This is a genomic window from Microcoleus sp. AT3-D2 (genome assembly GCF_036705715.1).
Classification (GTDB): Bacteria; Cyanobacteriota; Cyanobacteriia; order Cyanobacteriales; family Microcoleaceae; genus Microcoleus.
The window spans coordinates 1-57,671 of sequence record NZ_JAUBVE010000028.1 but is presented as its reverse complement, the minus strand read 5'-3'; the positions used below and the strand labels follow the sequence as shown (position 1 = coordinate 57,671).

Annotated in this window: 44 protein-coding genes and 1 pseudogene (1 of these 45 running past the window's edge); 15 read left to right on the top strand and 30 right to left on the bottom strand. The window is 44.5% G+C overall.

Annotation, left to right across the window (positions count from 1 at the left end):
* From cas7d to cas3, 6 genes are all read right to left on the bottom strand, one after another.
* Positions 1–683: the 5' portion of a type I-D CRISPR-associated protein Cas7/Csc2 gene (gene cas7d / locus QUB44_RS14505; RefSeq protein ID WP_333368498.1), read on the bottom strand. Its footprint begins 337 nt before the window's first position; 683 of the gene's 1,020 nt are visible here — the first part of the coding sequence; the start codon lies at positions 681–683; its stop codon lies off the left edge, out of view.
* Positions 684–737: 54 nt separating this feature from the next.
* On the bottom strand, positions 738–3,995 hold the full coding sequence (cas10d, locus tag QUB44_RS14500; protein WP_333368495.1) for a type I-D CRISPR-associated protein Cas10d/Csc3: 3,258 nt from the start codon (positions 3,993–3,995) through the stop codon (positions 738–740).
* Entirely contained in the window at positions 3,992–4,375 is a 384-nt protein-coding gene (locus QUB44_RS14495; RefSeq protein ID WP_333368491.1) for a DUF5615 family PIN-like protein, read from the bottom strand. Before QUB44_RS14495 ends, cas10d begins: the two co-directional genes overlap by 4 nt.
* Positions 4,372–4,632: a DUF433 domain-containing protein gene (locus tag QUB44_RS14490; protein ID WP_333368488.1), complete on the bottom strand. Its 261-nt coding sequence runs from the start codon at positions 4,630–4,632 to the stop codon at positions 4,372–4,374. The genes QUB44_RS14495 and QUB44_RS14490 overlap by 4 nt, the downstream gene beginning before the upstream one ends.
* Positions 4,625–5,233: a hypothetical protein gene (locus QUB44_RS14485; protein ID WP_333368485.1), complete on the bottom strand. Its 609-nt coding sequence runs from the start codon at positions 5,231–5,233 to the stop codon at positions 4,625–4,627. Before QUB44_RS14485 ends, QUB44_RS14490 begins: the two co-directional genes overlap by 8 nt.
* Before the next feature lie 154 nt (positions 5,234–5,387).
* Positions 5,388–7,493 (bottom strand): type I-D CRISPR-associated helicase Cas3', encoded by a 2,106-nt coding sequence (cas3, locus tag QUB44_RS14480; RefSeq protein WP_333368482.1) that lies wholly within the window; start codon positions 7,491–7,493, stop codon positions 5,388–5,390.
* A gap of 88 nt (positions 7,494–7,581) precedes the next feature.
* Here cas3 and QUB44_RS14475 point away from each other — a divergent pair, with 88 nt between their 5' ends.
* On the top strand, positions 7,582–8,457 hold the full coding sequence (locus QUB44_RS14475) for a WYL domain-containing protein (protein ID WP_333368478.1): 876 nt from the start codon (positions 7,582–7,584) through the stop codon (positions 8,455–8,457).
* Positions 8,458–8,630: 173 nt separating this feature from the next.
* Here QUB44_RS14475 and QUB44_RS14470 read toward each other — a convergent pair whose 3' ends face one another.
* The gene (locus QUB44_RS14470) at positions 8,631–8,846 is read right to left on the bottom strand and encodes a hypothetical protein (RefSeq protein WP_172188518.1); all 216 of its coding nucleotides are present in this window, start codon (positions 8,844–8,846) and stop codon (positions 8,631–8,633) included.
* Positions 8,847–9,097: 251 nt separating this feature from the next.
* On the opposite strand from QUB44_RS14470, the gene grxC reads away from it, so the two are divergent.
* Positions 9,098–9,412, top strand: a complete 315-nt coding sequence (gene grxC / locus QUB44_RS14465; protein ID WP_333165275.1) for a glutaredoxin 3 — start codon at positions 9,098–9,100, stop codon at positions 9,410–9,412.
* Between the two features lie 44 nt (positions 9,413–9,456).
* On the opposite strand, the gene menD is transcribed toward grxC, so the two are convergent.
* Positions 9,457–11,364 (bottom strand): 2-succinyl-5-enolpyruvyl-6-hydroxy-3-cyclohexene-1-carboxylic-acid synthase, encoded by a 1,908-nt coding sequence (menD, locus tag QUB44_RS14460; RefSeq protein ID WP_333368475.1) that lies wholly within the window; start codon positions 11,362–11,364, stop codon positions 9,457–9,459.
* A 73-nt stretch (positions 11,365–11,437) separates the two neighbouring features.
* Here menD and QUB44_RS14455 point away from each other — a divergent pair, with 73 nt between their 5' ends.
* Positions 11,438–11,734, top strand: coding sequence for an antibiotic biosynthesis monooxygenase (locus QUB44_RS14455; RefSeq protein ID WP_333165277.1), 297 nt, complete (start codon positions 11,438–11,440; stop codon positions 11,732–11,734).
* 111 nt (positions 11,735–11,845) lie between these two features.
* Here the strand turns inward: QUB44_RS14455 and QUB44_RS14450 are convergent, their stop codons facing one another.
* Positions 11,846–13,279, bottom strand: a complete 1,434-nt coding sequence (locus tag QUB44_RS14450) for an isochorismate synthase (RefSeq protein WP_333368472.1) — start codon at positions 13,277–13,279, stop codon at positions 11,846–11,848.
* A gap of 427 nt (positions 13,280–13,706) precedes the next feature.
* On the opposite strand from QUB44_RS14450, the gene menA reads away from it, so the two are divergent.
* The 5 genes from menA (at position 13,707) to QUB44_RS14425 (ending at position 18,408) form a co-directional block, all read left to right on the top strand.
* Positions 13,707–14,603 carry a 2-carboxy-1,4-naphthoquinone phytyltransferase gene (menA, locus tag QUB44_RS14445; RefSeq protein ID WP_333368469.1) on the top strand — a complete coding sequence of 299 codons (897 nt, stop codon included), beginning with the start codon at positions 13,707–13,709 and terminating at the stop codon, positions 14,601–14,603.
* Positions 14,604–14,745: 142 nt separating this feature from the next.
* Positions 14,746–14,991, top strand: a complete 246-nt coding sequence (locus tag QUB44_RS14440) for a hypothetical protein (protein WP_333338398.1) — start codon at positions 14,746–14,748, stop codon at positions 14,989–14,991.
* Positions 14,992–14,995: 4 nt separating this feature from the next.
* Positions 14,996–15,796, top strand: a complete 801-nt coding sequence (gene menH / locus QUB44_RS14435) for a 2-succinyl-6-hydroxy-2,4-cyclohexadiene-1-carboxylate synthase (RefSeq protein ID WP_333368465.1) — start codon at positions 14,996–14,998, stop codon at positions 15,794–15,796.
* A gap of 11 nt (positions 15,797–15,807) precedes the next feature.
* Positions 15,808–16,920, top strand: coding sequence for an o-succinylbenzoate synthase (locus tag QUB44_RS14430; protein WP_333368462.1), 1,113 nt, complete (start codon positions 15,808–15,810; stop codon positions 16,918–16,920).
* A gap of 69 nt (positions 16,921–16,989) precedes the next feature.
* Positions 16,990–18,408 carry a 2-succinylbenzoate--CoA ligase gene (locus QUB44_RS14425; RefSeq protein ID WP_333368459.1) on the top strand — a complete coding sequence of 473 codons (1,419 nt, stop codon included), beginning with the start codon at positions 16,990–16,992 and terminating at the stop codon, positions 18,406–18,408.
* A gap of 129 nt (positions 18,409–18,537) precedes the next feature.
* Here QUB44_RS14425 and QUB44_RS14420 read toward each other — a convergent pair whose 3' ends face one another.
* From QUB44_RS14420 to QUB44_RS14405, 4 genes are all read right to left on the bottom strand, one after another.
* Positions 18,538–19,509 carry a putative 2-dehydropantoate 2-reductase gene (locus tag QUB44_RS14420; protein WP_333368456.1) on the bottom strand — a complete coding sequence of 324 codons (972 nt, stop codon included), beginning with the start codon at positions 19,507–19,509 and terminating at the stop codon, positions 18,538–18,540.
* An 89-nt stretch (positions 19,510–19,598) separates the two neighbouring features.
* The gene (locus tag QUB44_RS14415; protein ID WP_333368517.1) at positions 19,599–20,012 is read right to left on the bottom strand and encodes a thioesterase family protein; all 414 of its coding nucleotides are present in this window, start codon (positions 20,010–20,012) and stop codon (positions 19,599–19,601) included.
* A 152-nt stretch (positions 20,013–20,164) separates the two neighbouring features.
* On the bottom strand, positions 20,165–20,611 hold the full coding sequence (locus tag QUB44_RS14410; RefSeq protein WP_333165287.1) for a tellurite resistance TerB family protein: 447 nt from the start codon (positions 20,609–20,611) through the stop codon (positions 20,165–20,167).
* Positions 20,612–20,849: 238 nt separating this feature from the next.
* A complete protein-coding gene (locus QUB44_RS14405; protein ID WP_333368453.1) occupies positions 20,850–22,154 on the bottom strand; it encodes an ATP-binding protein in 1,305 nt (434 codons plus the stop codon).
* Between the two features lie 125 nt (positions 22,155–22,279).
* On the opposite strand from QUB44_RS14405, the gene QUB44_RS14400 reads away from it, so the two are divergent.
* A complete protein-coding gene (locus tag QUB44_RS14400; RefSeq protein ID WP_190735279.1) occupies positions 22,280–22,603 on the top strand; it encodes a TMEM14 family protein in 324 nt (107 codons plus the stop codon).
* Positions 22,604–22,938: 335 nt separating this feature from the next.
* On the opposite strand, the gene QUB44_RS14395 is transcribed toward QUB44_RS14400, so the two are convergent.
* Positions 22,939–23,964 carry a hypothetical protein gene (locus QUB44_RS14395; protein WP_333368449.1) on the bottom strand — a complete coding sequence of 342 codons (1,026 nt, stop codon included), beginning with the start codon at positions 23,962–23,964 and terminating at the stop codon, positions 22,939–22,941.
* A 77-nt stretch (positions 23,965–24,041) separates the two neighbouring features.
* Here QUB44_RS14395 and QUB44_RS14390 point away from each other — a divergent pair, with 77 nt between their 5' ends.
* On the top strand, positions 24,042–25,454 hold the full coding sequence (locus QUB44_RS14390) for a hypothetical protein (protein ID WP_333368445.1): 1,413 nt from the start codon (positions 24,042–24,044) through the stop codon (positions 25,452–25,454).
* A 180-nt stretch (positions 25,455–25,634) separates the two neighbouring features.
* Here the strand turns inward: QUB44_RS14390 and QUB44_RS14385 are convergent, their stop codons facing one another.
* Positions 25,635–28,178, bottom strand: coding sequence for a protein kinase domain-containing protein (locus tag QUB44_RS14385; protein WP_333368441.1), 2,544 nt, complete (start codon positions 28,176–28,178; stop codon positions 25,635–25,637).
* Positions 28,172–28,579, bottom strand: coding sequence for a hypothetical protein (locus tag QUB44_RS14380; protein ID WP_333368438.1), 408 nt, complete (start codon positions 28,577–28,579; stop codon positions 28,172–28,174). Before QUB44_RS14380 ends, QUB44_RS14385 begins: the two co-directional genes overlap by 7 nt.
* Positions 28,580–29,155: 576 nt before the next feature.
* On the opposite strand from QUB44_RS14380, the gene QUB44_RS14375 reads away from it, so the two are divergent.
* Together QUB44_RS14375 and QUB44_RS14370 are read left to right on the top strand one after the other, a co-directional pair.
* Complete coding sequence (locus QUB44_RS14375) at positions 29,156–29,371, top strand: glycosyltransferase (RefSeq protein WP_333368514.1); 216 nt, start codon at positions 29,156–29,158, stop codon at positions 29,369–29,371.
* 216 nt (positions 29,372–29,587) lie between these two features.
* Positions 29,588–29,722, top strand: coding sequence for a hypothetical protein (locus QUB44_RS14370; RefSeq protein WP_333368435.1), 135 nt, complete (start codon positions 29,588–29,590; stop codon positions 29,720–29,722).
* Between the two features lie 159 nt (positions 29,723–29,881).
* Here the strand turns inward: QUB44_RS14370 and QUB44_RS14365 are convergent, their stop codons facing one another.
* The 11 genes from QUB44_RS14365 to QUB44_RS14315 all read right to left on the bottom strand — a co-directional run bounded on the left by QUB44_RS14365 (position 29,882) and on the right by QUB44_RS14315 (position 53,667).
* Positions 29,882–32,155, bottom strand: coding sequence for an FdhF/YdeP family oxidoreductase (locus QUB44_RS14365; protein WP_333368432.1), 2,274 nt, complete (start codon positions 32,153–32,155; stop codon positions 29,882–29,884).
* 356 nt (positions 32,156–32,511) lie between these two features.
* The gene (locus QUB44_RS14360) at positions 32,512–37,695 is read right to left on the bottom strand and encodes an nSTAND1 domain-containing NTPase (protein ID WP_333368429.1); all 5,184 of its coding nucleotides are present in this window, start codon (positions 37,693–37,695) and stop codon (positions 32,512–32,514) included.
* Between the two features lie 546 nt (positions 37,696–38,241).
* The gene (locus tag QUB44_RS14355) at positions 38,242–38,601 is read right to left on the bottom strand and encodes a hypothetical protein (RefSeq protein ID WP_333368426.1); all 360 of its coding nucleotides are present in this window, start codon (positions 38,599–38,601) and stop codon (positions 38,242–38,244) included.
* 344 nt (positions 38,602–38,945) lie between these two features.
* Positions 38,946–39,146: a hypothetical protein gene (locus QUB44_RS14350; protein WP_333161974.1), complete on the bottom strand. Its 201-nt coding sequence runs from the start codon at positions 39,144–39,146 to the stop codon at positions 38,946–38,948.
* Positions 39,147–39,381: 235 nt separating this feature from the next.
* Complete coding sequence (locus QUB44_RS14345; protein WP_333038110.1) at positions 39,382–40,074, bottom strand: response regulator transcription factor; 693 nt, start codon at positions 40,072–40,074, stop codon at positions 39,382–39,384.
* A gap of 205 nt (positions 40,075–40,279) precedes the next feature.
* Positions 40,280–41,107, bottom strand: a complete 828-nt coding sequence (gene map / locus QUB44_RS14340; protein ID WP_333161976.1) for a type I methionyl aminopeptidase — start codon at positions 41,105–41,107, stop codon at positions 40,280–40,282.
* A gap of 490 nt (positions 41,108–41,597) precedes the next feature.
* Complete coding sequence (locus QUB44_RS14335) at positions 41,598–43,667, bottom strand: response regulator (RefSeq protein ID WP_333161979.1); 2,070 nt, start codon at positions 43,665–43,667, stop codon at positions 41,598–41,600.
* Between the two features lie 7 nt (positions 43,668–43,674).
* Complete coding sequence (locus QUB44_RS14330; RefSeq protein WP_333368423.1) at positions 43,675–44,382, bottom strand: chemotaxis protein CheB; 708 nt, start codon at positions 44,380–44,382, stop codon at positions 43,675–43,677.
* Entirely contained in the window at positions 44,354–45,181 is an 828-nt protein-coding gene (locus QUB44_RS14325) for a protein-glutamate O-methyltransferase CheR (RefSeq protein ID WP_333368420.1), read from the bottom strand. Before QUB44_RS14325 ends, QUB44_RS14330 begins: the two co-directional genes overlap by 29 nt.
* Positions 45,182–45,488: 307 nt before the next feature.
* A complete protein-coding gene (locus QUB44_RS14320; protein ID WP_333368417.1) occupies positions 45,489–51,305 on the bottom strand; it encodes a HAMP domain-containing protein in 5,817 nt (1,938 codons plus the stop codon).
* A 289-nt stretch (positions 51,306–51,594) separates the two neighbouring features.
* The gene (locus tag QUB44_RS14315) at positions 51,595–53,667 is read right to left on the bottom strand and encodes an FAD-dependent oxidoreductase (protein ID WP_333368413.1); all 2,073 of its coding nucleotides are present in this window, start codon (positions 53,665–53,667) and stop codon (positions 51,595–51,597) included.
* Positions 53,668–53,921: 254 nt separating this feature from the next.
* On the opposite strand from QUB44_RS14315, the gene QUB44_RS14310 reads away from it, so the two are divergent.
* The 3 genes from QUB44_RS14310 (at position 53,922) to QUB44_RS14300 (ending at position 56,064) form a co-directional block, all read left to right on the top strand.
* Positions 53,922–54,341: a hypothetical protein gene (locus QUB44_RS14310; RefSeq protein ID WP_333368409.1), complete on the top strand. Its 420-nt coding sequence runs from the start codon at positions 53,922–53,924 to the stop codon at positions 54,339–54,341.
* An 88-nt stretch (positions 54,342–54,429) separates the two neighbouring features.
* Positions 54,430–55,194, top strand: a complete 765-nt coding sequence (locus QUB44_RS14305) for an aldolase/citrate lyase family protein (RefSeq protein WP_333368406.1) — start codon at positions 54,430–54,432, stop codon at positions 55,192–55,194.
* A gap of 201 nt (positions 55,195–55,395) precedes the next feature.
* Positions 55,396–56,064: a 2OG-Fe dioxygenase family protein gene (locus QUB44_RS14300; RefSeq protein ID WP_333146038.1), complete on the top strand. Its 669-nt coding sequence runs from the start codon at positions 55,396–55,398 to the stop codon at positions 56,062–56,064.
* A 225-nt stretch (positions 56,065–56,289) separates the two neighbouring features.
* On the opposite strand, the gene QUB44_RS14295 is transcribed toward QUB44_RS14300, so the two are convergent.
* From QUB44_RS14295 to QUB44_RS14285, 3 genes and pseudogenes are all read right to left on the bottom strand, one after another.
* Positions 56,290–56,703, bottom strand: coding sequence for a nuclear transport factor 2 family protein (locus QUB44_RS14295; RefSeq protein ID WP_333368403.1), 414 nt, complete (start codon positions 56,701–56,703; stop codon positions 56,290–56,292).
* A 76-nt stretch (positions 56,704–56,779) separates the two neighbouring features.
* Positions 56,780–57,199, bottom strand: a pseudogene (locus QUB44_RS14290) (Uma2 family endonuclease); the annotation flags it as partial.
* Between the two features lie 96 nt (positions 57,200–57,295).
* Positions 57,296–57,460 carry a hypothetical protein gene (locus QUB44_RS14285; protein WP_333368400.1) on the bottom strand — a complete coding sequence of 55 codons (165 nt, stop codon included), beginning with the start codon at positions 57,458–57,460 and terminating at the stop codon, positions 57,296–57,298.
* Positions 57,461–57,671 lie beyond the last annotated feature (211 nt).

Genomic DNA, 57,671 nt, shown 5'->3' with positions numbered 1-57,671 from the left:
ACAATCTCGCCATCAGCAAAAATCACTCCGATCAATTCATTGCGAACTCGACCAGTGCGAGTAGTTTGCGCCCCGTAGTGCCGCGTTCGGAGAATGTTGTTAAAAACGTAGATAAAACCTGTTTCTGTCGGGTCTTTCAACGTTACAATGCTGGGAAAAAAGACTTGAGGCAAAATGTGGTCTTGACTGTTAATGCGACTGGTAACTTCCCCCTGACGGCTCATTGTTCCACTTTCAAACGGTGCATTGAGGGTGAAATTGAGGTGAGAATCGTCGAAGGGAGTGATGGAATAAGCAGTATCTACAACAACCTTGGATTTCTCAGAACCCGAATCGCCGATCGCAAAACCGTACAAAATACAATCAGGAGTAGTTTTGCTAAAATCGACGTTGTAGTCGCACTTTTCCCAGTCGCCAATTTTGTAATTTCGCAGCAACTCCCGTCCTGTTAAACGTTCGGGTGTAGACTGTTTCCGCTTAAACATTGCTAAACGGCTAATTATGTGGTTATTTTTATTTTCAATCCCAGCAGTTACTCTGGCTTTATTCAATTCGCCGTCAGTCTGAAATAGCGGATAAGATTCGGTGACTCGAATGGTGATGAAATGAGCATATTTTCCCATCGGTTTTGCGGGAATTTCATCGTGAAAAAATTTAGAATCGAGGGTTTTCAGGAATTTCATGGTTTGGTTTCTCCAGTACAAGGTAATTGAAAAAAGGTGGACAATTTAGGCTAATTATGTTTCTGTTTCGGGGAGTTCATCAGGTTCATCCTGCTTCTTTTCCTTGCGTTCCTTATCATCTTCTAAGCGATAAAGATAATCGCAAGTATCCCGAATTAAATTGAGTTGAGTGCCTGCTAAACGAGCGCGATCGCCCTTCAAACTCTTATCAAAAATTTCCTCCACAAAATACTTAGCAAAATCGTAAATTGCTTGCCGTTCTTCTTCAGAATTCAAAGCAGGTTTCCACTTCCCATCAACAAAGGCAAGTGTCGGTTTTCCCTCCGCCGTCCGCCGTCGCACGTTATTCATGAGCTTTGATAAACGTCCGCCCACAATATCCGTTAAAGATTCGGTATTGTTGGCTAAAGCTTTGTCAAATTTCAGAATAACGTCAGCAGCTTCGTCAATAGGTTTCAGCACGGCATTAGCTTTCGCATATTGACTTTTTGCCCGATAAAAGCGGCGGTATAGTTCGGTCAATTCTCGCATTTGATTCACGGTGTTTCCCTTTGGTTCAAAGTAGTAGTAAAAATTTAGGTACAGGCGGATTTTGGCAATGGGTACGGACTCGATTTTGTCTTGTTTCCGCAGCCATTTATTCAGGTAGTGAAAGACATAAAGAGGACTGGTTTCTAAATCGCGTGCTAAATCTGACAATTTCCCCCAGTCAGGATTGCCATCTTTTTTGCGGTTGACTTCTAAGTGAATGCAGTAAGCGGCACTTAGAGCATTTAGCGGTGAAAATTTACGTTTGTCTGATGTGCGAGGTAGAATACCATCTAAGCGATAGTTGTCTTCCTTAATCAGAGAACGAATTGCTTGATGTTCGCCATCAATGACAACTGTTTTTTCAAAATCTGCACCGCTAATAAAGGGCGGTACTGGCGACTCGGATGCAACTGTTTTGACATCAAGAATTAGCGGTAAAGCAAAAGCTAACCAAGTCGGCATTACCCAAGATTCGGTATCTGTGGCATCTTTTCCCGGTGGCAATGCTAGGAAGAAAAAAGTCAGCGGTTGATTGTCGGGATAGCTGATCTTGAAAGTGCGATCGTCTTCTGCTGGCAAATTCTCCTGAATCAATAATGAATCAACCTGTTGATAATTGTCAAGCGTAAAATTGGCAATTTGTTTGTCAGTAATTAAGTGCTTGCGAATATCAGCATCAAATCTCGTCCTAGCAATCCAACTGTAAGCTTTCTGAAGAAACTTGTTGGTTTCTGGAGTAAAGAAATAAGCGGGATAAAGATAGAGATAGCGATATTTGCGCCCTTCAAAGTCTCCTCCTGTGGCATTGGTTTGATTCATCAAGATTTGTCTCAACATGATTTCGATAGACCAAATTGAGCAAATTTGACGCTTGGCAGCTTGCGCGTTAAACAAAATTTGGCGGTTGCTGTAAACTTGGGGAGTAAATAAAGTCGCCGCCTCCATTTGTTCTGTCACAGTGTAAGCCGAACTAGACATCGCACAAACATTTTCGCGTCCTCTCCCTGTGATTTTTGCTGCACTGTACCGCGCCAATTCTAGTAAAAAAGGATCGGTTTCTGGTTTTACAACTGCCCCCGTCGGCAAGGACACAATGCGGCTGACATAAGTCCGCAAATCCTTCCAGCCGTCGGGAATTTCAAAGTTTTCGGCGATGGGTTTGATGAGAGTGACTGCACATTCAACCATATCGGTTAAGACGGCACGCACTTCAGTTTCATCTCGTCCTTTATTTCGCTGAAAATACTGTGCAGCTAAGTAATACCAATCCAGAGGAACGCCGCCTGTTTTTTTGAGAGATTGGATTGCTTTTAAAGCGGGTATTTGGTCGGCTAAACCTAAATGTTCGGCAAGTTTTTCAGTCAAGTCTAATTCGGGCGGGCTTTTCCGTTTAGCTTTGGGCACTTCTTTCTGAGAATCACTCAAGCGTTCCTGCCATTTATTCCAAATGCCCCGACACAGGATATCGCCAAATTCTGCTAGCCTATCAATTCGATAGTCTTCGGGAAATTCAAGATTTAATTCACCGGGTAAATCCCCATCTTTTTGGAAACTTACCAAGCTGTCGCTGCGCTTTTTTGCCGAGGATGCTTTGGTGCTGGTAATGAGTTTGCAAGCTGCTTCGATGCTAACTCCCATGAGTTCGATTATATCAAAAAACAGCCAGTAAAATTCACCAAATTTAAAGCCTTTTCCGTCTCGGCTAAATCCGGTTGTTTTGAGCTTCAATCTCTCTGCACAAAGGTTCTTGATTTTGGCGATAACTTGGTTAGGAATTTCAGCAGTTTCGATGGCCGGTGCATCGGTTTTAGCTAGATAAACAGCACCATCTGGCAAGTACAGCAGCGGCGTATAGAACTCGCTGGGATGAGCATCCATCAGAGCATTGTTAATGATATTTGTCAATACTCCACGATTGTCTGAAAGCGAGTGATAGCTAAATTTAAGTTGTCCGTTGCTAAGAGAATTCAAAACTTCAGATAAACCGTTAGCTTCTGAATCGCTGGGATGTTTAATAACTGAGGCGAATAAGTCTGAGAGTCTGACTAAATTGGCTATAGTTTCTCTGATTCTACCATCGAGTTTAGGCTGCAATCCGCGAATTTCAAGACCGCGATCGCTATCATATTTGACTCCGGCATTGTTGCTCATCCACACAATATCATCAATGTGCGATCGCCAATTTTCGCCTAATAAATTATCTAATCCGAGTTGTTGAATTTTTAGATCCACATAATCGCGTCCGAAATTGGGGGCTTCGTCTTTATGAGGTGGGTCTTTTCGCCACTCTCGGTTGGCAAATTTCCCCTCTGAATCGTTGGTTTTCAGCCATTCACAATAATCGGGAAATTTGTCGAAGTCGTGCAGGATGTACGATGCTATGAACAAAGCTATTTCTGTTTCACCGCAATTGCGTTTAACAGGATTGGTTTCAGGTGTCTCTGTCTTGAGTTTCTTGAGAATTCGGTAAGTTGGGAATAAGCCGTTAAGCAGGTGAGAAGTAAAGGATTGATCGTGTTTGCTGCGCTCTACATTCTTTTTTTGACGACGCATCTCTTCAGTAAATTGACCGCCTTTGGCTGTGGCTCCAACTAGCTGCTGCATCAAGTTTGGCAATACATTTTCGGCGAAAGATGCTAAAAGGCGATCGCCCTGATTTCCTTCTGCTTCTCGAATGGCTTCTTTAAACAGCCGAACTGTCAAAAGTTCGTATTTCGCTGGCGTTTCACTGTCATCATCATCTGGAGAATGCAGCCATTTATAAAGTTCATCTTCCTTCATGATTCTGTTGCCTCTGGTTCAGTGGGTTGATATTCCTGAATCGTACCCTGTCGAATAATCCACAATTTCCCAAAAACTTCTGCTTGCTCTAATCCGAGGATTAACGTTTCTATTGCTTCTCTCCACTCGGTAAAATTGGCACGAGATGTTAGCCGAATTACCACAATCCCCGCATACTCTGATGGATTAAACCGCATCCGATTGCCAAATCCGCGATCGGCAGTGACTAAACATCTTTCCTCTTGACGGCAAACATTAATAAGTTCGACATCGGGTGCTGAAGTCAAACCTTGGTTTGGTACTGTTTCTACGTCATGCCCTGCCAAACGTAAAAAGGTAACAACGCGAAGATCGACATTTTCATCTAGCTTTAACTTCACGTAGTTGCTTCCTCCTTTTTTCCTAATGGAATGTCGGTATAATAATCTCGCGTTACTTCGGCACCGTAAGCAATACAAGCGAATACATCTTCTCTTTCTATGCTTGGATATGCTTCTAGGATTTCCTCAACAGTCATGCCTCCAGCTAGGTAGTCAAGGATTAGGGAAACCCAAATGCGGTGGCCGCGAATGCAGGGTTTTCCAAAACAGATATTTGGATCGATCGAGATTCGGGACAGTAAATTATCTCTAGTCATTGGTCTTCCTCCAGGTTTCGCGCAATTCATTTAAACAAATCCATTGGTCATTCTTCTTAACCTCGATGTACTCCCAGCCATTAGCTGAACCGCGATTTATTTTTGTTGCCAAGGGACTCGGTTTATCAAAATCTTGTCCGTCGTAAAAAATGGTTCCTTTCATGGAGATTTCCAGACTGTTGATATAGTCACGACCTAACTTTTTTGCAACATCCCGCTTCAGTTTGACTCGCACAGGCATTCCTCGCTTGGTGATACCCGCGTCAAGTAGCTGAGTCAGCTTGACATGGGAGTTGTCCGCTTTTTCTTCAGGAGTCTGACTGGCAAGTGCCAAATCGAGAGTTAACTGAGTCGGTGGTGTCTCCGGTTTACTGGACTGCTGGGGAACGGGTACTCCGGGCTGTGACGGATTGATATTCAGGCGTTTGGGGAGCCAGTCGAGAAACGAAGTCCTTAGCAGTTCTGGCATCTGAGAGATATCGCTGTCGTTGAGATGAATATCCATAAGAAGTCTGTTGAGGTTGTTCCCATCGTGGCATCCTCTCCTCTGTAAAGTCAAGTAGTTACTGTAGCCAATTTGGTAAGACGTTACTGTAGCCATATTGTTAATCGCCAGGAACAACATCGTGTATTATTGAGCAAGGAGTAAAGGGTGCAGTTCAGTGCTGCATTAGTAGAAATACTTAAATACCTATCAGGGATTGAAACACTGTCGCCTTCTTGGTATCGGGCAAAACCCTTTCTCCTCAAGCTTTTCAGCAAATCCAACCTTCATCCTGCTGCGGTTTCCAGTGCCAAATCAGCGTCTCCAGCAACAGCGCCGATCGCCCAAATGCTATGGTGTAATTTGCTTTACCATGAAATCCATCGCTCAAACCATAGGCTTGGAAATGCAGGGGCAATCCGCATTTGGCACGTAAAGTAGCCCGATCGCGATCGGAGACAAAACACACCAACCCTCGACTAGATAATTTGTCGCTAATCTCATTAGTTCCTCCTGTGACTTCCAAATTTTTGAGAATTTGGACTTTGCCGGATTTAGCAATCTCGGTGATGTCATCTCGCAAGCAATAAAACTTCCAATCTTCTCGCAATTCCCGATACCCCGTCAATTTCAAATAACACAAAGCTTTCTCAAAACGACTGACTGCTAACCCGGCTTTCTTAGCTTGCTCTATAAATTTCTCTTTGGCTATCAACTCAAAATGAAAGTTACTGAGTAAACTGGGAAGATTGTAAGTTTTAAACCGTTCTTTCTCAGGCTCATCTGGATTAGTCATGTCATAAATTCCGCAATCTAACTGGCTGATTCCCCGAAAACTTCGAGCCTCCTCAATAATTTTCTTTTTCTCCTTTTCCATACAGCGGAAAAGCTGCCCTCGCATCTGTTTAATCGTAACTCCCAAAGCTTGCTCAATATCTGCTGCAAACTTATCGGCTGCTTCGGGATACTTGGTTTTCATCTGATAATTTTTTTCTAACTCAAGATGCACGCAAGCTGACTGAATTCCGCCCCACCGTTTGGGATATTGCTTAAACTCATTGACATAGCCGTAATGAGCGCGGATTGCGTCTGACAAACTAATGCGATCGCGCGTTTCGCCATCTTGCAGCGGATGGTTTTCAGCCTCAAACAGCCTCTCTACAATAAAGTTGGGTAGCAAAGCATAAGCTTGATAAATGTCAAAGCCTGGATGTCTCCCCAACCTGCCGAAACGCTGAATAAAATTCCCCGCATCCGCTGCTTCAAATACTAAAAAATTAATCCGAAAGTCAACTCCCACATCAATTGTCGATGTTCCCAAAAGTAAGTCCGCGTCTTCAACAGATTTAGACTTCTCTGTCTCACCAGTCAATCCAGTATTTTCTCGGACTTTCAATCCCAGGGGTTCAAAAATATCCTTGAATTTGGGGACTAAGGTTTTTACAGAGGCGATCGAGTTCAGGATAATTGCACCTTTACTCCCAGGATTATCTTGAAAAAATTTCAAAATCGTTGTTTCGGCATTTTCGACAATCCAGTTATAACTAGAGCGCAGGTTTGGCTCTAACTTTTGCGGAAAACTCAAGTTAATCGGATAACTAATCTGCCGCCAGTTGTCGCCGGCTGCAAAGCGATAACCTCCCTGCTTGACTGGATCGATGATGCGATGCTTTAATCCAGCTTTGGATAAAAAATCCTCCAACAACTTGTTTGGCGTAGCAGAGAGGAATAAAAACTTTTTGCCTGGAACCGTGTGTTTAATTAGCAAGATGGAATTGATGACGCTGGCAATTTGGGGAGATGAGAAGATGTGAAATTCGTCAAAAATAAAGAGTTCGTAGCTGTCGTCAATTTTGGCAAATAGGCGATCGGCATTGTCTCCTTGGCCTTTTTGGTTTCGCCGCAAGTAGCGGAAATCGTGGATGTAGTGGAAGATGTCGGGATTTGTCAGTAAAATTTCTGAGTTGTCCGCGCGATCGCACAATCCTGCTAATTTTGAAGAAAGTTTATTTGTCGCAATAAAATCCTCAAGAATCGCCGCATTCAAACGATAAATTTGCGGGTCGTTTTCCGGTTTAAACAGTGCTTTGTAGCCTCTTACCTGTTTTTCCTGATCGCGCGCCAGTTCGTTTGTCGGGTACATTGCTAAAGTGTACGTGCGATTGGTCACGGCTGCCAGAAAAGCTGCTAAACTTTTACCGTCCCCTGTCATTGCTGTATTGAAGACAACATCAATGGTTGGGTCTTTCAGTGCTTCGTAGGTTTCGACTTGATGCTGCGAGAGCCCGTCCCAGCCCGGAGGTAAGGTAATGCCTGATGGAAGCGTCTGGGCGGGACGTGAGTACACGGGTTTCAGCATGATAGTGTAGGCTGTCATGGTTATCTGCCTGTTGATCGAGGTAATCTGTATTTAGACTAAACCTACAATGACACAATTTTTGGTTAAGTGCAAGTATATTTAAAAAATGTCGCGAAAAAAAGAAGCACTCACCCTTTCAGTTCCGCCGGAAACCAAGGAACAGCTAGAGGCGATCGCCCTTCGCCTCGGTATCAAATGGGGCAAAAGTCCCAGCGTATCGGGGTTATTGGTCGCGATCGCCCAGCACAAGTTAGAAGTTGGTGAACCTTTCACCCTCAACTCCACCGAAGTCGCAGCCTTACAACAAGCTGCTAAACTCCTTGTTGATTCAGGCCATCTTCGAGACGCAGAAGTCCTGGCAGCATTAATGTTAGATCGGGGCAACCTTGATGCTCCCCTGCGTCAATCAATTCTGCAACTGGTTAGTCAACCCAGCGAGGGATGGCGTCCCCGCGTGGATCAGCTCAAGAAGGCTCAACAGCCATTTCACCTCCTCTACCGCAATAACCAAGGAGAGGACTTAGAGTACACCGTGCGATACGCCGAGGTGTCTTTTGAAGAAAAACGCTTTTACCTCAACATCTGGTGCGAAGAGACTGATGACATCAAAAATCCCGACTTTGCCGAACTCATCCACAACCGCTGTCTGCGCTTCGACAACATCAAAGCGATCGTCCCTATAAGTGGACACTGGCGGTGCGAAGGCTTAGATTATCTATTAGTGTACTTACACTTTCGGGGCGGACTGATCAAAGCCTATGAACACAGAGTGGACAAGGATATTCAGGATGAAGTCTTAGGAGAGGGGAAAACCAAGGTGCGACAAGTTGTGCGGCGCGTTTCCAATCCCTTTTGGCTGATTCGGGAGGTATTCCGTTACGGCGAAGATTGCGTCATTGTGTCTCCAGACAGCGTGCGCGATCGCTTCCAACAAAAACTGATCGCCCTCTGCCGCCAGTACAACATCGAAATCCGCGATTAAATCAAAAAAAAGCAGCCGATAAAGGCTGCTTTGACAAATAAACCGTTGTTGAGTTAGAGGAGAAAACTTTAAATCGAATTCAAATTACTGCTGTTTCAACTCCTGCCTGAGTTTCCACTATTTTCATCTACCGCTGACTCACCTTGCCTTCAGAACAAAACTTCAAATCCCGATTAGAATGCTGCGGAAAGTTCGTTGACTACTTGGACTCGGCCTCTGAGCACCGCCCGCAACAAGCGGTTGACACAGCCTCTGTCTTCATCATTCAGAGAGTCGTCGAAGGTGGCGGCCATCAAACCGTAGCGATCCGCCAGAGTCAAAACGCCTGTATCGGTTACAGAAGCGAGGATTTCAGAGATAGCGCCGGGGAGGAGTTGTACGGGGTGCATGGCAGTGCGGTTGAATTCGATATATTTATCATCTTCTGGTTTCCTCTAAATATCGGTGATATTAATGAGGCCGCGAAGGTGATTGTCAGGGGTGAAAGCAAGTGATCCGAGTAGAGCCAAGTTGTGACTTGGGTCACAGGGCGATCGCCCGACAGCTTAAAACCCACCTCTGGCAGATGCGCCCATACCAGCAGAATTTATACATTGGGTATGATTTCTAAATGAGTTCCACCCTTACCCCCGTACTAAAAATGCTTGATTTTCTTAATCCCATCTTGGGTCGCAAGCCCGATCGCATCAAAGCCAATGTGGAAATCTATACTTGGCAAACCTGTCCCTACTGCATCCGCGCCAAAACTTTGCTGTGGTGGAAAGGCGTAAATTTCACGGAATACAAAATTGATGGCGACGAAGCCGCTAGAAAAGCAATGGCCGAACGCGCTAACGGACGCCGCAGCGTGCCCCAAATTTTCATTAATAACCAACACGTAGGCGGATGCGATGACATTCACAAACTTGATGCAGAAGGACAGTTAGATTCGCTGCTAGCTCAACCAGCAGTTTAAATTAGTGTAGGTTGGGTTTGGTTCCACCTGCTCAACCTACAAATTTACAAATCTTTGGCAAATTTACCTAAATTATCTTGCCGCCATTTAGCATCCGATCGCCTGTCTGTTTGTAATTCTAAGACCCGAATCCCGCTATTTGGTAGCAAATTTAATTTTTCTTTGAACTGTTCCCAATCGTCAATAACCTCGTGTTGCACCCCATAAGTTGCACACAACTGAGCAAAATTTATCTGCTGCGGCGTGGCAAAAAACTCTTCAAAAGGCGGGTCAAATTTGGCAACGGGCAACATTTCAAAAATTCCGCCGCCGTTGTTATTAATTAATATGATTGTCAAATGACCCACAAATTTATTTTTAATTAAAAAGCCGTTTGTATCGTGCAAAAGTGCTAAATCGCCTGTTAGCATGATGCTGCTTTGATTGCGGTGAGCAACTCCCAAAGCAGTTGATAATGTGCCGTCTATACCGTTAGCGCCACGATTGAAAAACGGTTTTATTTCTAAGTTGTTCGGCTTCCAGAAAAACTCTACATCTCTGACGGGCATACTGTTGGCAATAAATATCGGTGTTCCCGGTGGCAAAATTTGGGAAAGCAGCCAGGAAACTTTGGGTTCGATTATGTTGTTAATTGCTGATATTTTTTGGTCTATTGTTTGTCTGACTTGGATTTCGGTGTTGCGCCAAAGTTGGAGGTATTCGTTTGAGGGAGAGGTTTGAACCCCCCCTAACCCGCCCTTGCTAAGGGGGGGGATTTGAGTTGATTCGTCCTTGTTAAGGGGGGGGATTTGAGGGGGGGTATTAGTGGTAGCAGGGGCTCGCTCCCCCCCTAACCCCCCCTTAATAAGGGGGGGGACAAGAGTTAATATAGTTGCGAGATTAGTTGCGAGATTTTCAGGGGAGGTTCGCAGGTGAATGGTTTTGCCGTGTAGCGGATCGAAGTTGTGGTGGCTGGGGTCGATTATGTAGCGTTTTGGTTGGGTTTTGTCTAGCCAGTTTCGCAATTCTTTGCTTGTGGGAAAGTCTCCGATTTGAATGGCGATTTCTGGAGTTAATTTATCTGCTAGTTCGCGGTCTCGCAGGATTAAATCGTAGGTGGAAATTAGATGGGGGTTTAGTTGGGCGTAGTTTCTGACTGGGGATAATCCTTCTGCTAAAACTGGCCAGTTTAATAATTGGGAAATTTGGGCGATCGCACTACAGTATTTTTCGGCAAATTGAGGCTGGGAAACGCCTGCAATAATTATCCCTTTGCTGCACTTTTGCCATTGTTGCATTGTACTTTCTTCTCCCCTCCTTAACAAGGGGGTGGTAGAGCTTTCTCCGGCAAAAATTGGTTCTAATCCTGCAAAGAAATGTTCGGGATTGAATTGTGTTTCTAAAGCTTCTACAGCTATGTCTGGAACGGGTACAAGTGGGTCGCGAAAGGGGATGTTGAGGTGAACGGGGCCGGGAGTTGGAAATTGCGATCGCTCCCAAGCATACACGATAGTCTGCCGCAGATAGTCTAGCATTCCTCTGGACGCAGAAGGTATCGCTAATTCGGCTTGCCAGTTCGGATAATTGCTGTATATTTTAACTTGGTCGATCGCTTGTCCGGCGTGACAGTCCCGCAGTTCGGGAGGTCGATCTGCGGTGAATATTAGCAGCGGGATTCGACTTTCTCTGGCTTCTATTATCGCAGGATAAAAGTTGGCGGCTGCGGTTCCCGACGTACAAATTAGTGCGGTTGGTAAACCGGATTTTTGGGCGATTCCTAATGCAAAAAAACTGGCAGAACGTTCGTCGAGTATGGGAATAGTTTCTATTTTTTTATTTTGAGCAAAAGCTATTGTCAAGGGTGCAGATCGCGAACCGGGACAAATCACGGCTGTAGTTAATCCCAACCGCTGCAAAGTTTCTGCTAATACGGAAGCCCAGACGGTATTTGTGTTGCGAAAATCTATTGGCATTGCTAAACCTGAGTAGCTCAACTCTGTATTGTGCTAGGATATTATACTCAAATAATTGTCAGGATACATTTTTATGATTCTTGAGGCGGTTGTGCTTAATGTCAAATCTGGCTGTGAGGGTGATTTTGAGATAGCTTTTAGAGAAGCCTCCAGTCTGATATCGTCTATAGATGGATATTTATCTCACGAACTTCATCGCTGTACAGAAGTTCAAGGAAAATATCTATTATTGGTTAGATGGGAAAATTTAGAAGCTCATACCATTAGATTTAGGAATTCCGACCAATATCAAGAGTGGAAAAGAATGCTTCACCATTTTTACGATCCTTTTCCCATAGTAGAACATTTTGAGGAGGTTAAAATTAATTAACATGACTTACGCAATCCAACCAAAGAAACCGGGTTTTTACGGAATATTCGGGCTATAACGCGTCTTTTCGTAAAAAACCCGGTTTCTGGGAGCGGATTAAAATTAGCTGAATTAGACTAAAGCATTTAAAAGTGGTTGTAATTTGAGCTGAATTTCTGCTAGTTCTTTTTCCGGTTCGGAACCTGCCACAATACCATTACCAGCATAGAGTATAGCCCGATCGCCGTCGATTAATGCTGATCGAATCCCGACCGCGAATTCCCCATTGCCACGGGCATCGATCCAGCCGATGGGTGCTGCGTAGAGGGAGCGATCACAGGTTTCGCAGCGGCGAATTTGTTCGAGGGCGATGTCTCTCGGAACGCCTGCTACCGCTGGGGTTGGATGCAGTTGAGCTAAAATCTTTAATAAATGAATATTGGCGGGAATTTGAGCTGTGATTGGTGTCCACAAATGCTGAATGTTTGATAGTTGCAGCAGTCGGGGAGTTGGGGAACAATTGGGGGTTATGCCTAGTTTAGAAAGGTGATGGACTATAAAATCAATCACAACTTGATGTTCTCGAATATCCTTCTCACTCTCTAGCAACCCCTGGGCTAGTTTCGCATCTTCTGCTTCACTTTTTCCCCTCGGTGCTGAACCTGCTAAAGCATCGGTTGATAACTGATTGTTGTGAATGCTAATTAAGCGTTCTGGACTAGCACCGATGAAATTTTGACCTTTGCCGTTACTGGTTGAAAATACATAGCAATCTGGATAACTGAGGCGCAAGTTATTTAAGGAATCTATTAAACTGAAAGGGGTTTTAGAAATTACACTTATGGCTTGGTATAAAACAATTTTACTAAAATATTGAGATTTTATCAATTCTAAAGCCGACTTTACTGATGTTTTAAATTGACTGGCCTCATTGACGGGGATTTGTTTCAAAGATATCGAACTGTCGAACACAGTAGTTAATTTATGGTATTTTCTAGAGGCAATTTTATCAAATGTTTGCCAGATATTTTCGGCGATGATTTTAATGTTTATATCTTTTTCTATGACGGCATTAGCGACGATAATGCAGCTATCTTTCTGTCTGGAAATTTGCCATTTTGGTAAAAATATGGTAGCGGGCGGAAAGTAAGAATTAGCCGCAATGTTCTCATCAAAAAAAGTAAAACTGCAAAAAAAGTGAGGCCCGCTAAATGGCAAGCGTTCCGCACCAATGGTAATTGTATTGGCAAGTGTTGAACGAATAAAATTTTGAGCTAAGGTAAATCGATCGGTTCCTGCTACTGTGAGATGGATTGCCGAATCGAGGGCTGCGATCGCAAAACTTTTGCCGACAATTGGGTTTCTTTTTTCAAAGTAAAAGTGCCGCTGGCAAGGTTCGGAAATCTCTTGCAGTACAGCTAGCGGATCGACGGGGTAAATTTCCTGAGAAATACTAACTATTTTTGTGCGATCTTTTTCGGTTAAAGACTGCTGGCAATTTAACAGAAACTGATGCAGTTGATTGCGGTTTTGCAAGAGATTAGCGCGGTGCGGTATTACTGTCATGAAAGCGAGAATAGCAGATTTGTCAGATAGAGTGTGGGTTTGTCCGGCTAAAACCCCTATTTCGATCTAAGCACGGCAGGGCGATCGCAAAACACGACCTTTCGAGTTTCCCGGAAAGTTTGGGCTCAGCGGGGGGCAAAAAACAGACGATCTTCTTCGTTGGCGTAGCCCCCGTAGGGGCGGACTTCGCCAACGCGCGATCAATCGAAACATTTAGACATAAAACTTTAAGATTGAGCGACTCAATCTCTACTCTCATGCGATCGACCCCGCAGAGGTTTGCAGACGGGCATTATCGGGCGCGCGATCGCCCGCAAAGCCTCTTAAAGGATGCCCCCCGCGCACTCAACCAGATACAGAGTAGAGTTTCTTCACCAATAAAATTGTAAAATTACTACGCTGCTATCAATTGAATCAAGTTTGTGTAATGACAACAAAGTTAATTGAACGTTCAAATAGTAAATTGTGGCTGGCGGCAATCAAGCCGCCTATGTACAGCGTTGCGGTGATTCCTATTTCAGTAGGAACAGCCGTTGCTTTTGCCAAAACTCAAACGATTAATTCGTCAATTTTTTCGACATTTTTAATGTCAGCCATTTTGATTATAGCATGGCTGAATCTCAGCAATGATGTATTTGACTCGGAAACAGGCATCGATAAAAACAAAGCGCATTCTTTAGTTAACTTAACCGGAAATAAAGCTTTAATTTTCGGGCTGGCAAATCTATTTTTAGCGGTCGGAGTGTCTGGAATCTGCGCCATAAGCTGGTGGCAAAAAGACCCAACAGTAATTTTGCTAGTAGTTTTGTGCTGCGCTCTCGGTTACACGTATCAAGGGCCTCCGTTTCGTCTTGGCTATCAGGGTTTGGGAGAAATCATCTGCTTTTTCACTTTTGGGCCGCTAGCCTTCGCCGCTGCTTATTACAGTCAAACTCAAACTTGGTCTGCAACTAATTTTGCGGCTTCGGCAATCGTGGGAATTACTACGAGTATCATCTTATTTTGTTCCCACTTTCATCAAATTGCGGATGATTTGGCGGCGGGCAAAAAATCGCCAATTGTGCGACTCGGTACGAAAAAAGGTGCCCAGTTGTTGCAGTGGTTGTGCGGCAGCGTTTATGCTTTGACTGTGCTATTTGTGCCTTTGGGAATGTTCCCAATTTGGACGTTGTTAATTTTTGGGAGTTTGCCATTTGCGATCGAGCTTTGCCGCCATGTCACAGACTATCACGACCAACCTGCAAAGGTCAGCAACTCTAAGTTTATCGCAGTTACGCTGCATTTTTCGAGCGGATTGCTGCTGGCGTTGGGCTTTGGTTTGTAGATCGGGCGATCGAGAATTACGGTAAAATAGAGGTATGGTTTGCTAAGTTGAGGGAGTTGGTGGAGTTGGGTGACTTCTCAAAATTTTCTTTAATTTAGCAATCCGTACCTCATATTGAATCGTAAAAAATGAGAATCAAAGCATGAGTACGCAAACAGAAATTGGCAAAATTATGAGTTTAGAAGAAATTTTTAGCCTATATCCTGATGAGTGGGTACTCATCGTCAATCCTGAATTAGATGAAGAATTAAACGTGATTCGAGGTGAAGTTTTAGCCCATGCAACAGAACGCGATGAAATTTACAGTAAGCTTTCATTAAGGAAGGGAAAATCTGTCGCAATAGAGTATACTGGCTCGATACCTGATAACATCGCAGTGATGTTGTGACGAAATGGCTAACTTTAATAATTATCAGTTTCACTATTTTTTAAATGGCAACTGTAATCAGCAGACAATTATATTTTTGCATGGATTCACGGGAAACTTTCAAGATTTTAGCAGCGTCATTTCCTTATTTTCTAAAAGTTATTGCTGTCTAGCAGTTGACCTTCCCGGTCATGGAGAAACCAGAGTAATCGGCGACGAAAGTTGCTACAATATGCCAAATACTGCCCAAGCATTAATCGAGTTATTAGATGATTTACAAATAGACAAATGTTTGTTGTTGGGCTATTCAATGGGCGGGCGATTGGCACTTTACATGACATTACATTTTCCCGAAAGATTTGAGAAAGTAGTGTTAGAGTCAGCTTCTCCGGGATTGAAAACAGAAAAAGAGCGATCGCACCGCCGGCAAGCCGATTTACAGCTAGCACAAAAGCTAGAAAATAGCAACATTAAAGATTTTTTATTAAACTGGTACGATCGCCCTTTATTCAAATCTTTAAAAAATTCTCCCAACTTCGACAAACTCATAGAAAGCCGCTTAGCAAACAATCCCTTAGAATTAGCCAAATCCCTCCGCAACATGGGAACGGGCAACCAGCCCTCTCTCTGGGAAAAACTCGCACAAAATCAAATTCCAATCCTCTTGCTAGCGGGAGAATATGATGATAAATTTACAACTATAAATACCGAAATTGCCAAATTGTGTCCGGCCGCTACTCTGGAAATTGTACCAAAAGCTGGTCACAATATCCATTTTGAAAATATTGATAAGTTTGGATCTGTTGTGAGACAATTTTATGATTAACTAAAAAACCAATGCTTTATCAATTCGAGTTTCGCACTTATCAGCGAAAATTTAAGCGTCCACTGCAAACAAGTCACGGTATTTGGGATATTCGCGAAGGAATTATCCTGCGACTTATGGGCGAAAATAATCAAATTGGTTGGGGAGAAATTGCCCCTTTGAGTTGGTTTGATTCCGAAAGTTTTGAGCAAGCTTTAGATTTTTGTCACCAGTTGCCCGGTAATATTTCATCAGAGATGATTTTTGCTATTTCCGCTGAATTGCCGGCTTGTCAATTTGGCTTTGAGTCAGCACTATCAAACTCTAGATCCCCCCTAACCCCCCTTAATAAGGGGGGGACAAGAAATATTCTCAAAGTCCCCCTTATTAAGGGGGATTTAGGGGGATCGAGACTTCGCCTAAAATCGACATTTATTGCGGGTTCAGTCTTAAGCAGTCACGAATGGACAGAGGTTGGGAATGAGGAAGAAAAAAATCGGTTTAGCGGTTTATTGCCAGCAGGTGAAATAGCTTTGCAGGCTTTGCAAGTGCTTTGGTTAGAGGGCTATCGCACGTTTAAATGGAAAATTGGCGTTGCTGCAATTGAGGAAGAATTAAAGATTTTTCAGCAGCTAATCGAAGCAATGCACAATTTGTGCGATCGCGAAAAAGCATTTTTGCGCTTAGATGCCAACGGGGGACTCAGTTACTCGCAGGCTAAAACATGGCTGGAAGCTTGCGACAAGGTAAAAGCAACTGACTTTTCCGCAGACATTGAATTTTTGGAACAGCCGCTGCCCGTAACACAATTTCAGGAAATGGTAGAATTGAATGCTATTTATGGAACTCCGATCGCCCTTGATGAATCTGCAGCCAACCTTGATCGCATCCAAGAGTGCTACAGCCAAGGCTGGCGGGGAATTTTCGTCATTAAACCTGCGATCTGCGGTTCTCCATCCCAACTGCGAAAATTTTGTCAAACTCACAATATAGACGCAGTTTTTTCATCAGTATTTGAAACCAAAATCGGCCGACAAGCAGCATTAAGTTTAGCAAGAGAATTGTCTCCAAATAAGAGAGCACTCGGCTTCGGCACTGATTGCTGGTTCGACGACAATAATTCGATTTTGGATTTTAGATTTTAGATTACTCCCACGACTAAATCAAGCGGGTTAGGTAATTGTTTTGAATCGAGAAACTTGGTGAAAGCATCTATGGCAACAAATCTAACAGTAAATCTCCTGGATATCGCGTCTGGCTTGCCTGATAATTGGCTTATCGGTTGTGACAGTCGCGAATTTGCCCGAATTGTCGATCGGCTATTTCAAGAAATCACCCAAAATCCCGCACAAAAAACACCCCCCAAAATTTGCCTCGCCGAACCAGAACCAGTGCAATTTCTGGCAAGTTTCATCGCCGCCAGCGCCGCCAAATGCCCGATTTTTCTCTGCAATCCCAACTGGGTAAAACCAGAATGGCAACAAGTCTTTGATTTAGTCCAACCCGACTTAATTTGGGGACAATACCCGCTTCCCAACAATCCCCATATCCCAGTCCGCGAAGGCGAACTTCGTTTCTATAACCGCGAATTCTATTCGCCGACTAAAAGCGGTTTTGATACGATTATGATTCCCACCGGCGGTTCTTCAGGAAAAATCCGTTTTGCCATCCACACTTGGGAAACACTAACCGCATCAGTACAAGGTTTTCAACAATATTTTCAAGTTGACAAAATCAACTCGTTCTGCGTTTTGCCATTATACCACGTCAGCGGTTTAATGCAATTCATGCGATCGTTTACGACGGCGGGAAAACTGGCAATTGGGTCGTTCAAAGCACTGGAAGCAGGCGAAAAGTGCGATATTGAACCAGAAGAATTTTTCATTTCTTTAGTTCCAACTCAACTGCAACGGCTGCTGCAAAACCCAGATACAGCTAATTGGCTGGGACGGTTTCGGGCCGTACTTTTGGGTGGTGCTCCCGCTTGGCCGGAACTTTTAGAAACAGCTAGAAACTATCAAATCAAATTAGCGCCCAGTTATGGCATGACCGAAACTGCCTCGCAAATTGCTACACTAAAACCCCAAGATTTTCTCGCGGGCAATAACAGTTCTGGTCAAACTTTACCCCATGCTAAAATAACTATTCGCAGTGCAAAAGGCGATATTTTGTGCTATAATAAAATTGGAAATATTGCGGTAAATGCTAAATCTTTGGCGTTGGGTTATTATCCGGAAAATTTTGGCGAGCGCGAATATTTCCAATTAGACGATGTGGGATTTTTTGATAAAAATAACTGCTTAAATATCGTCGGACGCAGCAGCGACAAAATTATTACAGGCGGAGAAAATGTATTTCCGGCGGAAGTTGAAGCCGTTGTGCGATCGACTAATTTAGTGGCGGATGTTGCTGTAATTGGCTTGCCAGACAAAGATTGGGGTCAAGTCGTTACGGCTATCTACGTTCCCGCTAATTCCGAAGTTACTGTCAAAAATCTGCAAGTGGCAATAGAAGATAAGTTGAGCAAGTTTAAGCGGCCGAAATATTGGGTAATCGTCGAACAATTGCCGCGCAATTCTCAAGGCAAAGTCAATCGAGAACAATTGCAAAAAATTGCGCTCGAATATCAATAATTATTAGGCGATCGCAATCAATGCAGAAGGCAGAATTTATCATGCTTATTTCCGACTCCTGACAACAGCCAACAGTCAACAGTCAACAGTCAACAGCCAACAATCAACAGCCAACAGTCAACTGACTAATTACGACAAACTTAATAGCCTTCTCGTCCTCTCCGCTTCTTGTCTTTGAAAATCCACAAACTTCAACATTCGGTAAAGTACCTCTATTTGGGGCAACTTAATACCTGCTTGCTGCGCCACCTGTATCGGATTACCAAAAATCGCCTCAACTTCCAGGGGCCGCGATTCATCATAATCGATTTTCATGCTCGTGCGGTAAGGCTTCATCTTCTGAGTGTATTCGAGCATATGTGGGATAAAGTCATCGGGAATAATGCGATCGCAACTTTTGGCTCCCGCTACCACTTCCCCCATGATTTCCTTAACTAAAATTAGAGTATCGGGATTAGCCATCAGTTCGTCAGTTCTCGCATCCAACACTACAGACAGCCCGTTATACGGAATATTCCAAACCAGCTTTTTCCACCTTGACAATAGCAAATCTTCGCTCATTTTAATAGGAATATGAGCACGTTTAAAGTCCTTAGCAATTTGGTGCAATCTATCAGTAATACCAATTGCTTTGTAGTCCTGGGCATATTCTCCCAGGGTGATAGTGCCGTAATCTAGGTGGCAGATGTGACCGGGCCCAACTTTATAAGAGCAGAGAAAACACAGCCCGCCAACCACTCGTTCTGCACCAACAATTTTAGCTACTTCCGGTTCGACATTCAATCCGTTTTGCAATACTAAAACCGCGCCGTTATCCTTTAATAAAGGAGGCAAAATTTGGGGCAAAAAGTGATTTTGAGTTGTTTTCAGCGCTACAATTACTACGTCGCACTTAGGCATTTTATGCGTGTTATGGTAAGCGCGGACGTGGGGGAGGGTGAAGTCGCCTTCGGGAGACTCGACAATCAAACCGTGTTTTTTGACCTGATCGTAATCGCTGCGTAGCAAAAAATTGACTTCTAAACCTGCTTGTTGCAGTCTAGCACCGTAGAATCCGCCTAAAGCTCCCGTGCCCACAATGGCATAATTGCGATTTGACATACTATCAAAAAGTCAGAAATAATATCAACAAAACAGAAATTTAACTGTCATACCCTGCTATTATTTAAAGATAGAGCTAATCACAGATCTCAACTCTCAAATTTTCTCATCCACTCCATCAAGTCTTCCGATAGCTGTTTTCGAGTTCGGCTAACTGCATCAATGCAAACGTGCTTAGTCAGAGCTTTAGCAGCGCTTCTTCCTGCAACTTCCTCAGAAAATACTTGATAGGCAATTTCAAATTCATCGCCAGTAACTTGTTTGGGTGTCAATTGAATCGTCAGCCGATCGCCCGCAAACATTGGGCGATAAAAATCTACACTAGCATGAATTATGGGAAAGGCAACCTCGGGATTGCTGAAAAATGCTTTGAGATTAATTCCCGATGCTGCTAGAGATGCCTCGTAAGCTTCGTGGCACATCGCCAAAACGTTAGCAAAGTAAACGACTCCAGCAGCATCGGTATCTTGAAAGTGAACAGTGCGGGTGTAAGTGAAAGGCATTTGAGGTAGTAACGGCGATCGCAAATTTGATCGCAATTTTACCAACCATCATATCGGTAAAACCGCACTTTTGGAGAAGTTGTCAGCTAAGTAAGTAGGCGCTAATTTTTTATATTGTAAAATTCGCCCTCCTCACCCCTCCCCCTGATTTCTTAACCTTTGTTCTTAATCAACATCACGTCTATAATCTTGAGGGCAATATCTTCAGAAATCCCCAATGCACTGTAAAGATCGTTCAAAAGTTGTTCTTCTTCTTCTGAAACCTCGCCATCTGCTAAAGCGATATCAGTTGTCACAGCAAAAACTGTTTCTTTAAGTTCGTCGGGAAGCGTTGCCAAAGCAGCATTAAACAGTACCTCCACTCCTTGCCGTTGCATAATCATCAGCAGGCGATCGAGCATTTTTCTCATCACGTCATCAGGATAACTGCGGAACAGTTGCATCCGAGATAGCGTCATGCTAATCGCTTTACTTTCGCTGTCATTGATGTAACCGTCGGCTGCTACGGCAATTAGCGCGATCGCCGCAAATGCTTCGGCAGGCCCTAACGTTACGTCCGTTTCTTGGCGAGTCTGCGATACTTTATCAAATAAACCCATGATATTTTCCTCGTTATTTAGTGGTCGATTTATGGAGTCAGGATGGGTTCTGGCTCTGGAGGTTTCTTTGGGAATTTTGATAATTATATCAAATTTTGTTAGTTATTTATTATCAATAAAATTATGAAAAACTTAAGAATTTTTCTTTCGCCCTTTGGCGCTGTAATGGCGGGTTTATTCAGATCCTGAATTGCCTTTCCATAGGTCAAGTGAAACCCGCCCTCCCAGCGCAGACGATCTACTTGTGAAAAATGGCTAAATCTGCTTTCAGGAAATCAACAAACTGCCGCGCAGTCCTGCCCGATCGCCCATTGCGACGAGTTGCCCATTCTTTAGCGCGGTGTTCCAAATCCTCAGCAGCGAGTTTAATTCCAGCGAGTTCTGCCAGATGTCGGACAATTGTTAAATAAGTGTTTTGATCGGCCGGTTCAAAAGTTAAAGTCAAGCCAAAACGATCGCTAAAGGAAAGTTTTTCCTGCACAGTATCCCAAGCGTGAACTTCGTCTCCATCGCGGGGGCGGGGCCTGTCGTCAAAAAACTCTCGAATTAAATGCCTGCGGTTAGATGTTGCGTAAACTACCACATTTTGAGAGCGAGCAGTGACATTTCCTTCCAAAACAACTTTCAGAGCTTTAAAAGCATCGTCATCTTCCTCAAAGGAAAGGTCGTCCACAAAAATAATAAACTTTTGAGGAACTCCCCGCAACTGCTCGACAATTAGCGGCAAATCTTGCAAATCCGATTTAGATACTTCAATCAAGCGCAGATTGCGAGAGCCAAATTCATTTAACAGCGACTTCACCAAAGAAGACTTACCCGAACCGCGGCTGCCGTACAGCAAGACGTGCAAAGCCGGATAACCTGCCAGCAAAAACTCCGTATTTTTCACCAGAGCATCCCGTTGCCAATCGCAGCAAACCAACTCTTTTAAAGTTATGCGATCGGGATGGGAAATACTCGCCAACTGCCCTTCCCGCCACGCAAAAGCGCGATATTCGGCAAACAAACCCGTGCCAAACTGTCGGTAATAAGCTGCCAAAGATTCCGTAGCGCTCGACCATTTTTCCAGTTTTCCGTGCAGTGGCAAATCGCCATTTTCTTTGACACTTTCTGAATGCCAAATCGGAGGCACTGCGTCAAGTTGACCCGCTACCCGCACCCACTTGCTCAACTGTTCGCTGCTGCATTCGTAAATATTTTGCAGCACTTCTAAATCATGTCGGGCGGCCTCCACCAAAGCGGGGGGCAAACTTGCAAAATCTGTTTGCTGAGCTCGGCGAGAAAAGGGGTTTTCGTCTTTGAGAATTTCGGAAATCAGAGAATCTTTCCAGCTTAAATTTTTAGCAGCCTGAACTTGGAACCAGTTCCCGTAAGCTACCTGACATTCCAAACCGCTGACTTCGCTGTGGTGAAGGGCTTGCAGCAAATCGATAAAAGCTTGACCTGCGGGGCTTTTGAGAACTGATTGATACAGCAGCAGGGATGCTGCTTGGCGCTGGAGGTAACGGATTTGGGCGATCGCACCAGAAGTTAGGGCTGACATAATGGCAATTGTATAACAGTTAGATATCCTGACTGGGTTTAATAAATTTTCTAACAATTTGTGACCGGAATTGCAGGTCTCGCTGTATAAATTTAGATGCACTTGTGAAATCTGGAGGATTAAAAATGAATTTAGGGACAGCAGCGGCGATCGGCTACGGCATTTTAACACTGGTTGGCGGCATCATGGGTTATATCAAGGCCAAAAGCCAAGCCTCGCTCATTTCGGGCTTGATTAGCGGTTCCCTCCTAATTTTTGCCGGCACCGCCCAGCTTATGGGACAAAGTTGGGGTTTAACATTAGCAGCAGCCATCTCCGCTGTTTTAGTAATAGTCTTTATTGTGCGCCTTGTTAAAACTCAAAAATTCATGCCTGCCGGAATGCTAATTTTAGCTAGCTTAGCGTCTTTGGGCGCGATCGTTTACGAAATCAGCGGTCAATATCAATAATCTGTTGACTGTTGACTGTTGACTGTTGACTGTTTTTAGTGGTCAGTGGTTATTTGTTAATTGTTAGTTGTTCGTTCTAATAACCAATAACCAATAACCAATAACTACTAACCAATAACCAATAAACAATAACCAGTGACCAATAACTAATGACTAATGACTAATGACTAATAACTAATGACCAATAACCAATAACTACTAACCAATAACCAATAACCAATAACCAGTGACCAATAACTAATGACTAATGACTAATGACTAATGACCAATAACTAATGACTAATGACTAATGACTAATGACTAATGACTAATGACTAATGACTAATAACTAACCACTAATGATTGATGACTGCATCAATATACTGCTGAACTTCCCTGAGTTGCTGCCGCTGGCCTTCGATCCAATCTTTTTCCGCCGCTCGCTGTTCCGGCGTCTCTTGCTGATACCGCGCCTGCTTCTCTAAAAAATTATTGTAGAATTTAATCGCTTTTTCAACTGTTTGAATTGCCAGTTTCATGCGCTCCTCGAAAATTGCTAAAATTACCTTTTCCAGGATTGACCCAATCACTTGACAGGAATCTTCAAAATCGACCAAACTGATTCCCATCTTGCTTTTATGAACCAGAGTTTCTACAGGTTCTTTCAGCGTTTCTTTAAAACTCTTCATATAAGAATCCGGCAAATATTTCAGTGGCTCCGTAAACTTCGATACAATCTCCCCGCCTATGGATTGTAGTCGCTCTCTAAATTTCGACTGACTGTTTAGGTCGAAGCATTCAATACAAAATTCAATTTTTTCTATATCAATAGATTGTAATTCTTTAAAAATTAAACTCAGTTCATTCTCCATAATTAAAATCACTCGCTCTGCCTGGGAATCCACTTCATTCCGCAACTCTTTGTGCAAATTATCTTTTTCAAAAAAACCAATAGTATCTCTTTGAAAGACTTGAGGGTTTTTATCCCACAAAAACCACTGATTTTTTAACTTGGTCGCCTTGTCGCTCCAAGATTTGCGAACTTTAATAACAGCATCATATTTGCCCTGTTTTCCTAAACAGCGAATTCTCACATCGCATCCGCTTAGTTCGCCAATTTGCTCCCAGACATCAACAGGAGATGCTCCAGCAATTCTCGGCTTGCTATTCCAGACATCCTCAGCGTGAGATACATCTTTGAAACATACCTGAAGTAGCCCCTTGAGTCTGATGGCAGATTGCTTAATTTCGTCAATACAAGGTTCCACATCTAAACTGAGTTGGGTAGCTGACTGTTTAATCTCCACGGATTGATATTCGTCGGCCAACAATCGATCGCTAAACAGGGTAATAGCCTGGAATGCCTTGAGATACTCATTCATTTCCTTTCATCCCTCGTTTCCCTAAACAGCATACAATACAGAACATCTGCTTTTTTGAATGGAAACTGAGCCACAACATGGATTATATATTCACCCCTGCAACTCAGGCGCGACTCAATAGTGGCAACCTAGTACAGCCTGCTGCCAAAACAGGAAAATTGCTTCCGGCAGCTAGAAATCCGGTGACAGGGGAGTTTGTGGAGATCGCAAAAATTTTTTATCAATCAAGAAGTGAAACTCTATCCTCGCGCGGAGTTATAGGATTGCTCGCACAGTTAGCCGGAGGTGGCCCCATACAGCCGCTGGTAGCTCCCGTGTACGTGACACTGGCGCCGTTGCAGGTGGCTCAAACTCATCAGGGGTTTCAAAAAATATACAGAATGCTTAACTGTCTGAAAATTAATTTGGCAGTGATGCAAGCGACTGCTGCTGTCATTGGTATGGGCGCTGTATCGAGCACAGTTTTGTCAGCAGTAAACCTCAACCAAGTATTAAAAATCCGAGAAGAGGCCAAGCACCAGAAGCTAAAAATTAAAGACGGATTTATCGATCTCAGACACATCCTCAAAGATAGGGGAGTAGAGGTGATCCAGCAGATTTTTAAGGTGGCTCACGACTCTAGTTTTGAAATGCACCGCCAGAAACTGGTTAACGGTTATGAGATTTTTTCTAAAGCTATCAAACGCTGTCAGTCAGCCCTGACAGTGCCCGATCTTAAACTTCGGAATTCCGAAATTAATAGCGGGCGGGATATGTTATTTGAGGCTTTAAAAATTTATGATAATTCTAGTTTGTTGGAGGGGCTGTGTTCTGCCGGACAGCTCAGGCAAATGGAATGTGTTTGGGCGATCGAGCAGGCGATCGGGGTCACGTTTCACTTGCAGCGAGCCTACGATATGGTGAGCGATCGCCTGCTGGAACTCCAATCAAAAATTCGTCAAGATATTCTAACTGTTGTTAAAGGATGTCAATCGGCACCAGAACTAGATTTTTTATTTCCCGAAGTTACTAGGATTCTCGGTCATGATTTAAGTGTAATAGAATTTTGGCAAAATGAGGTTGATTGGATGCAAAGTTTGTCTCCAAAAGAGCAGCACCAGTTAGCTAGTTTAGATAAACTCACCGGCGAGAGTTTAAAAAGCAGGGTGTACACTACATTCGAGGTATTAGCTGCGGAACCTTCACTTTATGAAAGTTTAAAGCAAAAGTCTCACTTTCTATCCTTGCGCGACCAGCTAACCTTCGCTGTGTCGCCGGAAATCCGCCGGAGATACGAATTTTATGTCAGCCAGCAGGCGATCGCTACTGGTTATCAAGGTTTAGCTGCCTCGAATTGGCAAGAAATATCCGATTTAACTGTCGCTAACCTCTACCACTTTTTTCAAATTCGAGAGAACTCAACTGAAAATTATCCAACCGAGGACGAATTAGAAACGCCTTATTGGCACTTTCCCCCAAGCTTAAAAAACGAGCTGAATTATACCAATTAAATGACCAATGACTAATGGATACTGTTGACTGTTGACTGTTGACTGTTGACTGACTTCTTCAGTCGTAGACACAACTTTTCAATTGTTACACTATCTGTAGTAGTAAGGTGTGCACTGCCCACCCTACAAGTATAGTCTGTGCGTCAAGGACTATTTTTCCTTCTTCCTTCTTCCTTCTGATTACCTCAACCACAACTTAATAGTATTGTCTTTAGAACCGCTAGCAATGGTTCTGCCATCAGGACTAAAAGTTACCACATAAACCTCATCGGAATGTCCAGTCAAAGTATTCAGCAATTCTCCGGTAGCAAAATCCCAAACTTTAATAGTTTTATCTTTGCTCCCGCTGGCAATAAACTTCCCGTCCGGGCTGATAGCAACCGAGACAATATCGTCCGAATGTCCATTGATAGAGCGAATTAAATCTCCTGTTTCGATATTCCAGATTTTAATACTTTCATCGTAGGAACCGCTCACAATTGTCTTGCCGTCCGGGCTAACAGCAACCGACCTCACCGCGTCGCCGTGTCCCTCAATAGTTTTGAGCAACGCCCCTGTTGCGACATCCACAACTGTAATTTTTTTATCCTTAGAAGCGCTAACCAAACTTTTTCCATCTGGAGTGAAAGCAACAGAATAAACAAAATCTGTATGGTCTGGAAAACTCTGAATCAAACGGCCAGTTGTTGCATCCGAAATCTTTGTGGTTTTGTCTCCGCTACCGCTAGCGACAAGCTGTCCGTCGGGGCTAAGAGCGACAGACCAAACAGAAGCAGTGTGGTCGAGACTGCGAATCACTTGCCCTGTTTTCAAATCCCACAGCATGACTCGCCAAAAACCGGTTCCAGTCGCCAGTTTCGTACCGTTTGAGTCAAAAGCAACCGACCAAATAGTGGAGGAATCTCCTGGAAAAGTGCGGATCGACTTGCCTGTAGCTAAATCCCAAATTTGGATGGTTTTGTCTTTAGAACCGCTGGCTAACATTAAGCCGTCTGGACTGAAAGCAACAGACCCAACGGCATCTGAATGCTGAGCGAAATTTTTGACTTTGGCGTTCTTCCACCGCAAACCTGCTTGGCACTGTTCTTGTAACTCCTGAGCGGACGAATAGGTGCTGGAAGTGTTGGCAATTGTTGGTATTTGGCTGATGCAGTCTTCATAATTGCTGGCTTTATAGAGACCTGCAATTTGATTGAGCTGTTGGGATTCTTTTTGGACTAGCTGCTGCCATTCTTGCCATTTGAGATATCCGTAAATTCCGCCGATCGCAGCTAATATAGCCGCCATTGTTGCCCCGGCAAGATAAGGATTGAATTTGCGAGTTTCTTTGGGGACAAGTGCTGCTGGGCTGGCGATCCTCTCCGTTGGCGTAGCCCCCGTAGGGGCGGGCTGCGCTAACGAGAAATCGGTTTTTCCGTTCAGATTTAGCTGCGGGGATACCGCCGGACTTGCCTGCACTTCGAGGTGAGGGGCGCTACTCGCTGGTGGCGGATTGGGGTTGCGGTGTCCCTCTAAAACTGTGGATATCGCCTTGTACAATTTAGCAAATAAAGATTTAGGAATGACTAATTCTTCGATTTTCGCGGCATCTTCGTCGGTAAGCCCTAAAACTTGCTGCAAGCGTTTTAATTCGTCGCGAGTTTCCAGAGAAAAGGGATATTCTTGCTGCATTGCTTCTTGCAGTGATTGTTCGTAGCGTTCGCCTTTTTCCCTATATTTCCGGTAAGGGTTCAATACCTCATCTTCGATCGCCTCTGCTTCTTCTGGCAGCAATTCCAAACTGACGCGCAGTTCATCTAATATTCTACGACCGACGACGGTAATATCACCCCGGCTGCTGCTGCGCCGATCGACTTCTTCGCGATATATTGTCAGCTTGGGAATCCGCGCCCGCGAGCGATCGCCAATTTTCCTCAAATCGGCTAAAGCTTCCGCCGCCGACTGGTACCTCTCCCGAAAATCGTAGCGCACCATATTGTCTAAAACATCGGCCAGCGCTTGGGAACACGTGGCTAAATGCCGCCAAACAATTTCACCTTTATTAGAATTTTTCAAATCCCGCAGTTTCGGCAAATCGTAAGCCGGCAAACCCGTCATGGCTTGGATGCCAATCATTCCCAAAGCGTAGATATCGCTGTTGAGTTGCGGGTTGTATTGAAATTGTTCGATCGGCATATATTCCAGAGTGCCAATCCGCACCGTTACCGGCGCTTGTCTTTGAGCGATGTGAATTTCTTTCACCGAGCCAAAGTCAATCAAAACTAACTTGTTGTCGGAATAGCGGCGAATTAAATTAGCCGGTTTAATATCTCGGTGAATTACGCCCTGTCCGTGTACAAATACTAAAATTTCTAACAGTTCCTTCAGCAAAGGAATCATTTTTTCTTCAGTTAGAGGCTTGCCCGGTACAATCTCGGTTGATAGCGAGTGACCAGCAACAAAGGATTCAACTAAGAAAAATTCTTCATTTTCTTCAAAATAAGCGAATAGCTGAGGAATTTGGTCATGCTGACCGAGCTTTTCTAGAACCTCTGCTTCTTTTTGAAAAAGACGGCGCGTAGTATTAATTAATTTTGGTTCGGTAGTACCGGGACGCAGGTGCTTGACAAAGCACTGCGGTTCTCCAGGACGGCGAATATCTTTGGCAAGATAGGTTTGCCCAAATTCTCCTGTTTCTATGACTTCAATGATTTGATAGCGTCCATCTAAAAGTTGGCTCACCATGATAATAACGCAGCCTTTTTTTGGTTGATTTTCGCAAGAAACAGTTGCACTGTTGAGTCAGTTGTATAGCCTTTTTCAGGTAAATTAGGTGTTCCTGGGCATTGGCAAAACAGGACATTGGGCATTGGCAAAACAGGGAATTGGGTATTCGTAATAGTTGTTTCTTTCCTTCTTCTTTCTTTACTTCTTCTTTCTTTCCTTCTTCCGACTTCCATCGGACTTCTTCCCTCTTCCTTCTTTCCTTCTGACTTCTGACTTCTGACTTCTGACTGAGATATTGCACCATTCTCAATTACTTGTTTAGGAACAGGCAAGATGCCTGTTCCACAAGAAAACTCATTCTTTGTGGAACGGGCATCTTGCCCGTTCTTGACAATGGTGCAACATCTGTGTTCTGACATACTTTATTTTTTCAACATCTGCAAAGCTTGATATCCCAAAAAGAAAAAACCCAAAGCGCCGAGTACCGCTATCGTGTTCGCAAACACATCGACTGTAATAAATTCGCCCATTGCAATCTCCTCTGACAACTGATATCTATCCTCGGCTTTTCGGTCGCTGTCTGGGTGAGGGGTCTTGCCCCTCGCTGCGGGCGAGCCGAAAGATGCTCACAAATTATAGCAAAAGAGGCGGTCAATCGATTTTAGATTTTAGATTTTAGATTTTAGATTGAAGAAAGCGACCCCACGGATGAATCCGGGGGCTTGTATCCTGGATGCTTTTGGTCAAAATAACTTTTCGGGCGATCGACTAGCTTTTTGTTTTAATATTTTTTAATATTTAGGGAGACAAATCGTGTACTGAAGTTTTGAGGTCAGTTCGCTTTGATATTGTTAACCCTGCTAATTTTTTCTCTGATTGTAAGTAGAGCTTACACTAAGAACTTGCGCCGATCGGTCAAAAATGCGCCTCGAACCGACAGAATTTTCCCCAGGCCCTCACCGGAACCGGCCGCGTAGTTTCCTAAAGTTTCGGTAATCGTACCAGCATACAACGAGGCAGAGAATATTCGGGATGGCGCGATCGCTATTTTGAAGAATACACCGCTGTCTGTGGACAACTTAGAGGTTTTAATTGTAGACGATCGCTCGACAGAGGACACGTTAGCGATCGGGCAAACCCTGCAACAGCATCTCAACGACCCCTGGCTTAAAATATTAGCAGGTCAATCGATTTTAGATTTTAGATTTTAGATTTTAGAGGTGACACCACGGATAAATGCGGGGGCTTGAGGATTTTCGATTTGAGATTTTGGATTGATTCCACGGATAAATCACGTGGCGGGTACCATCAAGAAATTATTGGTCAACCGCGACCCACCAACCACTTACCTGGTTAACTATTTGTTTATCACTAATCGTAATTTGGCAGCATTACACTTTGCGCCACTTGGGTGCCTAGATTTATGAATGCCCTACAAAATACTGTGGTTGGGAGGTTTGGGATGTGCGTTAGTGGCGGCGATTGCGATCGGTTCTGCGATTAAAACCGAAATTGGTTGGGGATGGACTTGGCGCGGTAGAACTTTGCAAATTAAGAGTTAATTAAGGCTTACGCATGGGGTTCCAGAAACCTGTTTTTTTTGCGATTCTCAATAACCCTTTTATGGGCGGGCAGGATGCCCAACCCCTACTCCCCACAATAAAACTCACTCTTTGTGGAACAGGCCGCAAAGCCGGGTCTTGAGAATGGTGTAAGATATTTTATACTTCCGCATACACAAAAGCAGGTACGCGCTTGTAAGCAGGCGTACCAGATCGCTTTTCAATTTCCGGGTGAAAAATCACATTAACTTCAGGATAAAACATCAAAGCAGCACCCTCACGAACCGCCCCGTAAATCACCTCGACATTTTCCATTTTCCCCACATTTCCCTGCACCGTAACCCGTTGATGTTCATGCAAACCAGTGCTTTCTGCATCCGCACGATTCATCAAAATGCAGTTGCGGTGCGGCATTCCCCGGTATTTGTCATCAATTTTGTAAACCACAGTATTATGCTGAGAATAGCTGCGTCCCGTCATCAATGCCACTACAATACCCTGTGTTGATTCCGATACTCCAAACTCTTTCGCTTCCGGTAATTTCAGTTTAGGTAAAGGCGTCACAAACATCTTCGCTTTCCCCGACTCGGTAGGAAATTTAGGTTCTGTAAAAATGCGACCGCTGATGGTAAATTCCTCTTGTGTTTCATCAATTGTCGCCATCTTTTCATAGCCAGGAATAGTTTTAGCAATCAATTGCCGGACGTATTTTGTGTCTTGAAGTCGGCGCCAATCCACAGGGAAATCGCCGTGAATTCTGCTGGCTAATTCTGTCAAAAAATAAACTTCAGGAATCAAATCCGAATTCTGGAGATGAGTTTCGCCCTCATCATTTAAACGCACAAAGTTATTCCCAGATTCCACCGTTGTTTTGTGGGGGTTTTCAAAGCGATTCAGCACCGGAATCACAATTGTATTGTGCTTTGCCAATCCGTGAAAATGCCCTAAATTCGGTTTGGTTGCGAGGTATATAACGGTTTCAACATTGCTTAAAGCGCGTTTTGCCTGAGTTAAATCTGGATTTGCCCCATACAAGTTGCCGCCCAGACATATCAGCGTATCGACTTTGCCTGCATCTGCTGCTTCAATAAGCGATCGAGTTTCGTAACCCTTAACAGGACTGAGGGGACGATTTAATAACTTTTCTAAAGCTTGTTGAATTTCTTTTTTCAGCTTCACAGTGACGCCCATAGAGCCGAATCCTTGGACGTTTGAGTGTCCTCTGACGGGCATTAATCCTGCACCTTCTTTGCCGACATTTCCTGTCATTAAGGCAGTATTTGCAATGCTGAAAACGTTATCTACACCGTTACCGTGTTGGGTAATTCCCATCGCCCAACCGAATACAACCCGCTGGGATGTGCCGATAATTTTGGCGGCTGCCTCAATTTCTGCTTGGGAAACTCCGCAGGTTTTAGTAATAGTTTCCCAAGCGGTTTCGCGGGCGTGCTGTACTACTGATTCCCAACCTTCTGTATGAGCTTGCAAATAGCTTTCGTCCAGCAAACCTTGTTCGATTATAGACTTTTGAATTCCCACAAATAGGGCTGTATCGCTGCCCGGAATTGGTTGCAAGTATAGCGAGGAAATATCGGAACCGGGGATGAGCGACTTGACGGGAAATGCGGGAGAACCAAACTTGACCAAGCCGATTTCCATCACCGGATTGATTACAATTATTTTACCGCCTTTGTCGCGAATTTTAATCAATTCGTTCATCAAACGGGGATGGTTGTAGGAAGAATTGCTGCCCGCGAGTACGACGCAATCTGCTTCCTTCAAGTTTTCTAGACTCACTAACGAGGTGCGGGTGGCAAACATTTCGCTTAACCCGACTGTCGAGGGAGCGTGGCAGAGATCTGAACAATCTGCTAAGTTATTGGAACCCATCGCCCGCATCATCAATTGCAGCAGAAAAGCGGCTTCGTTGGAAGAGCGACCAGAACTGTAAGATGCCACTCGTTCGGGGGTTTTGCGAAAGGCAGCTTCGGCAATTTGATAAACTTCTTCCCAAGAAATACGATCGTAATGAGAGGAACCAGCCCGCAAAATCATCGGAAAACTCAGCCTTCCCAACCTATCGGCTTCCATTGAAGTTAATTGCTGAAGTTGTGCAATACTCTGCTGTTCAAAAAATTGAGTTGAGATAGCCGGCTTGATTTCAGCGGAGATTGCTTCGACGCTTTTCATGCACCGCTGAAGTTTTTCGCCTTCTTCATTTGTAAAACCTCCTTTCTGCCCACCAGTACCCCAAGAACAGGACAAACAAGCACTTTTGTGCAGCAAAGTTTTCCAAAGTTTTGGGCCTTCCGGGGACAATGTATGTTTTGCCCAATATTCTATTACGGGCAAACCGCCACCTATCTCTGGTGTTTCCTCGTTTGTCTCGTTGAATGGCGGGATTGGTTGGATATTTTGAGAATTGACATCCATGTGGTTTACCTTTTGTTTGAATTGCGGATTAGTTGAAGAAAGGCAGCCGGATCACAAGGCATTCGGCAGAATGAAATAAAAATTTTGAAGGCAAGAATTTTGTTGTTTTTCAAAGCGATTTTTTTGAGCGCACTGTACAATACAATTCTGCCGCAGACCGACTTACTTCTATTGACTCGGCGGGGAACCGCCAGAGGAGTTAAATTTATTACTCGAATTTTACCGCAAATTTACAACAGAAAAAACTACTCAACAGATAGATGTTTTAATCTCTATTCAAGAATAGGTTCGCAGTAAGGACTTTAATCTTCATTCACAGGCAGAGAGAAAACTGAAGTCCTCACTACAAATAGGGTTTACTTCTTCTTATTTAATGCTTGCTTCCCAAACCCAAGACACAGCAGTCGATCGCCCTCAGCAACATTCGGGTCATTCTGCAAATAATCTCCCAACCACTCGCAACTCCGAGCAATGATTTTATTCAGTTCCAAATTCTCCACAGGCCACAGAATTACAGTTTTATCGCTGCTAGCAAAAGCCAGAGTTTTGCTGTCCGAACTAAAAGTAACGCTCAACACGCGATCGCTCGACTCCAAAGTCTTCGATAGCAACGCCTTCTTGCCGTCAAAATTCCACAGCTTAACAGTATTTCCTCCACTCGCCGCCGCAATTAATTTGCCGTCTGGACTAAAACTCACGCTTTCTACAGTATCGCTGTGGTCGAGTTTTTCAGTTAAATTTGCCACCTTTCCATCAAACCCCCACAAGTAAACTTTTTTGTCAGCGCAAGCAGCAGCAATAGTCTTACCGTCTGGACTGAAACTAACATTTTTAACGCTGTCTGGGTGGTCGAGAGTTTTCAGAATTTTCGCCGACGAACCGTTAAATTGCCACAGGTAAACTCTCTTTTCTCCGGTAATTTCAAAAGCCTTTTTCTTCCCGCTTGCCTTGTCCTCAGCAGCGGTAGCAGTAGCAATAGTTTTGCCGTCGGGACTGAAGCTAACGCTAATTACTGGATTGCTATGATCGAGTTTTGCAAACAAAGTTGCTTTAGAACCGTTCCAGCGCCAGAGGTACAATTTGCGATCGGCACTTGCGGCAGCAATTATCTTTCCGTCGGGACTAAAACTTACGCTTCTGACAATGCCGCTGTGGCTGAGAGTATCTAACAGTTTGCCGTTTAAACTCCAGACTTTCACGGTTTTGTCATCGCTGCCCGAAGCAACAGTTTTATCATCAGGCGAAATGCTGACCCAGGTAACAGAATCCTTGTGACCTTCTAAGATTCTGAGTAAACTGCCGTCAGCCCGCCAAAGTCTCACTGTTTTGTCGCCACTAGCAGAGGCAATTGTTTTGCTGTCAGCGCTAAAACTGACTTTGTAAACCCAGTCTCCGTGTCCCAATAAAATCTTATTCAGCGGAGTGCTGTCCGGTTTCCAAATTTTCACTATTTTGTCCTTACTTGCGGAAGCAATAGTGCCGTCACCGCTGAAAGTTACGGATCTTACGTCGTCTTGATGTCCTCGAAAAGTGTTGAGCAAAGTGCCGCTGCGACTCCAAACTTTCACCGTATCGTCTGCACTGCCGGTGACGATTTGTTTGCCATCGCGACTGAAACTCGCGCTGACAACTTCATCGTTGTGTCCTTTGAGAGTTCTGATTTCCTCACCGTTTCGGTTCCAAATTTTGGCTGTGGTGTCGGCACTTGCCGAGACGAGTTCTCGACTGTTTGGACTGAACTTAATGCTGTAAACAATGTCAGAATGTTTGGTTAATGTTTTGGGATTAATTCTAAATTTCTGCGTTTTACTTTCTCGGTTCCAAAGTTTGACAGTTTTGTCAACACTTGCGGAGGCAATTGTTTGGCCGTCGGGACTGAAACTGACGCCGAGTACCCAGTCTTTGTGTCCGGTTAAGGTTTGCAGCAGTTGTTTGTTCGCAAGGTTCCAGATTTTGACGGTGTTGTCGTGACTAGCGGAAGCTAGGGTTTTGCCGTCGGGACTGAAACTGACGCTGGTGACGATATCGCGGTGGCCGGATAAAATGCCAATCGCACTTTTGTCGCTATCTACTTGCCAAATTCTAATTGTGCGATCGGCACAACCAGTAGCGATCGTTTTCCCATCAGGACTAAAACTAACACTCGTCACGCTATCTGGGTGATTAAAAGTTTTTAATAACTTACCTTCTTTGCTCCACAATTTAACAGTTTTGTCAGCACTTGCCGAAGCAACTGAATTGCCGTCGGGACTGACACTCACATCCAAAACAAACTTGCTGTGCTGCTCGAAACGGTTGCGTTCTTGCACCCCCGAAACTGCTTGCCTGAGTCTTTCTGCAATTTGAGTTTTAGTCTCCACAGGCAGCGCTGTACTTTTCAGAGAATCACGACCAATTTTGATACTATTTCCCAACACTCCTAATTGGTTTTTTTCATTAGAAATAACCAAAGCTTCCGACGCCGAATTCAGGGCATCAGTGCGACTTTTTTCTGCTTCTTGCCGTGCGCTTTCTGCTAATTTTGCTTGCTCGAATGCCATCCCCGAAACACCTGCGAGTACAAGCACTCCTACAACCGCGGCCCGCAATTGCCATCTCCGAGTGTGGTAAAGTTGAGCTTCCGCTTGATACTGTTTGTCTCTAGCTTCCGACAGCAAAGCATCTTGCTCTCTGTCTTTGCGGATTTGTTCAATTTCATCTCGGTTAATTTGATTTTGCTTTCGCAGTTCCTCAAATTCTGCCTTTTTATCTAATTCTTGCTGCTGGCGAATGAAGCTAACTAAATAATCGTGAACGAGCTGATAAAGCTCAGCAGGCAGTTCCGTCCACCGAAAAACTAAACCAGAGTTTACTAACAGTTCTAATACTAAATCTAATTTGTCAGCTTCAGCAAATGTAGCTAAATTTGAGGCTAATTCTGCGCGGGTTTTTAGGGGACGAATCTCCTCTTCATCTGTGAGCAAATACAATACTCTGCGTGCAGCTACTTCATTTTCCGGACCGCAATCTTTGATGACTTCTTCGAGAAACCTTTCTACTAATTTTTGTTTGGGATTGTTGCCTAGTTCCTGATATTGACTTAAAGTTCTAATGTTCTCTTGTTGCAGTTGAGCGCCGACAAGTTGTAGTTCGATCGGGCGAACTTCTCCCAATTCTCCAGCTAAATTTTTGACTAATTCTTCGATCAGCTCCGGTTCTAAGTAAAACTGCGCTCGCTCAGTTAAAGTGCGAATTACCGATCGCGCATCGACCAGCGAAAAATTTCCCAAATAAAACAGAATGTTTTTGCTGAGAATGTCGTCCAAAATATCATTGTTAACGAATCCTGTCGGGTTTTTGGGTCGGGAAAATTCCAGCAAATAGTGCAGGTAATCTTCCCGCAAACACAGGACGACTTTTAAGTATTTGATTTTCAAGCATTGCCGCAAAAAATCAAAAAATATTTGTCTTTCCGCTGGCTCTTTCCACACGAAAAAAAATTCTTCAAATTGGTCAAATATCAGAACAGTCACTAAATGCTCTGAGTTTCTTTGCAGCTCCTTGATAATGTTTTCGTATTCGATCGCCTGTTGTTGTATGATTAATTCTACTGGCTGTGACTGCTCCCTTTGCTCCTCATTTTTCGCAGCCGAGCCACAGTGCAATCCTGAAATAAAATTTTCCTCACCTGCGCCTGCTTCTACGGTCAAATCTACCGGAGCAGTTTCTGGTACTGTTTCGGCAATTTCCGGATCGAATATTTCAGCTTTCTCAGCAGATAACTGTCGGGTCAATTCCCGCGGCCAGTTGTTATAAACTTGCAGCACTACGGGCAAAACAGTCCGCATTTCTATTTTTTTTTGTTTGAGAGCTGGTACTAATCCTCCCGTGACTATTGAACTTTTGCCAACTCCAGACTGACCGTAAATTACTGTCAGTTTGTCGGGGGTATTGTTCATCCTATATATCAAGCGGTTGAGGTCTTGCTCTCTGCCGGAAGCTGTAATTTCGTCAGCAATAGTAGCAGCGCCGGCAAGAGTTTCGGCGACGGAATTAACCGCTTCTCTGTGCGGCTGCAACTTTCCGGCCCCAATAAAAGCTCGGAACCGATACGTGTGTTCCACCGATCGATAATCTTGCTTAATTTGAAATGCTTCGAGATATTCTCCCCGCTGAAAATAGAGCGATCGCAGCATTTCTAAAACCCGCAAATACAGTTGCGGGTTGTAGCAAGGTTCGGTTTCCGAGCGAGCAAGCTCTAAATGCGCGATCGCCTCCTGCACCTCACCCAAATGACTCTGGGCCTCTGCTAAAATTAACAGATACAAGCCTAGATGCTGCGACTTTACAGGGGTTCCCTGTCCCGTCGCTTCTAAATTTGATTTGAGAACGTCTAGAGCGATTAAAGCCCATTCTTTCGCCCCTTGCCAGTTCTTTTGCTCTAAGGCTACTCTAGCCAAAAAGCCGTAATCTTGAGCCAAATTAACTGCTGAATTTTTCATATTTTCATGTAACCTCCGAGCTTTGATAGCTAAATTCCAGAGTGCATCCCAATCGTCTAAATGCTGCAATACTTCGCCAAGTTGATTGATGAATATACCAACGGCATCCGGCCGCCCCGCGCGTTCTAAAACATCAATACATTCCTGAAAATAATTCTTAGCTTCCGTCCAGTAAGGGCGGTTGCCGTTGCGGTGTTGTTCTGCTTGGAAGCGGTAGCAAAGACCGATGTGGAATAGCAGAATTCCCTCTAACACCGGTGCTGGGTGAACAGTAAATAACAAATTGCTAAATTCTGTTTTTTGTCCAATAAATGATACTTGATGCTTCCAAAAGCTGAGGCTTTTTTGATACAATTCAATAGCCGCAGGGATGCGGTGACAAGCATATTCGTGCCGCCCGCGAATAAATTGCAAACTCGCTTCAATAGCTGGTTCTAATCTGATATTGCAAGTTTGCAAGTCTTGGCTAGCCGACTCTAGTTCACTCAAAGAATTGGCTCCGAGAATGGCAGAATTAGTTAAACGCCAATTGCCACTTTCTAAAATGTTGGAAAAAATGCGATCGGCACTTTTGCCCAGGAAATCCACCAAGTCGTCGGGGCCAATCACAAATTCAACAGTGGTTGTCCAAGTCTCGATATCTGTTACTAACCGAATCAGTTTTTTTAAAATTTTGTCTGTCACCCACAGCACCACCGGAAAGGGAAAATTATTCCGAAATTCTTCCCTCACGTAGTTGGTAGAAGTCAACAGTCGATCGATCGCACTTACCGATTCCAATCCAAACACCATTAAAGCTGACGGGTGGCTGCAGGAAACTTTGGTTTCTATAGTCGTGTAAAGAGTTTTAACCGATGGCGGGAGGACAATTTCTCGAATCTCGATCCCAGACTCTTCCCGCAATTGCCGTGCCGTTTGCTCTCTCATCGCACTGTAATTGCACCGTACCAAAATCAGCGAAAATTGCCCCTGAGACATTCTCAGAGTCCGGGTGAGAGTTTGCAGCGAACTTTTGTTTTGCTGGGCTGCGGTGTCTTGCTGGCAGTGCGAATTAATCATAATTAATATTTGAAAAAGTTTCTCAGGATAGGTGCTGTCAACTGCCGAAAAAAGGAAGTTCGGCAACGGATTATTTAACGGATGTAACGGATGGCAGTTCGGCAACGGATTATTTAACGGATGTAACGGATGTAACGGATATAACGGATGTAACGGATGGAAGGAATCGACCGCAGGGGGAAAGTGCAATTAAGAACTTCCTAACCGTTGTGGCGGTTGCTCTAACTAAGTTTACTTTTACCCGTTGTTACGTTTTAAAATCACAGCGAAGAATCACATGATTAATTTTATTTTTGCCTTTTTGGGCGATTTCCCATCACTGGGAACTATCAATTAGTTAAGTTTATTTCAGCCTGCATACTTATTATTTTAGCCGATCGCCATTAAAGCATACCCAAAAAAATACATACTCTGTTATTCGCATCTTCCCAGCAAAATCAACCGAATTTTACTGAAATCTTGATAATTTCTCCAATTCTACCCAGCAAAAGAGTCTTTGTTTGCGGGGCTCCCAGCCATCGCCCAAATCGCCCAAATCCGATTCAGTTATTCGCATATCCCGGAAATCCGGCATTCCCGGGTTGACTGGCCCCTCGCCGCACTGAGATAAACTACGGGCGGCGGCTCATCAATTACAGCTTGAAGATTGTTTGTCATAAATTTACTAATCTCGATATCTAAAGTAGCTGTAAACTCAGGTTCATCCCAATTTTCGCTTTCTTCAATACTGATGGTTGTTGGTGGCCCAATATCAAAATCTAGCTCATCGCCAAAATCTGAAACTTTCTTAATTGGATCTATTTTCTGAGCGGTATCAGTGGCAAAAGCTTGAGTTGTATTGGCTATTAATACGATCGGCAGTGCTACTATGGCACTTATTGTTTGTCGCGCCGAGATTTTCCTCATGGCATCCTCCTGATATAAACTAAACTTTGGTGCTGCTATACATTCAACATCCGTCGCTACTTTAGAGCGCTGTGAGTCGATTTTAGATTTTAGATTTTAGATTTACTCCACAGATGAATCTGAGAGCTTTAACTAGGGTCTAAAATTGTGGCTTGCTTAACACTTTTGTAGTTCGCAAGTATCCGTTTTTGAGCAGAGTCATTAATTAATAGTGGTTTATTTTTCCACAGGATATAACCTTATCTGTGACTGTTTGTGGCAAGTTTGCTTAACGGAGCATATCCGGTCAACTGTTTGCCTTTGTATTTACTACGTGAAAACTCTTAAACAGTCAGGTTTTCCCGTTAAGTAATTCCCCAGCCTTTGCGAGTGTTTATCTCAGACTCAAAGCAAAGTGGGTGAGAAGTTCGATCGCACAGCAGTTTTGGCACAGCAGTTTTGGCACACCAGTTTTGGCACACCAGTTTTGGCACACCAGTTTTGGCACTCCCGCGCTGCCACCAGCAAGCTGATGTGACATACCACAGCCACCGAATATCTGTCAATACTTATATCTTAACATTTCTAAGTTGTTGCATAATTCTCGTTACCAGGAAGAGCCTGGTAATATCAAATCCGTTAGCATCGGAATAGTAAATTCGAGTTCACTGTTGACGGTTGACTGTTGACGCCGTGAACAGTGAACAGTCAACCGTCAACCGTCAACATCATTCCGGTGTAACCGGAAATGATATAACGCAGCTTGGCGAGGCAGAGCCTCCAGCCAAGTCTAGAGGACTCCTATTTCGTCAAGCCGTGTTCGAGGGCGAAGCGAACCAACTCAGTACGGCTGTTAGTACCCGTCTTGCTAAACAAACGGCTGACGTACTTTTCCACATTACGCACGCTAGTTTCCAAGCGGCGGGCAATTTCCTTATTCATCAAACCTTGAGCAACCAAATCCAAAACACTTTGTTCTCGCGGAGTCAAATCAATTTTAATCGGCGAAGGACTTTGGGCGATCGAACTCCGCCCGCTCAGCAAAGACTCAATTCTCGCCATTTGGCTTGTCAAAGCAGCAATATCTGGACTTTCAGCATTTTCGCTCGTCTCCTTAGCAGCCGCGCGGCGGGCCAGCAAATTCGTTACTATTGCTACTAACTCGTCGGGATCAAAGGGCTTAGAAAGATAAGCATCGCAGCCTGCTTGATAGCCTTGAATCCGATCGCTCGTCATCCCCTTAGCCGTCAAAAACACCACCGGCAAAGCTTTATAGCGAGGATCTTCCCGCACTTGCTTGAGAAACTGATAACCGTCCACCTGCGGCATCATAATGTCTGAAATCACCAAATCGGGGTTGTACTGCTGCAAGAGTTCCCACCCATCCCGAGCATTACTGGCAACCTCAACCGCAAAATCGCTATCTTCCAAATAAGCTTGTACTGCTTCCCGCAAGCCCGGTTCATCATCTACCAATAATAATCGTGCTGACATAGTTGTTACCCTTACGCTTTACCACTATTTTTTAATTTAGCCGAATTTAAGTCTTATTGTCACTCTATCCCTCGAAGGAACTTAAAAAATTGTTTTTCAACTCTAGAGTTTTGAGTTGTGTTTTGATCTAACGATTAAAAAGTTGTTAAATCTTTAATTCAAAACTCAAAACTCAAAACTCAAAATTATTCTTGAACCTTTCTAGTTAAACTTTTGAACGATCGGTCAAAATTTCATAACCAGTTTCCGTTACCAACACAGTATGCTCAAACTGAGCCGACATAGCATTGTCAACGGTTACAGCAGTCCACTTGTCAGAAAGCGTCCGAGTGTACTTAGAACCCGCATTCACAATCGGTTCGATCGCCAATGTCATGCCCGCTCGCAATTTCACATTCGGCATTTCCCGCGTGCGGAAATTGAAAACCGACGGTTCCTCGTGCAAATTTCGCCCGACACCGTGGCCGGTAAACTCCTCAACGATGTTAAAACCGTTGCTTTTGACATGATCTTCGATCGCACCAGCGAGATCGAGCAAATAGGCTCCAGCCTTCACTTGTTCGATGCCTTTATAGAGAGCTTCTTCTGCGACTCGGATTAATTTTGCCGATTCGGGAGTCACTTCCACAACTGCGATCGTAATGCAAGAATCGCCGTGAAAACCTTGATAATATGCCCCCGTATCTACCTTAAGAACATCTCCGGCCCGAATTACTTTTTTGGCGCTGGGGATGCCGTGAACAACTTCGTTATTAATGCTAGAGCAAATCGATCCCGTGAAACCGTGATAGCCTTTAAAACTGGGAGTTGCACCCATTTCGCGGATGCGTTTTTCGGCATAAGCATCCAAATCCGCAGTAGTCATTCCCGGTTTCACCATTAGGGAAATTTCTTTGAGTACCGTTGCAACGATTTTCCCTGCCTGTCGCATAATTTCGATTTCGCGTTCCGACTTAATTTCAATGCCTCGACGCTGTTTTTTGACTTGGGGTGCTTGAGTTGGGCTAGAAAGCAGACTGCTAAAAATATTCATCAAAAGTCCTTGGGTCTGAAACCCCGTCCTTGCAGGACGGCTTTACATTGAATTGAATCCCCTTGCGGGGTAGGGGGGGTATGGTTGCCCCCCCCGTGAGGATATGGTTGTCCTCAATCTCCCATTTCTGGGGTAAAGTTAGCTTCGCCAATGTTTAGTGAGCTTGTTAGGCTAGCAGCACTGTTCCAGTGACCTTAGAACTGTTTAACCACTAGCGACAGAGCAAGGGACTAGCTTCGCATCCCAGGGTGTCGTGACTCAAAAAACGTAGTCAATTAAGACTTAGGCTGGTCAGAATGGCTTGTTAGATTTCTCTTTCAAGCCTCATGCCTTTAGGCTGAGGTTCCTGACGTATTGATTGGCGGGTAATTTTGTACTTTGACGGCAGGTTGAAGCAAAAAAACGGCAAATATCCAGTTTTTTGTGGAAAAACGGGTGTCTTGTTCCGAACTGTCGATCGCTTGTCCTTTTAGCTAGCTTAATATTTTTCTCAGTAATCGGCACGGGATTGGGGGGTCAACAAAGCGGTTTCAACCGCCGAGCCCGTCGGTTCAGGATTTCCGAGCATTCCTGTGAGGTTAGCAATTGCGGCAATTAACTTATTTATGTCAACTGGTTTAGATAAGTGCATCTGGAAACCCGCTTCCAGCGCTTGCTGGCGCTCTTCCTCTCTCGCGTAGGCCGTCAGAGCGATCGCAGGCATCTTTCCACCCCTGAGCCTTTCCATTTCTCTCACCCGCCCGATCAACTCATAGCCGTCTGCTTCCGGCATTCCAATGTCGCTCAGCAGCAGATCCGGCAAATAACTCTCTAGTGCAGCTAGAGCCCCGGCCACCGATGCGGCCGATCGCACTATAGCTCCTTCGTCCTCGAGTAAAGCAATCAAAAACTCCCGCGTGTCATCGTCATCATCCACCACCAGCAATTGCAAATTAGCCAGAGTGGGGAGGGTCTGGGCCTGGTCATTGAGGTGCGACCAATCATCGTCAGCAGCGAGGGCGTTCCTCTGTGCAAGAGGTAGAACCACCGTAAATTTCGCACCCACGCCCGGATTATTCTCTGCTTGCACCTTACCGCCGTGCTGTTCCACCAAGTGACGGACGATCGCCAATCCCAGTCCCAAACCCCCGTAAGACCTAGTTGTGCTGCTATCAGCTTGGCGGAAGCGATCGAAAACATAAGGCAAAAAATCAGGAGCGATACCAATGCCGCTATCAATTATCTCAATTTGAGCCTCATCTCCAACAGACTCTAACCGCACCTGTACTTTACCCTCTTGCGGACTAAACTTAATCGCATTTGACAGCAAATTCCACACAATTTGCTGCAAGCGATCGAAATCGCCGATAACTTCACCTACATTTGGACTGCACGTTAATTCTATAACTATTGATTTTTCCTCAGTCAGCGGCTGCAAAGAATCTATTGCCAGCTTAATCGCAGATTCCAACCGAATCGGATGCTTATTTAAATTTAGTTTTCCCCGCAGAATCCGCGAAACATCTAAAATATCTTCGATGAGTTGAGATTGAGATTTAGCATTGCGCTCAATTGTTTCTAGGGCTTTCTCTATAGTGTCCTGGTCAAATGTTTTGGTACGAAGCAGCCTAGACCAGCCGAGAATTGCATTTAAAGGAGTACGGAGTTCGTGAGAGAGAATAGCTAGAAATTCATCCTTCATCTGGTTAGCTCTCTCCGCTTCTTGCCGCGCCACTTGTTCGCGGATTAGTCTGCCGCGTTCTTCCTCTGCTTGCTTACGGTCTGTGACATCTCTAACCGTACCCACATGACCGATCAGTTTTCCCAAATCAGAAAACATTGGCGACGACTGCACATTAATCCAACGCACAGTTTCGCTACCAGCTAATCGAAACTCGTTAGAATATTCGTTGCCTTCTTTAATCCAAGCTAACCAATCTGCTACTACGCGCTCGCGATCTTCTGGATGAACTTCCCGCTGCCAAATCTCTGCTAAACTTTCCTCTAATGTTAACCCGCAAATTGCTTGACAACGGGGATTGATGTAAGTACAGCGGCCTTCAACGTCAGCTACGTAAATTCCTAGTGGCGAACAAGCACACAAAGTGCGAAACCGCTCTTCACTTTTACTTAGTTCACTATTAACAGCAGCTAACTGTGTTGCTTGCTGTTTCACCTCGACTGTTTTTTGGAACAATTCCACAAATACCCCCACCTTCGAGGTCAATATTTCCGGTTCCAAGGGTTTGAACAGGTAATCCACCGCACCCAAAGAATAACCTTTAAACACGTGGGTGTCATTACTGCTGAATGCTGTGATAAAAATAATCGGAGTCGATCGCGATCGATCTCTAGAGCGAATCAATGTTGCTGTCTCAAATCCATCCATTCCCGGCATCTGCACATCAAGCAAAATTACCGCAAAATCTTCATTAAGCAGACATCTCAGAGCCTCCGCGCCCGAATTAGCTTGTACTAGATGATAAGAGGGGCTGTTGAGGATAGCTTCTAGAGCTACCAAATTTTCTGGGCGATCGTCAACTAAAAGGACATTTACTCGATGGGGGGACTGCAGATTCATAAATTTTTTAATCTTTAATTCTTAGCAAATTGACTAAACAGGGAGCAATTTTAGAGAGGGGTAAAATCCAGTCTACTTCAACATTTGCGATCGCGGAGGCTGGCATGGTCGCGCATAGAGCAGAAGCCGGTTCCTCCACAAATGTCAATCCTCCCTCAGCTTTAATTTTTGCCAGCCCTTTACTGCCATCCGAATTAGCTCCCGTTAAAATTATGCCGATAACTTTCTCCCCAAAGGCATCTGCAGCAGACTCAAACAGCACATCGATTGAGGGCCGCGCGTAACAGACAGGAGCCTCAGTTGATAGTGCAAATGTAGGAGTTCCGCGATAGGGGATTGGGGATTTTGAATTATGGATTGACTCCACTGCCACGCCCCCCCATTCTGTAAAGTCTTTTTCATAAAGGCTAAACTCCTCCTCAGAGGGCGATTCTATTAGCAAGTGATAGTCAGCAGGAGCCAAGTAAACCCGTCCAGGTGCGATCGGCTCTTTGTCTTGGGCCTCTGTGATTTGGAGAGAGCTTTGCTGTTGTAAAAAATCAGTAAGCCTATTCTGAGAACTCTTATGGCGGTGTTGGACAATAACTATAGGCAAAGGAAAGCTTTTGGGCAAATCTGCCAGCAGAACAGTCAGAGCCTCTAGCCCTCCCAAAGACGTGCCCACAACCACTATTTCAAAATTTTTTTTATTTAATTCTGCGGTAGAGTTTATCACTACTTTCAAGTGCTTCATAGTATTTTTCATAAGGTGTAAAAATCAGAGACTCCTGATGGCCCAGGCCTAAAACTCCAAACATTACCAGGCTCTCATAAAAAAGCTTGTGTACCCGCTCTTGGAGGTGTGAATTGAAATAAATCAGCACATTACGGCATAAAATAACATTAAATTCATTAAAAGAATTATCCGTTGCTAGGTTGTGGTGAGCAAAGACAATATTATCTTTAAGTGAAGAGCGAAAAATCGCATTTTCATAGGCAGCAGTGTAATACTCAGAAAACGCTTTCTTGCCCCCTGCTTGGTGGTATAGTTGCGTATATTCTTGCATTTGTTTCAGCGGGAATATCCCTGTTTTGGCTTTTTTCAAAACTAATTCATTCATGTCCGTAGCGTAAATCCGACAACGGTCGTACAGTCCTTCTTCTTGCAGCAAGATTGCCATAGAATAGACTTCTTCTCCCGTTGAACATCCAGCGTGCCAAATCCGAATAAAAGGATAAGTACGCAGCAGCGGCACCACTTTATTTCTGAAACTCACGTAAAAGCTGGGGTCACGAAACATCGCCGTTACATTGACAGAAATGTCCAGCAGTAAACGGTCTAGGTAAGCAGGATTGTGAAGTACCTTTTCCTGAAGTGCAGAGACAGTGGTGAGCCGTTCCGAGCGAATAGTGTTCCAAATACGGCGCTTGAGAGAGGCAAGAGCATAATTGCGAAAATCAAATCCGTAATAGCGAAACATTCCCTCTAGTAGGAGTTGAATTTCGATTGTTTCCAGTTCATGGCTTTCGGGCATTTTTAATGACTAATTGGTTATGGGGCATTGTTGACTGTTGACTGTTAATTGTTGACTGTTAACTGTTAACTGCTGACTGTTAACTGCTGACTGTTAACTGTTGACTGTTAACTGCTGACTGTTAACTGCTGACTAATGACTGTTAACTGCTGACTAATGACTGTTAACTGCTGACTAATGACTGTTAACTGTTAACTGCTGACTAATGACTGTTAACTGCTGACTAATGACTGTTAACTGCTGACTAATGACTGTTAACTGCTGACTAATGACTAATGACTAATGACTAATGACTAATGACTAATGACTATCGATAAAGCCAGACACGCAGCAGCGAGAGCAACTGTTCCGTATCAACAGGTTTGGTAATGTAGTCAGACGCACCAGCTTCGATACATTTTTCCCGATCGCCCTTCATAGCTTTCGCAGTAAGAGCAATCATTGGCAAGGAAGCAAATTGAGGCATATTACGAATTGCTTGCATGGTTTCGTAACCGTCCATCTCTGGCATCATCACGTCCATCAACACAATATTTATCTCAGGCGTATTTTGCAATTTAGCAATGCCCTCTCTGCCATTCTCAGCATACACAACTTCCATTTTATGGCGCTCCAGCATACTTGTGAGGGCGAAAATATTCCGCATATCGTCGTCAACAATCAAGACTGTTTTGCCCGCCAGCGTCGAATCTGTTTGATACAATTGCTCTAGCATTTGGCGCTTTGGTTCCGGCAAATTTGCTTGGACTCTGTGCAAAAACAAAGCTGTTTCATCTAACAAACGTTCCGGCGATCTCACATCTTTAACAATAATTGTTTCCGCCATGCGCTTGAGTTGAGTTTCTTCTGTTCTAGTCAACTCTTTGCCGGTATAAATAATAATCGGCAGACTTTTCAAAGTAGCATCTTGCTTGATCTGCTCAATCAGTTCAAAACCAGTCATATCTGGCAGTCCCAAATCGAGGACGATGCAGTCAAAATGCCCCGATTTCAAAGTTTCTAGCGCCTCTGCACCACTCCCCACAGCCGTTGTAGAAACATCGTGATTGCCGATTAAATCCACAATGCCCAGACGCTGTGTTTCGTCGTCTTCCACGACTAGCAAATTCTTCACTGGCCTCTCCACAAACCCCTTAATATCAGTTAAAGCTTTGCTCAAAGCTTCGCGACTGACAGGCTTTTGTAGGTACGCGATCGCCCCTAACTGCAAACTGCGCTGCCGCCCTTCTTCAACTGATACAATGTGAACCGGAATGTGGCGCGTACTTGGGTCGTGCTTCAAGCGATCGAGCACTGTCCAGCCATCCATCACAGGCAAATTTAGATCCAGCATAATCGCAGTTGGCTTGAACTCTCGCGCCATCGCCAAGCCGATATCGCTCCGCAAAGCCACCAAACCTTTGAAACCCTGTTCCTGCGCCATATCCAACAGAATCCGAGCGAAGTTTACATCATCCTCGACAATCAACAGCACGCGATCGTCATTCTCAATATTGTCTCGGTCATCTAAGATTAAAGGTGAGGGGTAAGGCGCGATCGGCAAGTTGAAATTCGGCGAAGGAACTGCTGAAGAAATAGCAGATGGCAATTGAGCCATTTGCTTGCCTGTTCCCGATTCCTGATCATTCATTATTCGGGATTCTTGGTAAGTTTGCGGCAGATAAAGCGTGAACCTACTACCCTCACCAGGGCGACTTGTCAATTGAATTTCTCCCCCTAACAAATTAGCAATTTCTCGACTAATTGACAAACCCAAGCCCGTTCCCCCGTATTTGCGGCTAGTGCTACCATCAGCTTGTTGGAAAGCCTCAAAAATAACCCGGTGTTTTTCAGCAGAAATCCCAATCCCCGTATCGCTAACTGAGAAAGCCAAAACAGTAGGGGAATTCCTTAAACTTTCTATCTCTAAACTCCACCCTTCCCGCGCTACTTCGACACACAATTTTACCTCACCTCGCTCTGTAAACTTAAACGCATTCGAGAGGAGATTCTTCAAAACTTGTTGCAGCCGCTTAGCATCAGTATAGAGACCTTTTGGCAACCCACCCTCAAGATCAATTTTAAAACTCAACTTCTTATCCTGGGCGATTTGGCGGAAAGTTCGATCCAAATGATCTCGCAAGTCCCCAAACAACACTTGCTCAATTTCCACCGACATCGTGCCTGATTCAATCTTAGCGAGATCCAAGATGTCATTAATCAGCCCCAGCAAATCATTTCCCGCCGAGTAAATTGTGCGCGTGTATTCAACTTGCTTCTGAGTCAAATTACCCTCAGTATTGTCAGAAAGCAATCGAGCCAGAATCAACAGCGAATTCAGCGGAGTTCGCAACTCGTGAGACATATTTGCCAGAAACTCCGACTTATACTTAGAAGTTAGAGCCAACTGTTCGGCTCTTTCTTCCAACAACCCCCTCGCCTGTTCGATATCTCGGTTTTTCCGCTCAACTTCCTTATTTTGCAGCGCTAGCAATTCAGCTTGTTCTTCTAGTTCTTCATTCGTTTGTTGCAACTCTTCCTGCTGACTCTTCAACAGTTCCTCCGATGCACGGAGCGACTGCGCTTGTTGTTCGAGACGCTTGTTAGTTTCCGTTAGTTCTTTTTGCTGAGTTTGTAACTCTTCTGCCAAAGACTGTGACTGTTTCAGCAACTCTTCCGTCCGCATACTCGCCGCAATTGTATTTAAGACAATGGCGATACTTTCTGTAAGTTGGTCAAGAAATGTCAAGTGTATTTCGCTGAAGCGGCGGAACGAAGCTAACTCGATTACTGCCGTCACTTCTCCCTCAAATAATACGGGTAAAACCACGACATTCAACGGCGTAGCTTCTCCCAGACCCGATCCAATCTTAACGTAGTTTTCCGGCACTTCAGTCAACAGTATTCGTTCCTTTTCCAGGGCGCACTGTCCTACCAAACCTTCGCCTAAATGGAATCTATTTCCTAACTGTTTGCGTTCGCGGTATGCGTAGGTACTTAAGAGTTTGAGAAACGGATCATGCTCCACACCTTCCATCATAAAAAATACGCCATGCTGAGCAGAAACCAGGGGCGTCAATTCTGAGAGAATTAGTTTAGAAACAGTTTCTAAATCCCGCTGACCTTGTAGCATTCGAGTGAACTTAGCAAGGTTGGTTTTCAGCCAATCTTGCTCAGTATTCTTCTGCGTCGTCTCCCGCAGATTGGCGATCATCTGGTTAATGTTGTCCTTAACAATGGCAACTTCTCCTTCAGTGGCGACGGAAATTGACCTCGTTAAATCGCCTCTGGTAACAGCAATTGCCACTTCGGCGATCGCCCGCAGTTGAGTAGTCAAATTCGCAGCCAATTCATTCACATTATCCGTCAAATCTCGCCACGTTCCCGCCGCGCCCGGAACCTTCGCCTGGCCACCCAATTTCCCTTCAATTCCTACCTCCCGCGCCACTGTAGTAACTTGATCGGCAAACGTCGCCAGCGTATCAATCATCTCGTTAATCGTATCTGCCAGAGTCGCAATTTCTCCCTTAGCTTCCAGCATTAATTTGCGCTTCAAATCGCCATTCGCCACCGCCGTCACAACCTTAGCAATACCCCGCACTTGCGCTGTCAAATTCCCCGCCATCGAGTTTACATTGTCGGTTAAATCCTTCCAAGTTCCCGCAACTCCTTTCACCTCAGCTTGACCGCCCAATTTACCCTCAGTTCCCACCTCCCGCGCCACCCGCGTCACCTCAGAAGCGAAGGAATTAAGCTGATCCACCATCACGTTAATAGTATCTTTCAACTCCAGAATTTCGCCTTTGACATCGACGGTGATTTTCTTAGACAAATCGCCATTTGCCACCGCTTTCGTCACTTCCGCAATATTCCGCACCTGCGCCGTCAAATTCCCCGCCATCAAGTTAACATTATCAGTTAAATCTTTCCAAGTTCCCCCTACACCCCGCACGTAAGCTTGCACACCTAATTTACCTTCCGTTCCTACTTCCCTAGCAACTCTGGTTACTTCAGATGCGAAGGAACTCAACTGATCCACCATGATGTTAATCGTGTTTTTCAGTTCGAGAATTTCCCCTTTCACATCTACTGTGATTTTCTTGGATAAATCGCCATTTGCTACAGCCGTTGTCACTTCCGCAATGTTCCGCACTTGGGCTGTTAAATTCCCCGCCATTGAGTTAACTGAATCCGTTAAATCTTTCCAGGTTCCGGCAACTCCTTTAACTTCAGCTTGCACGCCTAATTTTCCTTCGGTTCCCACTTCTCTAGCCACCCTAGTTACTTCCGAAGCAAAGGAATTTAATTGATCCACCATCGTGTTGACGGTGTTTTTTAACTCCAGAATTTCACCCTTAACATCTACAGTAATTTTCTTCGACAAGTCGCCATTCGCCACAGCAGTCGTAACAGCAGCAATATTCCGTACTTGCTCTGTCAAACTACCCGCCATAAAATTAACTGAATCCGTTAAATCCTTCCAAGTTCCTGCTACGCCTCGGACATCTGCTTGACCGCCGAGTTTACCTTCGGAACCCACTTCCCTAGCAACCCTGGTTACTTCAGATGCAAAGGAATTAAGCTGATCCACCATCACGTTAATGGTGTTTTTTAGTTCTAAAATTTCGCCTTTAACCTGTACCGTAATTTTTTTAGATAAATCACCGTTAGCAACCGCCGTCGTCACCTCAGCAATGTTGCGGACTTGTGCTGTTAAATTACCGGCCATTGAGTTAACTGAATCGGTTAAATCTTTCCAAGTTCCTGCTACTTCCTGCACTTCTGCTTGTACGCCTAATTTCCCTTCTGTTCCCACTTCCCTAGCAACCCTGGTTACTTCAGATGCGAAGGAATTTAACTGGTCAACCATCGTGTTGACGGTGTTTTTGAGTTCGAGAATTTCGCCTTTAACATCTACTGTAATTTTCTTGGATAAATCCCCCTTTGCCACAGCGGTTGTTACTTCAGCAATGTTGCGGACTTGTGATGTCAAACTGCCTGCCATGAAGTTAACGCTATCAGTTAAATCCTTCCAAGTTCCTGCAACTCCTTTAACTTCTGCTTGACCGCCGAGTTTGCCTTCGGAACCTACTTCTCTCGCCACCCGCGTTACTTCAGATGCGAAGGAATTTAACTGATCCACCATGATGTTAATAGTGTTTTTTAACTCCAGAATTTCACCTTTAACATCGACAGTAATTTTTTTAGATAAGTCACCATTTGCCACAGCGGTTGTCACGGCGGCAATGTTCCGTACTTGTGCGGTAAGATTGCCGGCCATTGAGTTAACTGAATCCGTTAAATCTTTCCAGGTTCCTGCTACTCCTCTGACTTCAGCTTGCACGCCTAATTTGCCTTCCGTTCCTACTTCCCTAGCCACCCGCGTTACTTCCGACGCGAAGGAACTCAACTGATCCACCATGATGTTAATCGTGTTTTTCAGTTCGAGAATTTCGCCTTTAACATCTACTGTAATTTTTTTAGATAAATCGCCATTTGCCACCGCCGTTGTCACTTCCGCAATGTTGCGGACTTGGGCTGTTAAATTCCCCGCCATTGAGTTAACTGAATCCGTTAAATCTTTCCAGGTTCCTGCAACTCCTTTAACTTCAGCTTGCACGCCTAATTTCCCTTCGGTTCCTACTTCCCTAGCCACCCGCGTTACTTCCGACGCAAAGGAACTCAACTGGTCTACCATTGTGTTAACAATTTGGGCTGTTTGGAGGAATTCTCCTTTGAGGGGTCTGTCTTCTATTTCTAGGGCGATGGTTTGGGATAAATCTCCTTTTGCTACGGCCCGAATTACTCTGGCGGTTTCAGAGGTTGGTTGCACTAAATCTGTAATTAAGGTATTGACAGAATTTACGCTAGCTGCCCATGACCCCTCGGCGTCGCCGATGGTGGCCCGCTGGGCGATTTTGCCTTCTTTACCGACAACTGTGCCGATCCGATCGAGTTCGGCCGCCATTTTCTGATTGAGCTCGATAATGTCGTTAAGTTCGTCAGCAATTTTCCCCGCTAGACCGGTCTGGTCTAGGGGCATCCGAACTGAAAAGTCCCCTTTTTTGACTGCCACTAAGGTTCTGAGTAACTGTTTGGCATAACCATTATTGGAATTGGGGCTTGTTATCTGTGCAGTTGACATGACCGTTACCTTTGACGAGTTTGAAGGGGAAGGGGGGAATATTTTTGAGATTATTGATATTATCCGACTAAAGCAGTGTCTGATTGCTTCTATCGAAAGATGGATGACAAATTGCTGTTTCTCAGCTATTTTATTGGTTATTTTATACTGGTTAGCAGACTCTTCTTGGTAACGAGTTAATTGTGGGGTGTCAGGAACAGGCCCGAAAGCCTGTTCCACCCTGTTCCACAAAGAGTGAATTTTATTGTAGGGCGAGCAGGATGCCAGCGCTACAGATTACCAACTGCGATTATTTCCAATTTTGCCACGAACTATTGAAAATAGAAGTACCCGGAAAGGCGATCGGATTAGCATTTTGTTGCAACCGCAACTGCAACACTTCCAAGTTCGGCTCGCGGGATGGCAATTCGTCCACTAATTCATAAGGTAGAATCCCTTTTTCCAAGGAAAAAGCAGCCGTAACTCCCGCCGCCGCACCTGCAGACCATTCAAAAGAATGCACTCGATAAGCAGCGGCCGCTGTGTGGCTAACAGCAATACTTTTACCCGCCACTAACATATTGTCAATTTTCTGAGGAATCATTGCCCGCAGCGGAATTTGGAACGGATAAGCTTGTCCTTGACCTTTGCGAGTGCCTTCGCGTTCGGTATTTCCTGGTGCTTCCGGGGGACTGTTGGTCATGCAGGGGTGAAAGTCGATCGCATAATGACCAATACCCACAGAATCAGGATAAATCGTAGCGCGCGATCGCGATGTTGTATCCTCAACAGATTGACTTCCCACAGCCAAAGCCGGCGCATTCAAACCACCCACAGCTAACCACAAATTCCGATACTCTTCCTCCGACAAATTCTGGCGATAAAAATCAGCCGTAAAGTCAGTGCGAGACATATCAACTTCCCACACCGTAAAACCTTGAGGCTGATTGAAACTCGGCCGCCCAATAATACGCCTGCCCTCCCGCATATAAGGATATTTAGAAAGTCCGTGCGCCGTCCCCATCGGCGAATCCAACCCGCTCAAAAAACGATTGTTTGGATGAGGCTTTTTCACTCCCTCTCCTAGCTGCGAGTCAGTAGTTCCTGTTACCAACCAGTAGAAAAATCCTTTGGCATTTTCTTCACCCTTACGCAAAGTTTCGGTTCGCAAACCGCCCATCCATCCCCCCGGTTGCAGTTGACCTGCCGCTTCCAACTGCTCGCGAGAATAAATTAAATTATCCAGGGCAGAACCGGGACGATAGTCATTGCCCCAAGTCCAGTTTTGCATCGAAATATCGCCGGGATAAATCGGGAATTGCTTCGGGTCTGAAGGTCGTTTTTCATCCGGTCTCATACTCTTGATTTGGCGGTATGTAAAAACTAAGGGAAAGCTCGCCAATCTCTGCAATTCGTAGCTGTAGTAAGGAGAATATTGTTGATAAAAAGACGGCACTTGATGCTGCTGCGGTTCCTTCGTTGCCTGCATCGCAAAGGTGTAGGTAAAACCTTGAGTGCAGTAAGCGTCGCCGGTTGGGCTGGGGGAGGAAGGTTCAAGAGGGGAACGCGGGTCAATTCCGAGGCGGTAGGGAACATCAGCAAGTCCGATCAATTCACCTGTTTCAGTGGCATCTACAACGTACCAATCAACAGGTCTAGGTTTTGAATTTGACTGGTTAGGAGGTTTAGGAATAAACCGAATAATAGTTTTGTTAAAGCGCGGAGAATTTTCGTAGCGATAGGCATCTTCGATAGTCTGAGAAAGAGTTTCGGTGTTGATTGGCGGAGTGTTGGCGGCTGGTTTGTGTTGAATGGCGATCGCACTTTTAATTTGTTGGCCTTCAACCGCATTACCCGCCACAGCAGGAGTAATTTCTAGTTCTTTAATAACCGTATTGGGAAACCATTTCAGCGTGCCTTTGCCTTTTCTAGCGGCATCCTGCAAGATGTTAAATAGAATTTTGTGACCGTCGTAGGGCATGAAACACGAATAGCTAACCCAACAGCCTCCGGGATTTAGCCGGCCGTAATTTTCCTTGATCCGCCCCCGCAATTCTAGGTAGCCACGGGGGTAAAATAAGAGCGATCGCTGAGTCTCTCTTTCATCGAGTGCGGAAGTTCCCTGGGAGGAAATTTGACCGCCTACCCAGTCAGTAATTTCAGTGAGGCAAACTGTGCGCCCCGCCAGCAAACCTTCGTAAGCGGTAGCAGCGCCTGCAAGCCCGCCTCCTGCTACTAGAATGTCGCAAGTTTCTGCATTGTCTGGATTACGCGGAGGTTCGGCAAATACTGGCGAAATGCTCCCTATCGCGGAAATTATGCCCAGGGTGAGGCTAAGGATCGATCGACCTTTGAGCAAAAATAGATACTGTCGAAGTTTCATCGGAGATTGTGGAATTAATTTTGACATAGCGCGAAAAACACTCATCCCATCTAAATGTTTATTTTGCAGTATACTGGTATTTCGCGGTGTTGTCAGGGAAAACTTTTTTAGAGAAGAGGCATTAATACCAGCAACAAATATTGAATAGCCGGATGAACCTTATGCTCAAAATAGTCAAATTTTTTAGGTTATTTATTCCTTTTGAGAGTTTAACAATTACCACCAGTTTGACTTATTCGGAAGTTTTACGCAGATTGGACGAAGTTGTTACTCCTCCCAAAGTTGTTAGAATAATTATACCCTTTGGCCCGCCACCTGCGAAACCCTATGAAGGAACGATTTCTGGCAAAACCTTCAAAATTAATCGCATCATCATCGGTAGACATTTATTGTTCCCAATTATACAAGGAGATATACATAGTCAACAGTTCGGTTGTTCCATCAAAATTAGGATGAGTTTACATAAAACAGTTATAGGATTTCTGATTCTTTGGCTGTGGACAACTGGCAGTATCGGAATGTTTGCTTTATTTGCTTGGTTAGTAGAACCATCCGTGGGAGCCATATTTTTACCAATCTTAGGAATGTTTATTTTTGGCTGGCTTTTGTGCTTGATTCCATTTAAGATAGAAGCAAAAGCAGCTACAAAATTTTTGTCTATTCTCTTAACATAAAGTAATTTATAACAGCAATAGTGTAGCTGTATTATTAAAAATAATCTGGGTTCCTCGGCATTCCCCCCAGAAAAAAAAATCCCAATTTATGCGTCAAAACCAACTGAAACAAAAAATTAAACAAGGCGAAACAGTCCTCGGTTTATTTATGAACTGCGCTTATCCCGCATTCATGGAAATATGCGGTCACGCTGGATTCGACTTTGCCGTTATCGACATGGAACACGGGCCCCTGCACCCGCTTGCTGCTGAAGATTTGTGTCGCGCCGCCGACTGTACCGGAATTGCACCCATTGTTCGTGTCCGCAAAAACGATGGGCCGCAAATTCAACGAGCTCTCGACATCGGCAGTGCAGGCGTTCAAGTACCTCAAATTGAAAGCAAAATCGATGCCGAAACCGCTGTCAAAAGCGCTAAATACAGTCCTCTGGGCACGCGAGGTCTTTCCTTCGCTACGCGGGCAGGACTTTACACCGCCGCCGGTACAAATATCACGGACAAACTCAACGAAGAATCCTTAGTTGTGATTCATGTCGAAGGCAAAGGCGGCATCGACAACCTGGCGGAAATTGTTACTGTGCCAGAGGTGGACGTGATTTTTCTAGGGCCTTACGATCTGTCACAGTCGATCGGCATTCCCGGCAAAGTCCGCGATCCCCGAGTCATCGACATGATGCAGGAGGCAGTGCAAACCATCCGCAAAGCAGGCAAAGCCGCCGGTACTTTTGCCGAAAACCCCGAAATCGCCCAGCAGTGGATTGATGCTGGCGTTCAGTACGTTACACTTGGGGTCGATGTTGCCGTTTTCCTCCGGGCCTGTCAGTCGCTGGTGAAAGCAGTCAATCGATTTTAGATTTTAGATTTTGGATTTTAGATTTGGGATTTTGGATTAAAAGAAGAACCAGCCCCGGATTCATCTTGCAAGCTTTACGATATCTTTGCAATTTTTGTAGTGTCTTTTACGACACATACAAAAATCCTGCGCTAGAGTAGAAGCATACACCTCCTCAAGGCAAAATTAGGGAGGGGAGCAAGGCTTCAGGGAGTAAAATCTATGAAAACCGTATTAGAATCCATTCATTTGGATTATGCTTTCATGTTTACTTTCAAAAAAGTAAACTCGATTAAGCTAGAAGGTTTCAAGGAATTTTTTGACGATATGCCTGTCGATCCGTATGTGAAAGGTAAGTATCGTTCTAGAAGATTATCGCGGTTTGCAGTCAACGGAAATGAGTTAGTTAAGTTACCTCACGGCTATTTGTATCAAAGCAAAACATACAATCCGCTAGTGGGTGATATCAGGCGGGAATTTGCCGAATTGGACGATCGGCTAATCGCCCTCGATAATTTCAAACAGATGATTTTTGCTTTTTTCGATTCCTGCAAAATTCACCCGGAAGCTGAAATCGGCATCCATCAAATCAGGACGACTTGTTCTCCGCACAATTTCGGCAACCCCGCACCGGAAGGCATTCACCAAGACGGTACTGACTTTATCGGGATTTTCTCGGTTGACAGAACTAATATTGTCGGCGGGGAAACGCATTTGTACTTGGCTAAAAAAGAGAAGCCTGTTTTTAATAAAATTCTGCATCCGGGAGAATTGCTGTTAGTTAACGACCATGAGTTTTTCCACTTTACTACGCCGATTAAACCCGAATCTGAAGGGGTGGGAACCAGGGATGTCTTTGTGCTGACTTCTCCGAGTTTGCTTACAGATTGAGGAGAGTTGAGCAATTGGGAGTCTTTGGTTCGTAGTGAGGACTTTAGTCCTCTCTCTGGCGTTTAATCAATCATGACTAAAGTCCTTACTACAAACCTTTCGTTGGTAGTGAGGACTTTATTCGTCTTTCTGGCGTTTAGTCAATAATGACTAAACTCCTTACTACAAACCTGCGTATTTTCCCAAAAAACCAGGTTTATGCGTCTAGCAACTTACAGATAAATCTTATCGAAACTTCCGTTCAGATTCTTGAATCGGAACATCATTAATGCTGGCTTCACGTCTTCGCATTAACCCATTTTCTGCAAATTCCCACTGTTCATTACCATAGGCGCGATACCAGTAGCCAGAATCATCGTGCCACTCATACTCGAAGCAAACAGAAATCCGATTCTCTGTAAAACTCCACAGTTCTTTCTTTAAACGGTAATCTAATTCCTTTGCCCATTTTCGTCTTAAAAAAGCCTTGATTTCTTCCCGTCCGCTGAAGAATTCGGCACGGTTTCGCCACTGAGAATCTTCCGTATAAGCTAACGCTACTCGTTCTGGATCGCGGGTATTCCAGGCATCTTCAGCAGCTTGAACTTTGGCTTTAGCCGTTTCCAATGTAAAGGGCGGTAGAGGTGGTTTAGTTTCCATCAGCTTTGTTTTTTGTGATTAAAAAAGATTAGGTGCGGGATGCTCGCGCTACAGAGAGAGTTTGGGGAATTTGATATCAATCCTCAGCATCGGGATCGATTCCCATTGCTCGTAGTCGCTCCGCTAACTGGGTGATTTTTCGCTCTGCTTGTTCGGCTCTTTCCCGTTCTTGTTCGGCTCTTTCCCGTTCTTGTTCGGCTCTTTCCCGTTCTTGTTCGACCAGGACCCGCTCAATTTCAACTTGTTCGGAGCCAGTTAACAGCAAATTCCCCTGCGAATCCCACCACCGCAGCCAAAGCAGTTCTTGATTTTGATAGCTTCCCTGCCACAGTCCCAATTCTACATCTAGCACAGGAATGGGATAGTGACCGCGTTCGTTTGGCTCCATCCTTCGATACCCAAAATCTATCAGGTGATAGACCTCTAAATTGCCCGTTCTCATTTCATAAATGCCGTAGTAAGGGATGCGGATAATTCTCTCGTACACCCAAAACTTACATGAGAAGTAATTCTCGAACGCTTGGGGAGATAAAACCCTCTGGGACTAACTAAATTAGGCTCGATACTTGGTTCAATCGAACGGGTATTTGGTTTAAGTATTGCCGCTCCGATAGCTAGTTTTAAGGTGTGTCGCCAGAACCAAGAATCCCCGCTGCTTTAGCACGGGGAGTGTCAAAAACGTACCGTCTTCGTCTGGCAATTGGGTATGATAGGGGAATGCAGGAGGCAGACCTGTAGCAGTTATTGTCTCGTTCATCGTCGTTTTCCGTGCAGTTATTGTCAATTGTAATCGGCAATTTTAGAGCAATCTAATTTAATACTTCAGCTAATATTAGCAACCGTCCGCTATTGTGAGGGAGGAAGATGTGCACTGCACACCCTACAGACAGAGGGTGCATCTCAGTTTGGCAAATACATCAAATTGAAAGTTGACCGTTGAGATAAGCACAGCGAAGAGCAAGGATAGA

Excerpts from the sequence above, each read along its gene's own strand:
- cas10d (WP_333368495.1), bottom strand. The coding sequence starts at position 3,995 with ATGAAGGAAGATGAACTTTATAAATGGCTGCATTCTCCAGATGATGAT.
- QUB44_RS14490 (WP_333368488.1), bottom strand. The coding sequence starts at position 4,632 with ATGACTAGAGATAATTTACTGTCCCGAATCTCGATCGATCCAAATATC.
- QUB44_RS14485 (WP_333368485.1), bottom strand. The coding sequence starts at position 5,233 with ATGGCTACAGTAACGTCTTACCAAATTGGCTACAGTAACTACTTGACT.
- cas3 (WP_333368482.1), bottom strand. The coding sequence starts at position 7,493 with ATGACAGCCTACACTATCATGCTGAAACCCGTGTACTCACGTCCCGCC.
- QUB44_RS14475 (WP_333368478.1), top strand. The coding sequence starts at position 7,582 with ATGTCGCGAAAAAAAGAAGCACTCACCCTTTCAGTTCCGCCGGAAACC.
- QUB44_RS14470 (WP_172188518.1), bottom strand. The coding sequence starts at position 8,846 with ATGCACCCCGTACAACTCCTCCCCGGCGCTATCTCTGAAATCCTCGCT.
- grxC (WP_333165275.1), top strand. The coding sequence starts at position 9,098 with ATGCTTGATTTTCTTAATCCCATCTTGGGTCGCAAGCCCGATCGCATC.
- menD (WP_333368475.1), bottom strand. The coding sequence starts at position 11,364 with ATGCCAATAGATTTTCGCAACACAAATACCGTCTGGGCTTCCGTATTA.
- QUB44_RS14455 (WP_333165277.1), top strand. The coding sequence starts at position 11,438 with ATGATTCTTGAGGCGGTTGTGCTTAATGTCAAATCTGGCTGTGAGGGT.
- QUB44_RS14450 (WP_333368472.1), bottom strand. The coding sequence starts at position 13,279 with ATGACAGTAATACCGCACCGCGCTAATCTCTTGCAAAACCGCAATCAA.
- menA (WP_333368469.1), top strand. The coding sequence starts at position 13,707 with ATGACAACAAAGTTAATTGAACGTTCAAATAGTAAATTGTGGCTGGCG.
- QUB44_RS14440 (WP_333338398.1), top strand. The coding sequence starts at position 14,746 with ATGAGTACGCAAACAGAAATTGGCAAAATTATGAGTTTAGAAGAAATT.
- menH (WP_333368465.1), top strand. The coding sequence starts at position 14,996 with ATGGCTAACTTTAATAATTATCAGTTTCACTATTTTTTAAATGGCAAC.
- QUB44_RS14430 (WP_333368462.1), top strand. The coding sequence starts at position 15,808 with ATGCTTTATCAATTCGAGTTTCGCACTTATCAGCGAAAATTTAAGCGT.
- QUB44_RS14425 (WP_333368459.1), top strand. The coding sequence starts at position 16,990 with ATGGCAACAAATCTAACAGTAAATCTCCTGGATATCGCGTCTGGCTTG.
- QUB44_RS14420 (WP_333368456.1), bottom strand. The coding sequence starts at position 19,509 with ATGTCAAATCGCAATTATGCCATTGTGGGCACGGGAGCTTTAGGCGGA.
- QUB44_RS14415 (WP_333368517.1), bottom strand. The coding sequence starts at position 20,012 with ATGCCTTTCACTTACACCCGCACTGTTCACTTTCAAGATACCGATGCT.
- QUB44_RS14410 (WP_333165287.1), bottom strand. The coding sequence starts at position 20,611 with ATGGGTTTATTTGATAAAGTATCGCAGACTCGCCAAGAAACGGACGTA.
- QUB44_RS14405 (WP_333368453.1), bottom strand. The coding sequence starts at position 22,154 with ATGTCAGCCCTAACTTCTGGTGCGATCGCCCAAATCCGTTACCTCCAG.
- QUB44_RS14400 (WP_190735279.1), top strand. The coding sequence starts at position 22,280 with ATGAATTTAGGGACAGCAGCGGCGATCGGCTACGGCATTTTAACACTG.
- QUB44_RS14395 (WP_333368449.1), bottom strand. The coding sequence starts at position 23,964 with ATGAATGAGTATCTCAAGGCATTCCAGGCTATTACCCTGTTTAGCGAT.
- QUB44_RS14390 (WP_333368445.1), top strand. The coding sequence starts at position 24,042 with ATGGATTATATATTCACCCCTGCAACTCAGGCGCGACTCAATAGTGGC.
- QUB44_RS14385 (WP_333368441.1), bottom strand. The coding sequence starts at position 28,178 with ATGGTGAGCCAACTTTTAGATGGACGCTATCAAATCATTGAAGTCATA.
- QUB44_RS14380 (WP_333368438.1), bottom strand. The coding sequence starts at position 28,579 with ATGTCAGAACACAGATGTTGCACCATTGTCAAGAACGGGCAAGATGCC.
- QUB44_RS14370 (WP_333368435.1), top strand. The coding sequence starts at position 29,588 with ATGCCCTACAAAATACTGTGGTTGGGAGGTTTGGGATGTGCGTTAGTG.
- QUB44_RS14365 (WP_333368432.1), bottom strand. The coding sequence starts at position 32,155 with ATGGATGTCAATTCTCAAAATATCCAACCAATCCCGCCATTCAACGAG.
- QUB44_RS14360 (WP_333368429.1), bottom strand. The coding sequence starts at position 37,695 with ATGATTAATTCGCACTGCCAGCAAGACACCGCAGCCCAGCAAAACAAA.
- QUB44_RS14355 (WP_333368426.1), bottom strand. The coding sequence starts at position 38,601 with ATGAGGAAAATCTCGGCGCGACAAACAATAAGTGCCATAGTAGCACTG.
- QUB44_RS14345 (WP_333038110.1), bottom strand. The coding sequence starts at position 40,074 with ATGTCAGCACGATTATTATTGGTAGATGATGAACCGGGCTTGCGGGAA.
- map (WP_333161976.1), bottom strand. The coding sequence starts at position 41,107 with ATGAATATTTTTAGCAGTCTGCTTTCTAGCCCAACTCAAGCACCCCAA.
- QUB44_RS14335 (WP_333161979.1), bottom strand. The coding sequence starts at position 43,667 with ATGAATCTGCAGTCCCCCCATCGAGTAAATGTCCTTTTAGTTGACGAT.
- QUB44_RS14325 (WP_333368420.1), bottom strand. The coding sequence starts at position 45,181 with ATGCCCGAAAGCCATGAACTGGAAACAATCGAAATTCAACTCCTACTA.
- QUB44_RS14320 (WP_333368417.1), bottom strand. The coding sequence starts at position 51,305 with ATGTCAACTGCACAGATAACAAGCCCCAATTCCAATAATGGTTATGCC.
- QUB44_RS14315 (WP_333368413.1), bottom strand. The coding sequence starts at position 53,667 with ATGAAACTTCGACAGTATCTATTTTTGCTCAAAGGTCGATCGATCCTT.
- QUB44_RS14305 (WP_333368406.1), top strand. The coding sequence starts at position 54,430 with ATGCGTCAAAACCAACTGAAACAAAAAATTAAACAAGGCGAAACAGTC.
- QUB44_RS14300 (WP_333146038.1), top strand. The coding sequence starts at position 55,396 with ATGAAAACCGTATTAGAATCCATTCATTTGGATTATGCTTTCATGTTT.
- QUB44_RS14295 (WP_333368403.1), bottom strand. The coding sequence starts at position 56,703 with ATGGAAACTAAACCACCTCTACCGCCCTTTACATTGGAAACGGCTAAA.
- QUB44_RS14285 (WP_333368400.1), bottom strand. The coding sequence starts at position 57,460 with ATGAACGAGACAATAACTGCTACAGGTCTGCCTCCTGCATTCCCCTAT.